A 57,671-nucleotide genomic window follows, 5' to 3' on the forward strand; every position below is an offset into this window, starting at 1 on the left:
GCTGCCGATAGCGGACAATGGCTAATCGATCAGGGATTTGAATCCGGGAACTAGCATTTCATTTACTAAATACCAATCGATGAAATAAACCCGCTGCCGATAGCGGACAATGGCTAATCGATCAGGGATTTGAATCCGGGAACTAGCATTTCATTTACTAAATACCAATCGATGCGATAAACCCGCTGCCGCCGACAATCACCCATACCCCTCCAAAAACTCAACACGCGGCATAAAACCGCCGCACTAAATATCCTATTCACGAAAGCGCAATCCGCTAACAAGAATGAACAAGGGCTGACCAATACTTTTGGTCAGCCCTTGTTCATTCCGGTATATGCATGTATGCCCTATAACGTTAAAATGCACTCCTTAAAAGCTGGCATAATGCTTCGTAACAATATTAGTGATCTCGCCATAAGACCTGGATACCGCCGCCTGAAACAGCTCACCCACTGAAGGAGAAGGCAGATCCTGCCCGCCGATCAACTTCCTGTCTTCCGGTGATAACACCCTTTCATCCCCTTTGAAATAAGTAAAAGAATTACTCCACCCTGCATCCGCCGGCAACACAATCTTCTCCATATCATCATCATTGGCACCATCTATCAGGTAACAGACGATGTTTCCCCCGGTCACCACACTCACAGTAGTAAAATAGAGTACCCCATTGTACGTTTCCTTCCTGATCTTCTCCACTTGTCTCGGTCTTTTCGTCGTGTCTGCAGGTTCTACAATCTCCACCGTCTTTACCAGTTCCCGGAAATTCTTCTGAATATTCGGTTTGCTCACGACGAAATCCTGTACCCTGATATCCACGATATAATCTGCATGCAGTTTATTTTTTACGACTTCACTTTCCGGCAATATCTGCACAAAACTGTTGTTATTCTTCGAACGCAGGTTGTTCAGCACCACATCCCTGTATGCCGCCGCATTGGGTTCCAAAGCCCGCTGATCATATTGAGAAACCAGGGCGACATCGCGTACCATCATAACAGCCATACCCATCTGGTAAGCCTGGTCCATCATTTCTCTGGCATTCCTGTAATCAGGTACCAGGGACAGTGCCGCCTGGAAATTGCTGTATGCCTTACGCGCACCGAACTTATCCCCGTTTCTCAGCAGCGCCATGCCACGATCATACCGGGTAGCAGCAGCAGTATCTTTAGAGGCATTGATGGCATTCCGGTAATCTTTCGGAGACACCACAGTCTGACATGCGGGGCATGCCTGAATATTGTTATAGAGGTTTTGCAGTACCTGGTATTCCGTCAGGGCTGCTTCAAATTTTAAATGACCAGTAGAGCTCAACGCTGCCGTTGCATTCTTTTCATGCAATTGTACAGCCTGCGCATAAGCCTGTGGAAGTAAAGTGAGTGCAGTCTGGTTCGTAGGACTTTTACGGAGTTTCTTTACAAAGGCAACGACGGCTTCGTCGTAGCGACCCTTATTATACAATTTTTCTCCTGACTTACAGGACAATACAAATACAAATGGGGCCAATAGCCACCAGCGACAGTTAGGTTTATTATTCATGGTGTAGGTATAGCCGCCCTGAGGAAGAGACTGTATTGATTAACCATCTCTTCACTAAACGTAGTGCTTGCTGTTTTGAAACAAAAAGACTACTTCAGATACCGTTTGATTTCTCGCTGTGTATCTCTCTGCTTAATTGACTCACGCTTATCATGCAATTTCTTACCCCGTCCAAGCCCTATCTCCATCTTCGCCAACCCCTTCTCACTTAAAAAGATACGCAATGGAACGATGGTAAACCCTTTCTCTTTAATCTTCCCCTCCATCTTACGTAACTCGCGTTTTGTCAACAGCAGTTTACGTTCACGTAATGGGTCATGATTCGCGTAGGCGCCATGCGAATATTCGGTGATATGCAGGCTTCTAACAAACAATTCTCCTTTAGAAAAATAGCAGAATGAATCATTAAAACTTACCCGGCTCTGGCGGATAGATTTAATCTCAGTACCTGTCAATACCATCCCGGCAATAAATTTATCCTCTATTGCATATTCATAAAATGCCGATCTGTTTCTCAGTTCTGCCACCTTAAATTGGGATTTACAAATTGCGGATTACAGACGGTATGTTGCCACACCAGTCGTAATCCGCAATACTTCTATAATTAGTTTTTAAATAACTCGAGCAACTGTGCCAGCTTAGCCTTCATTTCTTTACGGTCTATGATCAGGTCCAGGAAGCCATGTTCCAGCAGGAACTCAGCACTCTGGAAACCTTCCGGCAGGTCTTTCTTGATAGTCTCCTTAATGATACGTGGACCAGCAAAACCGATCAGGGCTTTAGGCTCTGCGATGTTCAGGTCACCCAGCATTGCAAAAGAAGCCGTTACACCACCGGTGGTAGGATCTGTAGCCAGGGAGATGAAAGGCAGTTTCGCATCTGCCAGCTGGGTCAGCTTGGCAGAAGTCTTTGCCATCTGCATCAGGGAGAAAGCACTTTCCATCATACGCGCACCACCAGATTTGGAGATGATCATTAATGGCATCTTATGTGCGATACAATAATCAACAGAGCGGGCGATTTTCTCACCAACCACGGAACCCATAGAACCACCAATGAAGGCAAAATCCATACAGGAAATCACGAGGTCGTTACCAAATACTTTACCAACACCTACACGCATAGCGTCTTTCAGGCCGGATTTCTTCTGCGCATCCACCAGTCTTGCTCCATAAGGCTTTAAATCTTTAAAGCCCAGGAAGTCTTTTGGATAAATATTACCAAACAGCTCTTCGAACTGATTGTTATCGAACAGGATTTCGAAATATTCAGCAGAATCAATGCGATTGTGATAATTACACTTATCGCATACATAAAAATGGTCCTTCAGGTCCTTTACCGTAACTGTTTTTTTGCAGCTAGGGCATTTGTGCCACAAACCATCCGGCGCTTCTTTCTTCTCACTTGTAGACGTTTGAATGCCTTGTTTAATTCGCTTAAACCAGCTTGACATATTGTACTATTAGGTTACAAAATAGTTGTGCAAGATACAAATTAAATTAACTTCAAAAGTATCTCATCTGCAATATTATAACAAAACAGGTTGGCTTCCATGATTTTCCCGTTCAGCCCGGGTAATAACAGGGGGACGCTAAAACACATCAGCTTTCGTGTTTTTTGTGCAAATCTGAAGTTTGACAGGAGTTTCCTCTAACAGACCGTAAAATTTATCAATGAAATTCAAAATATAGGAGTGTTTATAAAATGAAATGATCACGTCAGGTCTTACCGCCGGCTGAATCTTGCAGAAGCCCAATATACATGCAGGAAATTCGCCTGGGGAACCTTCGTAAAAGAAAAAGCCGGTAATTATGACAATTACCGGCTTCCCTGAAGTTAATTCCCTCAATATTAAGCATTTCTGCCAATGCAGTTCAGATCTTTAAACGCTTCTTCCAGGCGTTTTACAAAAGTCTCTTCACCTTTACGCAGCCATACACGAGGATCGTAATATTTCTTGTTTGGCTTATCAGCACCTTCCGGGTTACCCAGCTGAGCCTGCAGATAATCCTTTTTACCTTCGTAGAAGTCATGAACACCTTCCCAGAATGCCCACTGCATATCTGTATCCAGGTTCATTTTGATAACACCGTAACCCAGTGCTTCAGTGATCTGGTGTTTAGGAGAACCTGAACCACCATGGAACACATAATAAACTGGTTTAGCAGCAGTTTTATGCTTTGCCTGGATGAACTCCTGGCAGTTCTGCAGGATTTCAGGACGCAGCGCTACGTTACCCGGAGAGTAAACACCATGCACGTTACCGAAAGCCGCAGCTACCGTAAAACGAGGACCTACCTGAGACAGCTGCTCGTAAGCAAAGTTCACATCTTCCGGCTGAGTATACAGCTTGGAGTTGTCAACACCGGAGTTATCAACACCGTCTTCTTCACCACCGGTTACACCCAGTTCGATTTCGATGGACATACCCAGTTTGTTCATACGCTCGAAATATTTTTTAGAGATTTCGATGTTCTCATGGATAGGCTCTTCAGAAAGATCCAGCATGTGGGAACTGTACAGTGGCTGACCAGTTTGTTTCTTAAATTCTTCACCCGCGTCCAGCAGACCGTCGATCCATGGCAACCATTTCTTAGCAGCATGGTCTGTGTGCAATACCACTGGCACACCGTAGTACTTAGCTACTTCATGTACGTGTTTTGCACCGGAAATGCCACCGGCAATGTTTGCCTGCAACTTATCATTCGGCATTCCTTTACCTGCAAAGAACTGTGCACCACCGTTAGAAAACTGAATAATAACGGGTGAGTTTACTTTTGCAGCAGTTTCCAGTACAGCATTCACTGTGTTGGTACCTACCACGTTTACCGCAGGCATTGCCCATGCATTGTTCTTGGCATCATTGTACAGCGCTTCCAGCTCTTCGCCGAATAATACGCCAGCTCTGTATTTTCCCATAGCTTTCGGATTGTTTTACATTTAAGGACAGCAAATATAAGTACTAAATAACAAGTTTTATAGTGTTAGAATCATGTTTTCTAGTGATTTATATGATATTCGTCAAAAAAAATCCTGATTTTGGTAGAAATTCTCCCGAAAATAGGCCGCTGCGCGCAAGATTCTGCTGCCGTACCAGCTGAACATTTCTCCGTCTGCCAGCTGGACGGGAAGGTGCCTGAAAAAAGAGAAATGAGTCGCTTTGAAAGGAAAAGGTTCAGAAGAGAGTAGAACTAATTGACAATCAGTAGCCATTAATTCTTCCAGGGATATTTCAGGGTAACGGCTCCTGTCTTTATATACATTCTCCCACCCACACTGCTCCAGCATCGCCGAAATAAAAGTGTCGCCGCCGGCAACCATCCAGGGATCTTTCCAGATAAAGTATGCCACTTTGAGTCTGGATCGCCTGTTTTGGTTCAAAAGCGCCAGCTCTCCAAAAGCATTCCTGATCTCCGCACACAATTGTACCCCCTTTTCGACCCGGTTTGTAATAGTACTCACCTGCATGATCATTTCCAATGCACTCGCCAGGTCATGTACATCCGTTACCCACACCGGGAAGTCCTGCATCAGCCGCTCCACCTGCTCCCTGTCATTCTCTTCTTTATTGGCAATGATCAGGTCCGGCTGCAGGGCCTTGATCTCATCTATGTGCAATCGCTTTGTGCCGCCAATCCGGGGCTTATTATTGGCAGGGTGTATACAAAACTTTGTTACAGCAACGACTTCATTTGCTAATCCCAGGTCAAATAATAACTCCGTTTGTGAAGGTACCAAAGACACAATCCGGCGGGGAGGAAAGGACAACTTCACCTCCCTGCCAGTTTGATCTATATAAACTACAGCCGCTGTCAATGTCTTTGTATTTAGCTACCAAGTGCCTGAATTACATCGTATTTGGTGATGATGTGGGCCTTTCCACTTTCATCTCTTGTCAGCACTGCACCATTTTCTTTATTGATATACACCGACAATTTTTCTATCGGCGTATCCATTTTTACTTCCGGGAAAGCCGCCTGCATCACCTGTTTTACCTGTGCATCTTTCAGGTTCACGTCGTCAATCAGTTTGCTGAACAGACCACTCTCAGAAATTGATCCCACTACCTCCTGTTGATGCAACACAGGAATATGTTCAATATCGTATTTCTTCATTTTTGTGATCGCTTCACTTACCTTCTCTTCCTGGTCAATTGTTACCAGCGGCTGGTTGCGACGGCCATTCACCACATCTTTCACCGTCTTCACATCAAGGAAACCCCTCTCCATCATCCACTGATCATTATATACTTTTCCTACATACCGGCTACCGGAATCATGGAAGATCACCACTACCACATCTGTTGGTTTCAGTGATGCTTTCAGTTGTAAAAGACCCGCGATAGCTGAGCCGGCAGAGTAGCCTACAAAGATGCCTTCTTCTTTCGTGATACGTCTTGCCATGACCGCACCATCCTTGTCCGTTACTTTTGTAAACGCATCAATCACACTCATGTCATAGTTCTGTGGCACGAAATCCTCCCCGATGCCTTCTGTTATGTAGGGATAAACTTCCGACATATCCAGCTCCCCGGTTTCGAAGTACTTTTGCAATAGTGAGCCATAGCTGTCTATCGCCCAGACTTTTATGTCCGGATTCTTCTCTTTCAGGTATTTGCCCGTACCCGTAATCGTACCCCCGGTACCCGTTGCTACAACAAGGTGGGTGACCTTGCCATCTGTCTGTTCCCAGATCTCAGGACCGGTTTGTTCATAATGGGCATCACGGTTAGCGAGGTTGTCATACTGGTTTACATAGAAACTATTGGGTACTTCATTCGCCAGGCGTTTAGACACAGAGTAGTAGGAGCGGGGATCTTCCGGCTCTACGTTCGTAGGGCATACGATCACTTCGGCACCTACGGCTTTCAGGATGTCCACCTTCTCCTTGGATTGTTTATCGGTAGTGGTAAAGATACATTTGTAACCTTTGATCACGGCGGCCAGGGCCAGGCCCATACCGGTATTGCCGGAAGTGCCTTCTATAATCGTACCGCCCGGTTTCAGCAGGCCTTGTTTTTCGGCTACTTCGACCATTTTCACGGCCATACGGTCTTTGATAGAGTTACCAGGGTTAAAGAATTCTACTTTGGCAAAAACGGGGCAGGGTAAACCTGCGGTAACGCGGTGGAGTTTTACCAATGGGGTGTTTCCTATCGTTTCAAGGATGCTGTTGCAAAACTTCATAACATAATGATATTGATCGGGGCGAAAATAAGATAATTGGGTGATTTTAATCTTTTGCCAAACGCTTTCCTCCCATTATTCACCCTATGAGAAAATTACTATATAATTAATATACAATATCTTTGCACAATTATGACAAACCGCATCTTCATCACCGGCATCGGCACAGGCGTAGGCAAAACCATCACCTCCGCCGTTATTACAGAATCTCTCCAGGCAGATTACTGGAAACCTGTTCAAACCGGACTGACCGAAGGTACGGATACCCATACCATTCAAACCCTAGTATCCAACCCGGTTACAAAATGCCACAAAGAGGCCTACTGCCTCCGGGAACCGGCTTCCCCCCACCTGGCAGCGCGGCTCGAAGGCGTTAACATCAATGTGAAAAGAATAACAGAACTAGCTGATACCTACCAGCCTGCCAGCCGGCCATTCATCATCGAAGGCGCCGGGGGCCTGATGGTACCAATTACCGAAACCATCTTTACCATAGACCTGATCCAGCAACTCAAAGCCAGTGTAATCGTTGTAGCCGGCAATTATCTCGGCTCCATCAACCATTCCCTGCTCACCGCCAAAGTACTCCAACAGTCAGGTATCCCTGTACTGGGGTGGATCTTCAGCGGCGATACCCATTCAAATGAAGATGAAGTGGTGGCATGGTCCGGATTTCCCAAACTAGGCCGAATCCCCCAAACCAGCCATATCGACAAGGCTTTTGTAAAGGAACAGGCAGAAAAGCTATCTTTACAGTTAAAATAACTCAGCGGACCATTTGTTAACAAAAAAGGATATACGCCGGGAGTTTCTTGAAAAAAGACTCAATACTCCCACAGACCAGATCACCACGCTCAACGCGCAGCTGCTTGCTCAATGCCGGCTGCTGGACTTCAGCTCTTACAGGCTGGCACACATTTTTCTACCTATCAGGGAAAAAAAGGAAGTGGATACACATGCCCTTGCAGACCAGACCCGGGCCCGCTATCCGGATCTCCAATGGGTGATTTCCCGCTCCAATATGGCTGATGGCAGTATGTTGCATTACCTTTGGGACCAAAATACCGTATTGGAAAAGAATACATACGGCATTCCCGAGCCTGCCGGTGGCATCGTCATCGACCCTCAGGACCTGGATGTGGTATTCGTACCACTGCTGGCCTTTGACATCGCCGGTCACCGTGTTGGCTACGGCAAAGGGATGTACGACCGCTTCCTGGAACAATGCCGCCCGGATGTGACCACCATCGGGCTGTCACTTTTCGACCCGGTTACAGGTATTTCCGACATCGGACCCTGGGATGTTCCACTCAACATCGTGGTGACACCCGATACCATCTATCATTTCACAAAAAGCTGATGCATGCTTAATTATCTCAAGATCTTATTATATCCTTTCTCATTACTGTACGGCCTTATCATGTGGACGCGGAACCGGTTCTACGACAATAAAGTATTGACCGCCGTGGAATTCGACCTGCCTGTGATCGCTGTCGGCAACCTGTCCGTAGGTGGTACCGGCAAAACACCGCATGTTGAATACCTCATCCGGCTGCTCAAAGACCGTTTTCATATCGCTACCCTGAGCCGCGGGTACAACCGCCGTACCAAAGGATACCTGCTGGCAGATGAAGACAGTACCGCTTCGCAACTGGGAGATGAACCCATGCAGTTTCACCAGAAATACCCTGACATCAGTGTATGCGTCGGTGAAGAAAGAATGCTGGCCATTCCCCAACTACTCATGGAAAAGCCCGATACACAGGTGATTCTGCTGGATGATGCATTTCAGCACCGCTCTGTAAAACCCGGTATGAACATCATGATCACCGACTACAGCCGCCGCTTTACGAAAGATCATGTGGTGCCGTTTGGCCGCCTCAGGGAAGGACGTAAGGGATACGAAAGGGCCAACTGTATCATCGTATCCAAATGTCCGCCCGGGCTTTCTGAAACAGAAAAGATCGCCATCAGGCAGGAAATCAATCCTTTGCCCGGGCAACAGGTATATTTTACAACCCTGCAGTATGGGCAACTGTACGACATGTTCAGCAGCGAACCTGTCACCATACCAACAGCTACAACCCTGCTCCTGGTAGCTGGTATCGCCCGTCCGGAACCATTACTGCAACAATTGAAAAGCAGCCACCGGGAGGTCTTCCTGCTGTCTTTTCCCGATCACTATTACTATGCCGGACACGACCTGGACAAGATACAACGTGAACTTGGCAACCTGCCAGGGGATCATAAAATGGTGATCACCACCGAAAAAGATGCCGTTAGGCTACAGCTCCTGGCCCCGCAACTCCGGGAGCGAAACATAACCATCGCCGTTATGCCGGTGGAAATATCTTTCCTGTTCGGGGAAGGAGATTCATTTAATAATTATATTTTTGATTACGTGGAACGGTTTGGAAGTAACCATGATTAAATGTTACGAGAATGACTAAAAAGAAGAAACCTCAAAAAGCAAAAGCTGCCGGCAACAGAGATAAAAGTGCTGGCAACAGAGAAAAAACCGCTGGCAACAGAGAAAAAGGATCTGGCAATAAAGAGCAAAGATCCGGCAACAGAGAAAAAGGCGCCGGCGGACAAAAGAAAACCTACAATGGAACAGTAGAAATCACCCGTTCCGGCATGGCCTTCGTGATTGTCGAAGGGCAGGATAAAGATGTACTCGTCAGACAGAAAAACCTGAATACCGCTTTAGACGGAGATGAAGTAACCGTTGATGTGATTAAACAGGGTAAGAACCTGGGCCGGATGGAAGGAGTGATAACGGGGATTACTAAACGTAAGAAGACAGAGTTTACCGGCACCCTGCAGGTAAACAAGGGATTCGCATTCCTTGTACCTGACAAGGGCACTTTTATGCCGGATATATATATTCCTGCTAACGCAATGAAAGACCTGAAGACCGGCGATAAAGCCGTAGTGAAGGTCGTACAGTGGGGCGAAAAGACCCGCAAGCCCGTTGGCGAGATTGTAGAACTACTGGATGCCAGCGATACCAACGACCTGGCAATGAAGGAGATCCTCATTGAAGCGGGCTTCCCACTCAGTTTCCCGGCCGAAGTGATGCAGGAACTGCAGGAGATCAGGGAAGAGATCAGCAGTGCAGAAGTAAAGAAGCGTAAGGACTTCCGTAAAACCCTCACCTTTACCATTGACCCTGTCGATGCAAAAGACTTTGACGATGCACTCTCTATCAAAAAGACCCGCGGTGGCTGGTATGAAATAGGGGTACATATCGCCGACGTCAGTCACTATGTACTGCCGGATACCGAACTGGATAAGGAAGCAGACAAACGGGCTACTTCCGTATACCTGCCGGATCGTGTACTGCCAATGCTGCCGGAGAAGATCTCGAACGAACTCTGTTCACTGCGCCCGCATGAAGATAAACTCACCTTCTCCGCTGTATTCAAAATGAATGAGAAAGGAGAGATCAAAGAGCAGTGGATTGGCAGAACCCTGATTCACTCTGATCACCGCTTTACGTACGAAGAAGTACAGGAGATCATTGAATCTGGCGAAGGGCCTTATAAAGAGGAAGTGCTGCTGCTGAACAGCATGGCGCAGACCATGCGCAAAGCCCGTATTCAGCATGGAGCGATCAACTTCTCCTCCCAGGAAGTCCGTTTCCAGCTGGATGAGCAGGCAAAGCCAATTGGCATCATGATCAAAGAAAGCAAGGAAGCGCACCAGCTGATCGAAGAATTCATGCTGCTGGCCAATAAAAAGGTAGCAGAATATGTATACAACATCCGCATCGGCAATAACCAGCAGGTGCCGTTCCCATATCGTACCCACGATACACCGGACGAAGAGAAGCTGAAAGTATTCTCTGGTTTTGCCAGCAAATTCGGGCATAAGCTGGACCTGTCAAATCCCGATGCACTGGCGAATAGTTTCAATGCCATGTTACAGATGGCAAAAGGCAAGCCGGAACAACATGTGCTTGAAACACTGGGTATCCGTACGATGGCGAAAGCCGTTTATCAGACAGAAGATATCGGCCACTATGGACTGGGCTTTGACCACTATTGTCACTTCACGTCTCCTATACGCCGTTACCCCGATGTATTGGTACATCGCGTGGTGGCACAGTGCCTGGCGAATGATATCCATCCGGATAAGCGCATGGATGCAAAATGTAAACACTCTTCAGAAATGGAACGCAAGGCCATGGAAGCAGAGAGAGCTGGTAATAAATACAAGCAGGTAGAATACATGCAGCAGTTCCTCGGCGAGACGTTTGATGGCGTTGTGAGTGGTGTTGCACATTTCGGATTCTGGGTAGAGACCGTAGAAACCAAGTGTGAAGGGTTGGTAAGTCTGCAGAGTATGACCACCCGGGATGAGTTCAGGTATGATGAAAACGAATATTCACTGATCGGGATGTATACAGGCAGGAAGATCAGGATTGGAGATAAGGTGAAAGTTCAGGTGGCTGCTGCTAACCTGGTAAAACGCCAGCTGGACTACGAACTGATAGAAGATGAAGATGCAGATTTTCCACCGCAGGGCCGTGTAGCAGCAAGGAGAGCAGATGATGAAGAGGGTGGTTGGTTCAGCGACCGTGCCGATGATGCACAGGGACGTGCACCCCGTGGCAGGAAGCAACCGGCAGAGAAAAGGAGTGGTGCTGCCAGAGGAAAAGCAAAATCTACCGCTGGTAAGAAGAAATCGACATCAGACAAGAAGGGCGGTGGTGCTTCCCGTAAAAAGGCATAATTTCGACCCGATTCATAATTATTGACAAGATACCATGCATTCATTTCAGGAATTAACGATCCAGTTTGGAGAACATTTTGCGAAGGAACATTTTCCGGAAAAACCAAAGAAATTGTACAATGCGGCCAGCCACATACTCAAAATAGGAGGGAAGAGGATCCGGCCGATACTGGCCCTGATGGGCAACGAATTGTTTGATACGATTCATCCGGATGCTTACCAGGTAGGTACCGCGGTGGAGCTGTTTCACAATTTCACGCTCGTACACGATGATTTGATGGACAAAGCGCCACTTCGCAGAAACCAGCCCACCGTACATACCTTATATGGGGATACAGCGGCCATTCTGGCGGGAGATGTGATGCTGATCAATGTATATGAATACCTGAATAAAGTACAGCCACAGTACAAGCAAAAGCTGCTGGCTGCATTCAATAAAGCGGCTATTGAGGTATGCGAAGGCCAGCAGATGGATATGGATTTTGAGGAGATGGAGCCGGAACACGTGCAGTACAACGATTATGTAAATATGATCGCACTCAAAACATCTGTATTACTGGCTGCCAGTCTGAAGATGGGGGCTATCATCGGCGGCGGAAGTGAATATAACCAGGATCACCTGTATCAATTCGGTAAGAACGTGGGAATTGCGTTTCAGATCCAGGACGACTTTCTGGATGCATTCGGAGACCCGGAAAAGTTTGGAAAACAGCAGGGGGGAGATATCTTAGTGAACAAGAAGACATTCCTGTTGCTCAAGGCACTGGAGTTGTGTAACGGTGTGCAAAAGACAAAATTGAAGGAGCTGCTGGCAACTAATCCCGAAGATAAGGTGGCACAGGTGCTGGAGTTGTTCCATGATTGCCGGATTGATAAGTGGGCGGAGAAAGAAAAGGAAAGCTTTCACGACCTGGCGCTGGCACACCTGGAAAAGATTGCAGTGCTGTCTGCCAGAAAGCAGCCATTGATTGAACTGGCTGATTTTTTATTGAAGCGGGAGCATTAATGAACGTACTTTCTTTTATAAAGGAATAATGAATGAAAGATAGTCTGTCGGGGAGAACCGGTAGACTGTCTTTTTTTTATGGTAAGGGGCCGCTTTTTCAGCCGGCAACTAACTGATTTACTGCTGACAAGAGCGCATTAATTTAATTTCAATATCTTCGTACCATTCGCTAAACCTAAGAAAAGGTCAACAACAAAATATCACCACCAGATGTCTAAATCGCTGTTTCGTAAGAAATCTATTACTACTATTCTGAGAGATGCACAAGATGGTTTATCAGATGACGCACATGGTGGCGGCTTACACAAAGTACTGAAAGTAAAGGACCTGACGGCTATGGGGATCGCTGCCGTGATTGGCGCAGGGATCTTTTCTACGATCGGAGAGGCCTCGTACCATGGCGGTCCGGGGGTGTCGTTACTGTTTATCATCACCGCTGTAACCTGTGGCTTTTCAGCCCTTTGCTATGCTGAATTTGCCAGCCGGGTACCCGTGTCGGGAAGTGCGTACACCTATTCGTACGTCACATTTGGAGAACTGGCAGCATGGGTGATTGGTTGGGCATTGATCCTGGAATATGCCATTGGGAACATTGCAGTCGCCATATCGTGGAGCGGGTACTTCAATAACCTGCTCACCGGAGTAGGGAAAGCGGTAGGTATGAACCTGTCATTGCCGCTGTGGCTGACGAGCAACTACGACAGTGCCACGCCAGCGATCTATGCTGCCGCGCCCCGTATTGCCGGATTGCCCGTAATTCTGAACCTGCCTGCTTTTATTATAGTTGTATTAGTCACTTATCTCGCCTATGTCGGTATCCGTGAAAGTAAAAAGAGCGCCAACTTCATGGTTGGACTCAAGATCGCGGTAATTCTCTTCGTCATCATAGTAGGGTCATTTTATGTACATCCTGACAACTGGTCACCGTTTATGCCGAATGGCTTCTCCGGTGTACTGAAGGGCGTGTCTGCCGTATTCTTTGCCTATATCGGCTTCGATGCGATTAGTACGACCGCAGAGGAGTGTTCCAATCCGCAACGTGATCTGCCCAAGGGTATGATCTATTCATTGATCATTTGTACGGTATTATATATCCTGATCGCATTTGTGTTGACAGGCATGGTATCTTATTCTCAACTGAAAGTAGAAGATCCGCTGGCGTTTGTATTCAATGCCGTAAACCTGCATAAAGTGAGTTTCCTGATCTCCGTTAGTGCCGTAGTGGCGACTACGAGCGTACTGCTTGTATTCCAGATCGGTCAGCCCCGTATCTGGATGAGTATGAGCCGTGATGGATTGCTGCCTAAGAAGTTCAGCAAGATCCATCCAACCTTTAAAACACCTTCATTTGCAACGATTATCACCGGTATAATTGTAGGTGTACCTGCATTGTTCCTGAACCTGACGGTGGTAACAGATCTGACCAGTATAGGTACGCTGTTCGCATTTATCCTGGTTTGTGGTGGTGTATTGTTACTGCCACCGCAGGAGAAAGATGGCAGCAAGCGATTCCGGTTGCCATACATCAATGGGCAGTATATAGTACCTGCGATCATCCTTGTGTTCATTTTTATCTTCAGGAAGGAGCTACCGGCACGTTTTTCATTTGACGGTGGATGGGATGTATGGAAGCATAATATTCCGTTCTTCTTCTTTGCAGTGGCTTCGGTGATATTTGTGGTGCTGTCATTTATAAAGAAGCTGTCTTTAATACCGGTTTTAGGATTGCTCAGTTGTTTTTACCTGATGACTGAGATTGGTTTTAGAAACTGGGTAGTGTTTACCATCTGGCTGATCATTGGACTGATGATTTACTTCGGATATTCATACCGGAAAAGTAAGTTGAATGAAGATGTGCCTAAAGTAATTATCAACTGATTTTTAAGATAAAAAAAGGAGCCGCTTTTGTGAAAACGAAAGCGGTTTTTTTATGGAAAATGGGTTTGCTGCCTGCTACTGATTGTAAAAAGAATTCCCTGAAGTTGCCACCGCAGTCGTTTTGCTTAACTACCTCATCCCTAACTATTTGTAGTGCTTATCTAATTTGGAAGTTTCACAAAAAATCCTTATATTTAAATCAGTTCTTTGATCCTAAACTCATATTTTATGAACCTGCTACAGCGAATTGACCATTGGGGCGAATCGCATCATCCTAAATGGATAGATGGTGTTCGCGTTCTCCTTGGAATATTTTTGTTCTGGAAAGGAGTTGTATTCATTCAAAATATTGATGTGCTCAAAGCAGTGATAAACCAAAGCCCGTTTATCACGGTGTTATCTTTCTGGCTTGCTCATTACATTGTCTTTGCTCATCTGCTGGGCGGAGTCCTTATTACATTCGGCCTCCTTACCAGAGCAGCTGTCCTTGCACAGATCCCCATTCTTCTTGGCGCCCTTATCTTTGTGCATATCCCGACAGGGTTATTTAATGTGCACAACGAATCCGGCCTTTCTATCCTTGTTCTGCTGTTGCTTTTGGTATTTTTAGTAGAAGGCAGTGGCCCCCTTTCATATGATGGCTATATGCGCAGGCATCCTGCATGAGCGGATGTAACGGTATAGTTTTGATGTATTAGCATTTGTCGTTTGATTATTTCCAATTGCCCGGGCAGGAGAACCTGCTCATGGGAAACGCATGAGCGATGCTCACTGGGGTAGCCCGCTAAAACTACCCTGGTAAGGTCATGACGCGAAGCGTACGGCCCCGTCAATTCCCTGCCTCATCCACCTTCCACACTACCCGGCATCGCCGCAAACAGGTAAGAGTCCCATAATTTATGTAGTTTTGCGGCACTGCGATACAGGTAGCAGGGAATCCTGTCGTCTGTCTACAAGAGCCGCAGTGTAGTAATCATGAAGTACGAGATTGGAGATAAGATATTATTGCTTCACTCAAAAGAAGAAGGCACTGTTGTCGATATCATCAACGCCGATATGGTGATGGTAGAGATCGGCAAGGTGACGTTCCCGGTATACCTGGATCAGATCGATTTCCCTTATTTTCACCGGTTTACCACTACGCCAAAGAATGGCAATCCACCCGCCAGAAAAGCTGGTTTCGATATTAAGCCTGAAAAGAAACAGGATACTTTCAGAATGGACAAAGGCGTCTTCCTGTCTGTATTACCCGTATTCCGGGTTGAAGGATATGAAGAAAATGTGGAGTTACTGAAGTTTCATCTCGCAAATGAGACCAATACCGCCTGGAAGTTTCATTTCCAGGTTTATCTCAAGAACCAGCTGGAGCTGGAAATGAAGAATGAGATCCAACCTTTTACTAATTTCTATCTTAGCGATCTTCCCTTTGAAGCATTGAATGACGGCCCGAGAATAGAATTCACTTTTTATCCGAAAGAACCAGATCCTAAACTGGCACCTTCCTTCCAGAAGACCTGGAAGATCAAGACCAAGCAGATTTTCCAGCAACTAAGTGATTTACAAGCCAGAAGGAATGCTACATTAAGTTATTTACTGTTCGAGAAGTTCCCTCCAAAGCCGGAGAAATCAGCAAATGATTTCGATACTTCGTCGATTGGTAAGTTCTCTGCAGGTGGAACGACGGTGACCACTAACACTGTTCCAGAAGTGCCAATGACGCCAAAATACGAGCTGGATCTGCATATTGAGCAACTCACACCGGACTGGAAAGGCATGAAGAATATTGAGATCCTGGCCATACAGCTGAATGAATTTGTACGCTACCTGGAGCTGGCGATATCTCACCATCAACATACCATGTTTGTGATCCATGGCGTTGGGAAAGGCAGACTGAAGGATGAGATTCATAAGATCCTGAAGGATACACCGGAAGTAGATAAGTTTGCGAACGAGTACCATCCGAGATATGGATTTGGTGCGACTGAGATCTTCTTTAAACATTCCTAAAGCGGAGGGCGGCACAGGCAGGCAGTCCCATAATGATCTTTAATTCGTTAGCGGCATTGAAAACCGTCCCGGATTTTTATATTTTTGCAAAAACTACAAACCGTGCTATCGTTCCAGGCAACTGGTAAGGAAAGTCCGGACAGCATAGGGCAACGCACCACCTAACTGGTGGGGACCTGTTCACCTCGTCGCTGATGAGGCGTACAGGTCACAGACAGTGCCACAGAAAATGACCGCCTTGTCTTGTACAGGGTAAGGGTGAAAATGTGGGGTAAGAGCCCACGTTCTGGGATGGCAACATAACAGAAGGGTAAACCTTGCGTGCTGAAATGCCATGTATACGGTCGATGAGGGCGGCTCGTCCAATGACCGAGGGTAGGCAGATACAGGTGGCGTGCGAACGTCATCGCAGATAAATGATAGCATCAGTTGTCGCAGGACAGCTGAACAGAATCCGGCTTATAGGTTTGTAGTTTTTGTTTTTACCCTTACATTTATTGCTACACCCAATTTATACCAATGGACCAAAAAGAAGAAAAAACCTGGGGCATTTTTATTAGCCTTGCTGGCATTATCGGCATGAGCATCATTTCACCCGTAGGAAATATTATCGCCGTACTGATCCTCTGGCTGATCAAACGGGACCAATCCTCTTTCATTAATGAGATCGGAAGAGAAGCACTGGGATTTCAGATTGTCATGAGTATTGCAGGCTTCGTTTTGAGAATAATAGCAGCTATTATCTCCGGCATGTTTGCGTTATCATTCTGGCTTTTCAACCCGTTTACCAGCAATTTTCACTTCTCAGGAAGAAGCTGGGGACTGTTATCCATCGTCTGGATCGTGAACGTGGTATTTTCGGTGATTGCCGCTTTGAAAGCGAATGATGGGGTGATCTACAGGTATCCCTTCAAAATCAGGATCCGTTAACAAAGCTGTTATCATAAAAAAAGGGCTTTTGCTACCAGCAAAAGCCCTTTTTTATGCAGATAATTATCCTTTTTTAATCTTCATTACCTTCGGTTTCTTACCCAGCTTTTCGATCTTCTCCGGTTTCAGTGTACTTGCCAGTTTCAGGGCATCGTACGCATTTACCAACCCACCAGTGGCAGACAGGTCAGCAAAAGGGACCATTTGTCCGCCAGCGCCTGGTTTATTCACCTCTTTCGTACCATCAGGCAATGGTTGCGCGGATTTAAGCAATACATATTTGATCTGTTCAGCTGACAGGTCAGGATAGTAAGACCATACCAGTGCAGCAATGCCTGCTACAACCGGACAAGCCATACTGGTTCCACTCAGACTGCCATATTTATTACCTCCCGGCAGGGTAGCATAAATCTGTACGCCTGGTGCAAACAGATCCACGGTACGCTTGCCATAGTTGGAGAAGCTGGCCACTTTCGCACCTGTTTTACCATTGCTGCTGGCACCTACAGTAATAACATTCGTAGCTGTTGTACCATCCAGGAAATCAGTGTTTGGGAAGTTGTCCGTGCTATCCACATTCTTACCGTCATTACCCGCTGCATGGATCAGTAAAACATTGTGTGCAGCGGCATATTTAAATGCGGCATCTACCCACTCTTTATGAGGAGAGAATGATTTACCAAAGCTCATGTTAATAATACGTGCACCATTGTCTACCGCATAGCGAATAGCAAGAGCCACATCCTTATCACGTTCATCGCCGTCTGGTACGGCTTTTACGGCCATGATCCTTACATTGTCAGCAACACCGTCCATGCCTACACCATTTTCTCTCGCTGCCGCGATAATACCTGATACGTGGGTGCCATGGTAGCCAAACTGGCCCATTACGTCATTGTTGCCGTAATATTTATCATTGATATCATTGATATTATCACCAACGATATCAGCGCGTTTTGCGTTAGGTGTATAGTTATCAGAGATCTCCGCTTTCTTCTTCAGGTCTTCGATGTATTCTTCAAACTCAGGCTTGAAGTCAGCGTAGTTAATGGTAGAATCACCGGTACTGTTGAACAGGCGGATCATAAAATTCTTAGCCACCATCACATCCTGGTCCGTTGTCTGGATACTGTCCAGTTTCGGTACATTGAAGTCATTCTGGTGCAGGTAAGTGGTGAGCAGGCTACTGGCCTTATTCACATTTTCCTGCAGTTTCAGCATGGCTTTGTAAGTCGTTTTGCTTTCAGCAGAAGGCCTGGTGATTTTGCCTGATACCTTTTGCCAATATGCATATTCTTTAGAGCTATGGTCCAGTGCGGAGTCCGGGTTTACATATTTCTCCTTTAATCTTACGTATTCGCGGGTAGCTTCATCGGAATCATCTTTTAAGCTGCGGCCATCTTTACCGCCAAGGAAATTCCATCCATGTACATCATCAACATACCCGTTTTTGTCATCGTCAATTCCATTCCCGGGAATTTCTTTGGGATTGATCCATAGAATGGACTTCAGGTCTTCGTGCAGGGTATCGATACCAGAGTCGATCACTGCTACGACAATAGGGGTGCTTTTCTTACCCTTTAGCAGTTCAGTGTAGGCACGCTGCACGCTGGTACCGTATACGCTATCAGCAGCGTAGTCGAGCAAGTGCCAGTTTTTAGGTACTGCTTTACCCTGAGCATAAGCCGTGTTAGTTGTAAGTGCAGTCATCATCGCAACACATCCTGCCATGACTGCTATTGCTCCGCTAGATTTCATTGGTCTGTTTTTTTTCACAATAAGCATAACAATACGAATACCATAAAAGGTTAAAGGTAAATTAAAGTGTAGTGGGCCAAGATAAGACGAATTGGTGAAGGGGTGAAAAAGAATGTTATGATCAGCAGAATCTCGTGGTAGATGGGGGGAAGTACCTATACGTAGAATGAAATTACTGAATATTATAAAATATTTTTCATTATCTGGCAGGGGGTACTATTCTTTGGAAAGTGGCTACGGGCACAGCAGTGCAAGCGTTTGGGGGCTAAACTGCTGAAATATAGGCAGGAAAGTAGCACGAAAGTAGAATATGAAATTCCAGAAAAAAGTGTAAAATTTAGTGCTGGAAGAATAATTTGGACGCCGTACTGGTGCCAGTTATTTTTCTCATAAGCATGGTTTCCGTTTAACGAAAAAGCGAGGTTCTCTAACCTCGCTATTTTTATGTCTGTATGATTGGTGAGGTGTTGTAAATGGTACCTGCCGGATGGCTGAATGCGGCTCGATATGATTTTATTTTATATCATTGCTCAGGCAATAAAAAGCATCCACTTCAACTCATTGCAAACGCAATAATTAGTTGGGTTACAAGTGCCTCAGACAATAAAAAGCATCCACTCAAATCACTGCAAACGCAATAATTCGTTGGGTCACCGAGTAACTCAGACAATAAAAAGCATCCACTCAAATCACTGCAAACGCAATAATTCGTTGGGTCACCGAGTAACTCAGACAATAAAAAGCATCCCTTCAAATCGCTGCAAACGCAATAATTCATTGGCTCAACGAGTACCTCATAAAATAAAGCATCCCCTCAAATCGCTGCAAACACAATAATTCGTTAGCTCACCGAGTACCTCAGACAATAAAAAGCATCCCCTCAAATCACTGCAAACGCAATAATTCGTTGGGGCCACCCGGCACCTTTAACTAAACCTGCTGATGTATCTATTCTAATTGAACCTCACAAACGGTCTCATTTCCGGGCAGATCTGCTGCTACCACTATCACCTTATTTCCGGCCGCCACATTAGCTATTACATAACTCCAATCCACACCATTCCTGCCTAAAACAGCCTGGCCTCTTTCCAGTATCACCCCTGCAGCGTCCAACACCCGCACTTCCACAGCTGCCACCCTGAACTCATCTTTGGCAGTTACTACCACCGTATCATCTTCCAGCTTCACCTGCTGTACTGCAGGAGACCGGTACGCATCCTTTATCGCCATATTATAGGCATTCTGTCCCGGACCGGCTTTTGATTGATAATACGCCTTTAATTCCGGGTCTTTTAGCATCTCCTTTGCATAAGCTGCAGCTTCCATGAGCTTATACCTGGCTTCCATTTGCTTGCTGGTTGGTTTTTTTCTGGACGGACCGCGTTTCTTCGCCATGATAATCTGTCCGTTCCGTTCGTAAATAGTGAGCTGACCGCCAAGCGAACCTTTGACGAGTTGAAGCAGCATGTTGTCTTTAACAAGAGCCATAACAAACAATTTTGAGGTTACAATATCAATGTTACTGCTTAGTTCGAGTATTCAGTGCTTCTTTTATACCAATTGAGTACTAATACATCACTTAATAATCACTATATGGGCACTTCGATATCGATTTGATATACAAGTGTACTTTTAGTGTACTTATAGTATACTATTGGTGTACTGAAAATGTAAAAGCAGACACATAAAAAAAGCGCACTTACCCGGAGGTAAATGCGCTTTCAAATATCAATAAACCGTTTACAAATCAAACTTAATCCCCTGCGCCAGCGGCAACTGCGTCGAATAATTAATCGTATTCGTCTGTCTCCGCATATACGCCTTCCAGGCTTCAGAGCCACTTTCTCTACCACCCCCTGTCTCTTTCTCACCACCAAATGCCCCTCCAATTTCCGCTCCTGACGTACCTATATTCACATTCGCAATACCACAATCAGATCCGCCATGCGATAAAAACGCTTCCGCCTCCCGCAGGTTCAGCGTCATAATTGAAGAAGAAAGCCCCTGCGGTACCCCATTCTGCAATGCAATGGCCTCCTCAAGTGTCTTGTATTTCATCACATATAATATCGGCGCAAACGTCTCGTGCTGCACAATCTTATAATGATTCTCCACTTCTGCTATACATGGCTTAACATAACAGCCGGAAGCATACTCCCCGCCAGTCAGTACACCACCCTCTACCAGTATCCGGCCACCTTCTTTCTGCACTTCCGCAATTGCATGCTCGTACATCCTCACGGCATCCTGATCAATCAACGGCCCCACGTGGTTATGCTCATCCAGCGGATTCCCGATCTTCAGCTGACCATATGCTTTCACCAGCTTTTGGGTAAACGCATCATACACACTCTCATGAATGATCAGCCGGCGGGTAGTCGTACAACGTTGCCCCGCTGTACCAACTGCACCAAACACACAACCGATCAATGACATATCCAGATCTGCATCTTTAGAAATAATAATAGCATTGTTTCCCCCTAACTCCAGCAGGGAACGCCCCAGACGTGCACCTACTACTGCTGCCACTGCTTTGCCCATACGGGTAGAACCAGTGGCCGATACCAACGGTACGCGGGTATCTGCTGCCAGCCATTCACCGGCATCCCGATTCCCCACCAGCAGGCAACACACCCCTTCCGGTACGTTGTTCGCCTTTAACACCTCCTGCATGATCTGTTGACACGCGATGGCAGATAACGGCGTCTTTTCTGATGGTTTCCAGATACATACATCCCCACATACCCATGCCAGCATAGAATTCCAGCTCCATACGGCTACCGGGAAATTGAATGCGGAAATAATACCCGTAATACCCAGCGGATGCCACTGCTCATACATCCGGTGACCCGGACGTTCAGAATGCATCGTCAGCCCGTGCAACTGGCGGGAAAGACCTACTGCAAAGTCGCAGATGTCAATCATCTCCTGCACTTCACCATACCCTTCCTGCAGACTCTTCCCCATTTCGTAAGACACCAGTTTTCCCAGTGCCTCTTTATTTTTGCGCAATGCTTCACCTACCTGTCTCACTACTTCACCACGGCGTGGCGCTGGCCACAACCGCCATTCTTTAAAAGCAGCTGCAGCTGTCGCTACTACCTGTTCATAATTCGCACGACTGGCAGCGGTGACCTGTGCAATATGTTTACCATCTACCGGAGAATTGGCCCCGATGACATCGCCATAGGCTTTTAACCATTGTATGCCTGTACTGACACCACTATTTTGAGGAGTGATATGGAACTGGTTCAGAATGTCTTGTATCATGGTGCAAATATATGTTTTTACCGGGCTGTATGTACCCGGCTGTTTTGGTGTTGGATGTTTGTAATGCGCACTACCGTTGTGTCTGCGAACTATATGTACTTTCAAAGATCTTGTCTGCATTCCCTGCTTCAAAACCTTCTCTCCGGTGCTCGCGTTTTATTTCACTGGCCGGTAAATGTGCAAATTGTGGTAATACCCTGCGCTCTGCAAACTCCACATAAGACCCCGATATCTGCTGTGTCTTACTCTCTGCAAAGGTAGCAGGGATCATCTTCGCAACCGTACTGCTTTGCAATAACAGGTGATCCGGGCTTTCTTTGATCTTACCACCTGAGTCATTCAATTTAAATCCATTTCTCTCCAAAAACTGGTTGAAATCGGCTACAGTGTTATATCCTGTGGGCAGGTTCTGCAAACTGATGGTAAAGTGATTTAAATAGTACCTGTTGTAAATAACCCACGCGGCATATTCACTCTCTGCTGCCAGTGTCTGGTAATCAGCCAGGGTAGGGGTTCTCCAGAGTGCGCTGTGCAAAAACAGGTCTACTTCAGGGCCATTGTCCAGGTCCAGTTTTTCCACCGGGTCCACCTTTACTTCGTCTGTATAACTGGTAATGATGCCTTGTGCCTCCGCACTCAGGTCCTGCACCCGCAACTCGCTGATGAAGATGCGCGGGTACTTTGGTGCCGGTGGTGCATACCAGTATGCATCCAGTTTCTTTTCTTTGAAATGGTAAGGTGACTGTTTTGTGTAGCCATAGTGCAGGAAGATCTTTTCCAGCGATTGAATGCCTAATTGGGGCACACCGATGGTTCTGAAAGCAATATGGTCATTTTCAATGTCTTCTGCGATCTGAATAACATCTTCATTGATCATGGCTGCAATGATGGCAGCAACGTCAGGAACACGCTCCTGATACCGTTGCATCAGGCCGTTCAGTACATAGTCTAACATAACTCAGGTTTAGTTTGTGGAACTGGGGTAAAGGTAGGTTATTTTAGCAGAACGCTCCTGCCGGGGCAGAAGCGTTCGTTACTATTAATATTGTTCGCTGTCATTCGGAAAATCCTTCGCTTTCACATCACTGATATACTGTTTGGAAGCACCCAGGATGGTCTCGTACAGGTTCAGGTATCTCCTTAAGAAGCGCGGCTTGAAGTCCTTGTTAATGCCCAGTAAGTCGTGCATGACCAGTACCTGCCCATCTACATATTTACCGGCGCCGATGCCGATGATAGGGATGCGTACGCTTTCCGCCACTTTCTTAGCCAGCAGGGCCGGGATCTTTTCGAGTACAATGGCAAAACAACCCGCTTCTTCCAACAACCTGGCATCGCGCAGGAGTTTTTCGGCTTCCGCATCTTCAGTGGCACGTACAGAGTAAGTACCGAATTTGTTGATAGACTGAGGTGTCAGGCCCAGGTGTCCCATCACAGGTACCCCGGCAGATATAATACGTTTTACTGATTCCAGTATTTCTTCACCCCCTTCGATCTTTACACCATGCGCGCTGGTTTCTTTCATAATACGCACGGTAGACATCAGGGCTTCCTTGGAATTGCCCTGGTAAGTACCGAATGGCAGATCTACCACTACAAAAGCACGCTTAATAGCCCTTACTACCGAAGCCGCATGATAGATCATCTGGTCCAGGGTAATAGGCAGGGTGGTCTCATAACCGGCCATTACGTTCGCTGCTGAATCACCTACCAGCAAAACATCCATACCTGCATCGTCAAAAATGCGGGCCATGGAAAAATCATAGGCTGTGATCATTGAAATCTTTTCCCCTTCATCCTTCATCCGCTGAAGGATATGCGTTGTGATCCGCTTAACTTCTTTATGCGTAGACATCTCTTATCTTGTTGTTAAAAAAGGGTGTTAAGGTAGGGAAAATATTTAAATTGATGTGATTTCTCCGTACAGGGACTGGATCAGGCCGTCGGCCAACCCGATTTTAGGTACGAAGATCTCTTCTGCGCCTGCCCACCGCATAATATTAACATAGATCTGCAGGGCCGGTACGATCACGTCTGCCCGGTCCTCCCTTAAATTATAGAGGTGAATTCTTTCTTCTACTGAAAAACTGCTGAACTCTTTGTAATAATCTTTCAGCACATCGAGGGTGAGTGGTTTTCCTTCCTTGCGTTTGGAAAGAGAGAAGACCTTGTTGATATTACCACCGGAACCAATAGCTGTCACAGGGCCTACGTTCCTGATCTGCTGCTTGATGGTCTCCTTCATATACTGCCAGTGTGCATCTGTAACCTGCTGCTGGAGAAGGCGGATCGTGCCGATATTGAATGATGTCTTGTGTACGAGTGTATTCTTACTGAAGATTGTCACTTCCGTACTACCGCCACCCACGTCTATATACATATAAGAGCGGGACTTGTCGAGGTTCTCGGCGATGTGACTTTCGTAGAGGAAAGAGGCTTCTTCCTGGCCGGATATAACTTTTATATCAATACCCGTTTCGCGCTTCACATCATCCAGGATCGAAGCAGCGTTGCCGGCATCGCGCATGGCACTCGTTGCACAGGCTTTCAGGTATTTTACTTCGTATACTTCGAGCAGGAGTTTATAGGCTTTGATCGTACTGATCAGGTGTTCCGCTCTTTTAGGAGAAATGAGGCCGGTGCTGAAAACATCGATACCCAGCCTTAAAGGCACGCGCACCAGGTTTACTTTTGTAAAGTCCATACGTCCCTGACTGTTGGGCGATGCTTCTGAAATCAATAACCGGGCGGCATTAGAGCCTATGTCAATAGCAGCAAGCTTCATAATGGGCAAAGATACTTGTTTATCTATTCAGGATCAACAAAAACAGGGATGAGTGCTAGTGTTATTTAATTATTAAAAGTATTGCAAGTGCAGTGAACTACGCCGAAAAACTTTTATAGCTGGGTAATTGTCAATTTCAGCGAATGCTGTGTTTCAAAACAGGTGTTACACGACAGTACTTTACGGACAGCCTCCAAACAAAACCGCCATTAATTACAAAGACCCTACGGTATCGGTAATTAATGGCGGGCAGGAACACCTGCGGGTGGCATTGCACAACAAACAGCACTAACAGCGTTATTGCATTATTTATACTGCTTTTCGTGCAGGTATTTGAATATCTCGATCTGTGACCTGACCTTCTTGCCGTTATCCCGCTTATACTCATTCTTTTGCTCATTGTCGAGTATTCTCGCTTTCACATTACCACTCAGCTGTATGGCAAGGATATCTTTGATTTCCTGCTGGATAGAAAGATCGAAGATAGGAACTGCAACTTCCACACGGTGGTCAAGGTTACGCACCATCCAGTCGCAGGAGGAAATGTATACGCCACTTCTGAAAACGAATGCCCTGGCATGTTCCAGGTATTCATCCACAATACTGATAGCAGTGATGTCTTTCTTCCATTTCTTATTTTCCGTATATGCGCAACAGATACCCCTGATAATCATTTTCACGTCTACGCCTACCCGGGCCGCTTCGTACAGGAGGTTGATCATTTGCGGATCTGAGAGGGAGTTCATCTTGATGATCATCTCTCCGCCGCTCTTGTTCTTCGCCAGCTTGATTTCTTTTTCGATCATCTTCACGAAGAAAGGTCGCATACTGATCGGGCTTACCGCCAGCGTCTTACAGGCAGAGAGTATTTTTGGATCGTGCTTGGGACTTTCAAGGTAGGAGAAGACGCGGTTGATGTCGGCAAGGATGCTTCTGTTGGCAGTCAGCAACCAATGGTCACCATATACACGGGCTGTTTTTTCATTCAGGTTACCGGTAGCGACAAAACCACACTGAATGGTCTTTGTACCGATTTTCTTTTTGATCACGCACATCTTGGCATGTACTTTCAGACCTGGAATACCAATCAGCACTTTTACACCTTCATCTTCCAGTCTCGTTTTCCATTCCAGGTTGTCTGCCTCATTGAAGCGGGCACGCAACTCGAGGGATACAGTCACCTGTTTTCCATTACGTACTGCATTCACCAGGGCATTTACGATCCTGGAATTGCGGGCCAGCCGGTAAGCAGTGATCTTGATGCTGACCACATTCGGATCGATGGCGGCTTCACGCAGCAGGTCAATGATGGTATCGAAAGAGTGGTAAGGCGTGTGAAGCATCACGTCCTGGCCTTGTATCACATGCATCACGCTCGTTGCTTCGGCAAATAAAGGATGCACGAAGCTCTTGCGCATAGAGCTGGTTTTCTCTGCAAATACGGAGTTCGGGAAATCCATAAAGTCTTTGAAATTATGGATCCTGGCACCCGGAATCAGGTTGTCGCCAGGGGTAAGCCCCATACGGCGCATGAGGTATTCGAGCAACAGGGGATCGATATCCTTGTCATAAACAAAGCGTACCGGTTTCCCTTTACGACGGTCTTTCAGCCCCTTTTCGATCTGGTGAATGAGGCTGGTGGAAATGTCATTGTCTATATCCAGCTCCGCATCGCGGGTCACCTTGATGATGTGGGCGTTGAACTTATCGTAACCAAAATAAGAAAAGATATGAGGCAGGCAGAATCGAATCACGTCCTCAATGAGGATGATATCCCGTTCGCCGTCTTTGGATGGCAGGATGATAAAGCGGGGGAGGACCGAAGTCGGAATTTCTATCAGGGCAAACTTTTGTCTGACAGAGTTATCCTGCCTGGCAAGTACGATCGCAAGATAGATAGATTTATCGCGCAGTAACGGGAACTGCGGGATACTTTCAATCATCAGCGGGATGATATTGGTACGCACTTCCTCATTGAAATAATTGAGAACGAATTTCTGTTGCTCCTTGCTCAGGTGCTTTTCCGTACGGATAAAGATCTTCTGTTCTTTCAGTTCATCTACAATGCCGTCCCAGATGCGGTCAAATTCACGCTGCTGATCAATGACCAGGTCATGGATATCGTCCAGGATCTGTTCGGGGTTTTCTTCCAGGTGCATGCGGGCTGATTTGCCTACAGAAAGCATTCTGCGAAGGGTGGCTACGCGTACGCGGAAAAATTCATCCTGGTTATTGGAATGAATACCTAAGAACCGGATACGTTCATGTAATGGTACACTGGGGTCAGCTGCTTCCTGTAATACTCTGGCATTAAAGGCGAGCCAGCTAACGTCCCGGGGGATCATTTTCTTTTTTTCTGGTGCATTCTTCTTGCTGTTCGTCTTTTTTTCCATTTCAGGATCTTGAATAAAAGTATCTAAAGGCTCACTTTTGGACAATCGCATCTTAAAGGGCAATTAACGTTGTAGGTTATATGATATATAACCATAATCACAACAATACCAGATTTTAAGGAAAATCCAATGTTAAATTTGTGATATCTACTTAAAGATAAGGAATTGAAATTTAATTATCGTGGATGCGGCCAGGAATAGGGAGAGGGATCATCAGCCAGCGGAAAACGCTGAAAATTACATTTGCCGGCATGGGAAATAAAAGGGGCTGTCCCGATAAGTTGACAGCCCCTTTTATTGTATCTATAGTTTGTATTTACTGCGTAACAGGTTGCCGGTTCCCTTTGTTGTAAACGGGCAATGCGATCAGGCTGGCAAATCCCAGTACAAGGACCATCAGTGTCTGTGCGAGCCATACGATCCAGCCAAAAGCGTAGCCGGTGGTAGCATGTATGCCATATAGGAGAAGGGTTTGCTGTACCAGGATCTGGTAGGCGCCAATGCCGCCCTGGGTGACGATCATACCGATACTACCAAAGCATAATACAGAGAGGGCGGCGCCTACACCGAGTGACCTGGTTTCGTCCATGCAAAGGAAACCCAGGTACATCATGGTAAAGTACAGTGCCCATATAAAGAAGGAGTAGAAGATAAACCAGCCTTTCTTCTGCATCTTGCCGATAGAGAGTACACCTTCCCACACACCTTTGAAGATACCTTTTACTTTGGCGCCTATTTTGGAACGGGCAATGATGCGGAAAGCAATAAAGCCCAGCACAACCAGTGCCACAAGAATGCCGGCAAGTACCCAGGTTTTATTGCCACCGGCTTTATGCTGCAGTGGTTCCCAGATGCTATGGGTAAAGAACATGCCCACCGTATCCAGCTGCAAAGCAACGGTCACCACCATGATGAGCAGGAGTAAGAGCATATCGACCGCTCTTTCTGCAATCATAGTACCTACCAGTTTCTCAGCCGGAATATGCTCGTAGCGGGCTACGATGCCGCAACGGGTCACTTCTCCCAGGCGGGGAATGGCAAGGTTAGCGAGGTAGCCCACCATGACCGCAAAGAAAGTATTCAGGGTACTTGGGTGATAACCCAGAGGTTCCATAAGTAGTTTCCAGCGTACGGCACGATACCAGTGACTTGCTATACCAACGAAAATAACGGGGATGATAAGCCAGTAGTTGGCTTTTCGGAAGCTACGGATGATATCTTCCTTTTCCTGTGCAGTTAGATTGTGAGTAACCAACCATATCAAACCTAAACCTATCGCTAAAAATATTGTAAAATTGAGAATAGTCTTGAGCGATTTGGGCATAGCACGTCTGATTTTAGGGGTTACGCTTACAATTTATTATTTTCTTTTGGAAAAACAGCGATCGGTGTATGTTTTTTGGCCTCTTCGAAGTCCATTGTACAATAGGAGATGATGATGACAATATCACCTACGGCACAAAGGCGGGCAGCCGGGCCATTCATACATATTACACCTGAAGCCCGTTTACCTTTCAGTACATAGGTTTCAAGGCGTTCGCCATTATTCACGTTTACTACCTGTACCTTTTCATATTCGATAAGGCCGGCGGCATCCATCAGATCTTCGTCGATCGTGATGCTACCTACATATTGTAAGTTGGCTTCCGTGATAACTGCGCGGTGAATCTTACATTTCAATACTTCAATCTGCATAACGTATTTCTGCGTGCGGCTGCAAAGTTACGGATAAATAAATGAATGTGACAAAAGGTGATCAGTGTCATCATATTTTCAGGGGGAGCCTGCCGGTCTTCCCCCGTTTAAGCCTTTATAATAATATGTTGTCGATCAGTCGCACCCCGCTGCTTACTTCTTTGGCAGCTACTACTGCATAGAGTGGTGTGGTCGCTGCATTTTCCGGGAAGATCACGGAACCGTCTTCCAGGATACTGATCAGTTCTACGTAGTCCACTTCGAACCCGCTGGCCTTCAGGTCGTTCACGGCTTTTTCCTTCAGTTCACTGAACGGTTCCTTTCTGTAATGGTGTTTGATATAAGACAGGCCCTGGTACAAGTGCAGCGCATTCACCCGCTCGGCAGGGTTTAACCGCAGGTTGCGACTGCTCATTGCCAGCCCGTCGTTTTCACGTTGGGTAGGGCAGATGACGAGTTCTACATGGGAATCGATGATCTTAAGCAACCGGTTTATAATCAGGCACTGCTGTAAATCCTTTTGGCCCATAAATAATTTATCAGGCAGCACCAGGTTCAACAACTGGTGCACTACCTGGCCCACTCCCTGGAAATGTCCGGGTCTGGCAGCACCTTCCAGCACCGTTTCCAGTGTGCCGAAGTCATAATGCATTTTGGCAGTCAACCCGTCAGGGTACATTTCCTGCACAGATGGCAGGAACAAAACATCACATCCGGCCTCAGTGAGCATCAATACGTCCTGATCTATAGTAACCGGGTATTTTTCGAAATCTTTCGGATCATTGAACTGTGTGGGGTTTACAAAGATGCTGCAAACCACCAGGTCAGAATTTTCTTTTGCAGCATTGATCAGGGAGATATGACCCCGGTGCAAAGCCCCCATAGTTGGCACAAAACCAATGTGTTTTCCCTCATTCCGGGCTGTTGTTAAGTGCCTTTCCAGTTCGTCTTTTCGCTTGAATAAATACATAATTTATTGCTTAAAAGGATGTTAAAAGTGCCAATTTGTCTTTTGTTCCGGTAAAAATCCGTAATTTTGCAAACCAAATTTAAATTTACTGCATTAATATCAGCATTAGATGTCCACAAAGAAACGAATTCTTTTTATTGCTCAGGAGATGTCGCCTTATCTGGAACTGACAGATTATGCGGCTATGGTCAATAAAATGGCAATTAAGTCCAATGAGTCAGGGCTGGAAGTGCGGGTGATCATGCCCCGTTTTGGCATTATCAATGAGAGAAGGCACCGGTTGCACGAGGTGGTACGATTGTCAGGCATTAACATCGTGATTGAAGGAGATGATTATCCGTTGATTATCAAGGTGGCGTCGTTGCCAAATGCCCGTTTGCAGGTGTATTTCCTTGACAACGAGGACTACTTTAAGCGAAAAGCGTTATTTACGGACGAAAATGACCAGTTCTACGACGACAATGCTGCGCGTGCTGTATTTTTCTGTAAAGGTGCATTAGAGACAGTGAAGAAGTTCGGTTGGCCTCCTGACATCATCCACTGTAGTGGCTGGATGACCTCCCTCATTCCGTTGTACCTGAAAACAGCTTATAAAAAAGAGCCTGTATTTGCCCATTCAAAGGTAGTTTACTCTTTAGAGCCTAATTCCTTCACGGAGAACCTGGGTGCCGGCTTCGTTAAAAAAGCGACTATCAGCAACCAGATCAAGGAAAAAGATATAGAACTGTATAAAGAAGGTACCAATACTGCCCTGAACAAGGGAGCAGCGAAGTACGCGGATGCGGTGGTACTGGCCGGAGAAAAGACAGACAAGAAAGTGGTGGATGAACTGAAAGCCGACAAGGGTAAGATCATTCTGCCGTACAAGAAAGATAATGAAGATTTGGCAGATTACCTGCAGCTGTATATGCAGCTGCTGGGTAAGTAAAGCCGGTCGTGAAGTGATAGAAAGGGATGTACCATATGGTGCATCCCTTTTTTTTCCTTGTTTTTTCAGGGTTTTATCAGCGCTTCTCTTGGGTGTGTTTATTTTTAGGGGAGTCTCCTTTTTTTCATGACCGTATCTTACCTTCGCTATCCCGTTCACCCGCTTCACTGATTTCACCCTGCTTTAACGAATATTTTCCCTATTAAATCGCTGGAATATAGTTAGATTACTTATTTTTGCCCTAGTTTACCATTAGGCATACCACCAAATGACTAAAATATGGTAAATTGTACTAGATTTACTAATCTTAAAGCCGAAATTCAATTATTTTATGCCTTATTTATTTACCTCAGAATCAGTATCCGAAGGACATCCGGATAAAGTTGCCGATCAGATATCAGACGCATTGATAGATAATTTCTTAGCCTATGACGCGACTTCTAAAGTTGCCTGTGAAACATTGGTAACTACCGGTCAGGTGGTGCTGGCTGGTGAAGTTAAATCCGAAGCTTACCTGGATGTGCAGGAAATTGCGCGTGAGGTAATCCGCAAGATAGGGTATACCAAAAGTGAATACATGTTCGAGGCTAACTCCTGCGGTATCTTCTCTGCTATTCATGAGCAGTCTCCGGATATCAACCAGGGTGTTGAGCGTAAAAGTCCTGAAGAGCAGGGTGCCGGCGACCAGGGTATGATGTTCGGTTACGCTACCAAAGAGACCGAAAACTATATGCCACTCGCACTCGATCTGGCACACAAGATCCTGATCGAACTGGCGGCTATCCGTCGTGAAAATAAAGAAATCACTTATCTGCGCCCGGATGCTAAATCCCAGGTAACTATCGAATATTCTGATGATAACCAGCCTATCCGTATCGATACTATCGTCATTTCTACACAGCACGATGATTTCGATGAAGAAGCAAAAATGCTGGCGAAGATCAAGGAAGACATGATCAACATCGTTATTCCACGTGTAAAGGCGCAGCTGAAACCAGCCCTGCAGGCACTGTTCAACGACCAGATCACTTACCACATCAACCCAACCGGTAAATTCGTAATCGGCGGTCCTCACGGTGATACCGGTCTGACCGGCCGCAAGATCATCGTTGATACTTACGGTGGTAAAGGTGCGCACGGTGGTGGTGCTTTCTCTGGTAAAGATCCTTCCAAAGTAGACCGTTCAGCGGCTTATGCTACCCGTCACATTGCCAAGAACCTGGTAGCTGCAGGACTGGCTGACGAAGTACTGGTACAGGTATCTTACGCAATCGGTGTGGCTAAGCCTTGTGGTTTATTCATCGATACCCGCGGTACTGCAAAAGTGAATATGACAGATGGCGAGATTGCACGTAAAGTGGAAGAGATCTTCGACCTGCGTCCTTATGCGATCGAGCAGCGCCTGAAACTGCGTAACCCTATTTATAGCGATACAGCAGCTTATGGCCATATGGGTCGTGAGAGCAAAGTGGTAACCAAGGTATTCAACAAAGGTAAGAAGTATGAGAAGAGTGTAGAAGTGGAGCTGTTTACATGGGAGAAACTGGATTATGTTGATAAAGTGAAAGCAGCATTTGGCCTGTAATCATTCATAAAATATGCATAAAAAAACCGCTTTTGCCATTGGCGAAAGCGGTTTTTTATTGGCACTGTGACAGCTTAATTGAAATGTTTGTTTTTTCTCAGGTTGATGCGGGACATTAAAAGATAAATATCAGTCGGACAGGGGCAGATGAGGGGTAATGTAATGCCTTATCGCTTCCTGTGTGTCACTACTCCATACCATGTAATATCTCAAATCATATGTTTTGAACTTTCCCCCGTGTGCGGCAATGACCAGTTTGTAGGTTTGATACCTGCCAGGACGCAGCATGATAAAAACGCCCTCAATTTGTGTCCAGCTATAACGGTCTTTTTCTACCCGGAGCCCTTTGCTGGAAATTTCAATAATATGTGTGATGAATAAGATCTCAAGGCTTTTGCCAATACCGGCCACCAGCAGGAGGAATAAAACGATTGCAGCATAGAACCACCATGTCTTCGGGTTCATAGCCATGAAGATAATGAATGGCCAGATGAAGTATACACCCAGCAGTCTTGCGGCAAGAGCGTCCTTAAACACCTTATTTTCCGGCGGTTGCGGAGGTAGCTGGCTACTGCGGTGATTTTTAATTTCGTCGATACCGGCTCGCCCGTATACCTTCCGGTAGAAAGGGGATTTATTGTTTAATTCGAGCTGGCAGAGCTTTTTATATAAAGGACTATCCGCCATATTGAGTACTGTTGAGACAATTCGTGATGATGAAAAAATGGCCGGAGCCTGGTTAGATTCAGTGCGCCGGCCGCTTGATACTTTTGTATGTGTAATGCGATTATATGCTTCAATAATACGTCCGCGGCGATTAGCTGATACGTCCGAATGCCTTACAGTGCCTCAATATTAAACGTCCTGGTCTTTTCAACGCTATTGTACTCAGACACCATAATATGCCCTTCCTTGGCCGGATAAATACTCGTGGTGACAGCACCCTCTTTTCGAGGTATCTGGCGAACTACTTTCTGTTTATTCACGTCAAAGATATTCACTGTCTTCTTATCACTTAAGATCAGGTAGTTCGATTTCGTGTCACTATTCGTTACCGCGTAATAATCAATCGGCGACAACAGGTTGAAGGCAGACACCTTTCCTGGCAGCCAACGGCTATGTGCAGTAGTGATAGCAGTCACATAACTGAAATTCCCTTTCTTATCCTGTTTGAAAATCATCGCATCTCTTGCCTGTGCCTTCTGGGTACCGCCAATACCGATGATCCACAACGGTACGATAATGGTCGGGGAGGTCACCACAGCAGCGCCAATAGAACCCCATTTAGCCTTTCTTTTGTAAGAAGTACCTGCAAAGAAGGTATTGCCCTGGTAGTCCTTAAACACCGGTTCAAAACGTACAAATGTTTTCGTTGGCTGATAACGTCCTTTCTTTGAAATATCCGTCATATTTCCTTCCGTCCAGTTGCTGTAGGCAGTTTCAATATCCCCCGTGCCCGAACCTTTTACCTGCATAGTATATACACCCATGTACGGCCCTTTGCCCAGTTGCTTTACAGTCAGTATACTATTACCTTTCCGGGGGTGAAGGATATAACCGGCCAGATAAGGTCTGCCTGTTACCGGGTCATTTTCGAAAGTCTTTACAGATAACTGGTGGCCTTCCTTATCACGTAATTCCTTCTTGGTGAAAGCGGCTTTGTTGTCCACGTTATAGCCCATCAGCCAATAACCACCTTCAATGAGTTTCTCCGTCTTCTGGCAAAGCAGGTAAATGTCGTGCTGGGAGAGGAGCATTGTATAGGCCTCTGCCTGTACTGTAAAGTCAGTCTGCCATACGCTTTTCCCGGTTGCGTCGTACAGGATCAGGTGACTTTTGCTGTTGTCGCCAAAGCTGCATACAAAGCCTTTACCTGCCATATTCTTCAGCTGGATGCGATGTTTCAGTACATGACCGATCTGGTTACGATCCCAGAAGTTTGCGTTGTAAGCGTCCATGATATTCACAGCTGCCTTCACGTTATTCGTATTGATGATCTTACCGTCGAGGCTTACGAACTGCGTGAACACACTCACGAATGCGTTGCTCAGTTGTTCTTTTCGCTCCCTTCTTTTTTTATCGCCATAACCAACGAAGTTACTTCGCATATAAGCCAGGCAAAGCACATCTCCTTCAAATGCGACAGCCTGTAGGTCCAGCTTGAGTTCTGTGAAATTTAATACGCCGATATCATTCAGGTTTTCATCCATGATATTCAGTTTGTACCTGAATGAATCTGCATTTGCCCGCTCCAGTTCTGTAAAGGCGAGATAACCGACCAGATTGCCGTCCTGTACAATGGATCTGATAGAAGTAGAGATACTGTTACTAACTTCTCTGAAAACTTTCGTTTGGGCAAAAGAGTTGCTTGTAAGCAGCAGTACAAGCAGGCTTGCCAGGAATAATTGCTTCATTTGTAATGTTGTAGTATGGGATAATTGTTAAGGCTTGTCAAATTTATGTGCGAATTCAGCGTATAAACTATTTTCATTGCCCCTGATGAAAGTATTGCCTATATTGGTTTTGCTGGTTTGTGAAATGTCAGCGTCTGTAGTAAGTGATTTCATTAACCGGTGAAATGCAGCTTCGTCCTTTTTGCTGTTGCTGGCTGTATGGGCGGTGAGGAAGCTATTGCTTAATTCTTCCAGCTTTTCCCGGGGTATCTGTTCAAACATAGTCTGTAATTCGTAATAGTCCCTGGAGATAAACTCTTTGGGCGTAACACCGACAGCATTGAACCTGCTAAGGTCCCTGTCTGCGTAATACAGTCCTGAGATGACATTGGCTACCATAAAGTCGTACCATGGATCTGTGGTTCCATTGTCTTTCTCAAGCATAATCGAATACATACAAGCCGTGAGGTTCATGTTCATGTACATGTTCCATAACTGCATTTTCATGGCTTTTGACCTGATTGCAGCCGGTATCGGTGTGTAGTTGGCAGCAGCGTCCCGTGCTGCTAAATTCTTATTATAGCGCTCTACGCATTCCGGATGGGTCTTTAATGAATCCTGGATATGTGATGTGGTATCTTTAAAATTGTAAACTTTGGTCGATAATCCTTTGGAACGTTTTTGTGTCCATGCATTATCTATGGTAATGTTATAGGCCGCAAAGTAAGTTGCCAGAGGCTGTTTTAACGGCTGTTTGTATTGAAGGTCTGCACTATCCAGCCGCAGGAAGAAAGTAGGATCAAAGTGGATGCCGCTCTTTTTCAGCAGGATGATGGCCAGCGAATCAGCATCACTTTCATGGTAGCGCTGGTGACGGCTTCTGCTGAAGGAATAGCCTTCAAAGATCTTTTTAAGCCGGGTGAGTCTTTCGTATTTTGAGTCCAGTACAGCGTTCATGGAGGTTTTGTACGCGTCGGAAGTGATCCATTCGGCCCGTTGTTTCATGGCGTTTTCAGCATGAAGCAGGATGTTGTGCGAGAGCTCATGGGCAATGGTCAGTGCAAGATCTTCGCGTGAACGGCTAAAGGTAAGCAGGCCCAGGTTGATCGCCAGGGTATTGCCGCCTATAGCATACGCGTTGACAGATGAACTTCTGTCGATCAGCACGAGGGGCTTTGCAGGTATCAGCTGCTTATTGGCCTGCACGATCTGGTTGATCAGGCTATCCAGATATTTGTATACATCCTGTTCATAGAGATAATCGTCATCTTTAATCGCTTTGGTTAAGAAGTCAGTACGGTCGTCCCAATATTCTTTGTACTGTTTTTGTGTGGCTTTTTCCTTGTAAATGGCAGGGCAGATCCATGCCTTCTTGATTGAATCGACCTGTTTTTGGTAAAAAATGTGGGAAAGATCCTGATAATGGTAGAGTTCAGCTGTCTGGGCGAAGCCCTGGTGGCAACAGCATAGTACCAACATGACCGTTAGTAAATGGGTATAGCGTGACATAGTAGGGATATATCCTGCTAAGTTATAACATATTAGAGAATGTTTTCATCATAAATTTACCAAAGGGGTTTTCGGCCGGAGGCATACCGGGAATGGTGCGGCCCCTGCACTTCGCGCAAAGGCCTGCCCGGCGGGAGAATTTTGTCAGCTGATGCATCCCTCACGTTACTACTCGTTTTCAAATTGTTCCCAGATCATTTCCCTGTTTACAAAGGCGGCAGCAGCCAGTCCTGCTGCAACAGCATTCGCCACCCCGCGCAGCATACTACAATTATCGCCGGCTGCATATATGCCTTCCACGGTTGTCTTTCCAAACTCGGTGACTTTAATATGCCCGGATGTAGTGAACTCACATCCCAGTTGTGCCGCGATGTCACTATGTTGTATAAACGGCACGCGGGCGTAAACGGCTTTTAGCGGTACTTTGGTATCATCAGCCAGTTCCACGGCACTGAGATAACCCTGATCATGAATTATGGCTTTCAGGGGTGTTTCAATGACCCGGATGTGTCTGCGGGTTAACTGTTCCATCATTTCACCGGTGAGCGTAGAGGGCCCGTTGGTAAACAAAGTCAGATCCTTTGTCCAGTGTTGTATCAGCTTGACAGTTTCAAAGCCACCATCGCCATTACCCAGAATACCTGTAGGCTGGTTAGCCACCTCATAACCATGGCAATAGGGGCAGTGGATCACAGAAATACCCCAGCATTCCGCAACACCGGGAATATCAGGTAACAGGTCTTTGATTCCTGTCGTAATCATGAGTTTCTTTGCGGTGAATGTATCACCGGCTTCGGTAGTGATAGCAAATCCGCTGGCTGTCTTTTCACCATGTACGGCTTTGCCATGTAGCAATTGTACGGTATTATAAGTGCTGAGTTGTTCCAGTGCCACTTTTGTAATCGCTGCAGGCGTCTCTCCATCTCTGGTCAGAAAGTTATGTGAATGCGGGGTTTGCGCATTACAGGGCTTGCCGCTGTCAATGATCAACACGTTTCTGAGGGCGCGGCCGAGTGTCATACCTGCTTGTAACCCGGCGTAGCTGCCGCCGACAATGATGACTTCAAATTCCATATTTATCATTTTGAACAAAAGTAAATAGGTTAACTTTACGATGTTATAAAGCTACCCTCTATGGAAGTGATTTTCCCGGGGGCTGATGTAAAATTAAAACTTAGTATATGGTTTGTCCCGGTGAAAAGATATATGATTGCAAACGCCAGCTGCTGGCGATCCAGGATACGCTGGATATCATTGGTGGAAAGTGGAAGGTGACGATCCTTGGGTGCCTGGCGATGGGAGGGAAGCGGTTTATGGACCTGCAGCGGGAGCTGGCGGGCATAGGACCGAAGATGTTATCGAAGGAATTGCATGAACTTGAAGTGAACGGCCTGATCGGAAAAGGGGAAGATGGGAAGTATATGATGACGGCTTACAGCGAATCGCTCAAGCCGGTGATCCAGGTATTGGCGGAGTGGGGAACGCAGCATAGAGTAAGGATTATGTCTATGCAGTAGTAGCAGAAATTATTCATACCTTTAAAGAGATTTTCAAATTATATGAGCCTGGTAAAAAACGCATTTTACAGTGCTGCGCAACTGTTACCCCTTGCCGTATTGAAGCAAAGACGTCCCGGTAGTTTATTGCTCCCCTATCATCACCTGGTAAGCGATGCACCTGTTCCGCACATTAAAAATCTCTATCCCTGGAAAGGCACCAGCGATTTTGAGAAAGATCTCGATTACCTGCTCAGGCGTTTCAAACCAGTCACTTTACAGGAAATTATTCAATCGCTGAGAACAGGAGAGACCTTGCCAACCGGTTCATTCCTCCTGACTTTTGATGACGGTCTGCGCGAAGTAAAAGAGATCATCACCCCGATGCTCCTCCGCAAAGGAGTACCGGCAGCCTTCTTCCTGAACAGCGCATTTCTCGATAATAAGAACCTCTTTTATAAATTCAAACTGAGCCTGATCATCGAGCACCTGCAAACTACACATCATTCAAAAGCAACGCTTGATACACTGTATACTCATCTGCAGACAGATGAATCAGGTGTCGTGTCAGCTATTAAGAAGATCACTTACACCACAAGAGGCCAGGCCGATGAAATAGCCGGGATCTTAGGTATTTCATTCGCAGAATATCTGGCAGATGTAAAACCGTTCTTAACACTCGATGAAGTAGGCACACTTCTGCAACAAGGCTTTGCTATTGGTGGACATAGCATTGATCATCCCTATTATAACCAGCTCACATTAGATGAGCAGCTCTTCCAGACCAGGCAATCAGTTGACTTCCTCGTACAGCAGTTCCAACTTCCTTACAGGGCATTTGCATTTCCGCACACCGATGCAGGCGTCAGTAAAATTTTCTTTAACACACTACTCGAAGGCCCGGATCCGATCGATGTGATCTTTGGCACAGGCAATCATAAGAAAGATTTCAGTCCCAAAATATTACACAGGTTCAATTGCGAAAGACCTAACGTACCTATCAATGCCGCAGTAAAAGGAATCCTGTTACTGAACAAAATACAGGAGGTGACGAAGAAAGATCAGATTATACGGTAGTAATTTTTATCTCATTAACCCAAAGATAGCAGCAACCCGGTTCAGTCGTAATTACTCTTTTCACATACACAATACCTTTGTTCCTGACAGGTCATAACGATACTGCCTGTACAAAGTTTCTATTGCCATATAAGAAAATTTTATCTCTATACAAATTTGTAATGTATCCCTTAAATTGAATACTGAAAAAAGTAAAAAAGTGAAAACAAAAAATAGAAAATCTGTGTTTATAATTTCACGTATAGTCATACAGTCAGATTTAAAATTTCACTGATCATATCCTGAGTTTTTAGCTATTAAAATCATCCCTATGAGTAAGCTAAATTGGAACAATCGTCACCACGGAATTAAATTCAAAAAAATAAGGTGGAAAATAGAGCTGTATGTTGTTTTTCATCAGTAACTTACGTATATTTAATTATTATAGATTATATAATACTTTATATTTGTTTTTTTTATTAAAAAACAAATATGTATCCTATTTTTGCCCGGGACGATTGAGACACATCAGATCGACTCTAAGTATTAATAAAAACGTCGGCTATTGTAAAACGCTACTAAATTTTAACCAAACGTGAAGAACCTACCACCTATTGTCAGGCTACTAATATGTGCCTGTCTGTCATTAAGTGCATTACTGTATCCCTATGTAATGAAAGCCCAGGGAGACCAGACTGCCATCACCGTAAAACTGGGTCCCAGCCAAACCACAGGCGCCTGGTTACATTTACCGGATGATTACAACAGTACATCAACCAGTTATCCTTTGCTCATTTTTCTGCATGGTGTAGGAGAGGGAGGAACTGATGTTAATGCTGTACTCGCGCATGGTGTACCGAAGATGATTGCTAACGGTGCAAAGATGCAGTACACGGTGAACGGAAAGCTGTTTAAATTTATCGTGGTATGCCCGCAAATCCCCAATGGATGGGCCAGCGAAACCATGGTGCAGAATGTACTGAATGATATCAAATCAAGGTACCGAATTGATGCATCCCGTATTTATCTGACCGGGCTCAGTGCCGGCGGTTATGGTGTATTAAATTACATCGCCTCCGGAACGACCTATTCAGATAACCTGGCTGCTATCGTACCCGTATCTTCAGCTGCTATCGATGCCAACAAATTCGCAGGACTTTGTAATGTAGCCAGCAGCAAACTCGCCGTATGGATGCTTTGTGGCACTGCTGACAGCTTCATTGGCAACCAGCGTAACTATATTGCCGATATGAAGGGTTGCAGTCCTTCTATCACACCTATTGCTACTGAATACAATGGTGGCACCCACAGCGACGACGTATGGGACAAAGCTTACGATCCCAATCACACCTATCAGAATCCTAACATTTACGAATGGATGTTGCAGTACAGCCGCAACTCATCTTCTACCATATCTGCTCCGGTAGCCGCCGTAGCGTCTTCTAACCTGACCATCACCTTACCTTCAAATACCGCTACGCTCGATGGGTCTACTTCTACAGGTACAATCACTACCTATGCATGGACACAATCCTCAGGCCCTTCTACTGCGACCCTGAGCAGCACCAGCACCGCTAAGATCACAGCGGGCAACCTGGTAGCGGGTACATACGTTTTTAAACTCACCGTATCCAACTCTGCAGGCAGTAGCTCACAGACAGTGACCGTTGTTGTGAATGCCGCTACGGTAGCCGCTCCTGTGGCTGCAGTTACGACTTCCAGCCAGAGCATTACATTGCCTGCCAATACCGCGACATTAGATGGTTCCGCTTCTACAGGTACCATTACCAGTTATACATGGGCACAAACATCTGGTCCTTCCACTGCTTCTCTCTCCAGCACGAGTACCGCCAGGATCAGCGCCAGCAATCTCGTAGCTGGTAATTACGTATTTACACTGACGGTAAAGAATTCGTCCGGCAGCAGCAGCAAAACCGCGTCTGTGACTGTCAACGCTGCTACCGGTGGCAAAACCGCCTGTGCTGGTTGTAAGTTCCTTATCACGCCCGGCGCCGATGGTGGTGCTTATATTAATGGTACAAACCTGGGTGCGAAACCCGGCGATACCGTATGTATCCAGTCCGGCAACTACGCCTATATTCAGTTCTTCAACATCACGGGTACCGCTGCCAAACCAATTGTCTTCATCAATTGTGGCGGGCAGGTTAAGATCGGTAACGGCGGCAGCTATGGCTTCGTATTCAATAATGCTAAATACTTTAAAGTAACCGGTACCGGTAGCGCTGATCTCTATGGTTTCAGTGTGGATGGCGTCAGCAAAAAACTGAATGTGGGGTTGGGTATCAGTAAGGGTTGTACCGATTATGAAGCGGATCACTTTGAGATCACTAATTCTGAAGTAGGGGTAATGGCTAAAGTAAATCCTGACTGTGACGTCAATAATACTTATCCGACCTTCTCCATCAGAAATGTAAAATTGCATGACATGTACATCCACGATGTAACCGGCGAAGGCATGTACATCGGGAACACTGCTCCGAACGGGGAAACAGTTACCTGCAACGGCGTATCTACAACTGTATTGCCGCCGCGCATTTACAACCTGAAAATCTACAACGTCATCACTGCCAACACCGGATGGGATGGTATCCAGGTTGCTTCTGCTCCTGAGAACGTGGAGATCTATAATAATAAAGTATCTAATTACGGCGTACAGAACAAAGGCAGCCAGCAGGCAGGTATTATCCTTGGTGGTGAGTCTAACGGGAAAGTATACAACAATACGATCATCAAAGGTACCGGTAACGGGATCGAAGTATTCGGTACAGGGCTTAGTTATGTGTACAACAACATCCTCAGTGACTGCGGAATAGACGGCACCAGCATTGGCCAGGATGCCATCTTCATTGATGATCGTCCTACCAAACAAAACTACAAACCATTGCAGGTGTATGTGATGAACAACACCATTGTCAATTCCGGCAGAGATGCCATTCGTATGCAGAATACAAATGGTACCGACGGTACAGGCAATATATTTGCGAACAACCTGGCGGTGAAACCCGGTTCCCTGGCTTCCAGAGGCACACTTGCCTATCTTACTATACAATCCGGTATTTCTTATACAGCGTCGAACAGCCTGAATTATGCCGATGTGAATACGGTGAAGTTTGTAGACGCCGCCAATAAGAACTTCCACCTGGCTGCAGGTTCCCCTGCGATCGACCAGGGTAAAGATCTGAGTGCTTATTTTAAAACTGATATAGATGGTAACGCCCGTCCACAGGGTAGCGCATTCGACGTAGGTGCCGATGAATATGCATCCGGTACCGCCGCCAATGTTGCGCCTACCGCCAATGCAGGCGTTGACCAGGCAATTACTTTACCCGTTACAACTGTTACACTCAATGGTACCGGATCTACTGATAGTGACGGTACCATTAAATCGTACAAATGGGTACAGACCTCAGGTCCTGTGACGGTGACTTTCAGCAGTGCTACAGTCGTTTCTCCGGTTTTAACTCAACTGACCGCTGCGGGCACCTATGTTTTTACACTGACTGTAACTGACAATGCTGGTGCTACTGCCAGCGACCAGGTGACCATTACTGTAAATGCAGCGAATGTTGCACCTACTGCCAATGCAGGCGCTGACCAGACGATCACATTGCCTGCCACCACTGTGACCCTCAACGGTACAGGTTCAAAAGACAGTGACGGTACTATTAAATCGTATAAATGGTCACAGACCTCCGGTCCGGTGACAGGTACTATCAGCAACCCGGCTATCGCATCTCCCGTTATCACGAACCTGACTGCTGCCGGTACGTATGTATTCACGCTGACTGTAACGGATGATGATGGTGCAACGGCTACCGATAATGTGACCATCACCGTTAAAGCAGCCGTTTCCACCAATGTAGCACCTACCGCCAACGCCGGCGCCGATCAAAGCATCCAGCTGCCTGCATCCACGGCTACCTTAAATGGTACTGGCTCAAAAGACAGCGATGGTACGATCAAATCTTATAAATGGGCACAGACCTCCGGTCCGGTTACGACCACCATTAGTAACGCTACGATTGCGTCTCCGGTGATTACAAACCTGACTACTGCCGGCTCCTATGTATTCACGCTGACCGTGACCGATGATGGCGGTGCAACGGCTACCGATCAGGTGACGATCACCGTAACCGCTGCGGCCAACAAAGCACCTACTGCTAATGCAGGTGCAGACCAGACCATTACACTACCTACAGCTACTGTTACTTTGAACGGTACCGGGACGGACAGCGATGGTACAATCAGTGCATACAAATGGGTGCAGACCTCAGGTCCGGTTACAGCAACACTGAGCAGCGCAACCATTGCCGCTCCGGTTGTAACCAAACTGACCACCGCAGGCAGTTACGTATTCACCCTGACAGTGACAGACAATAATGGCGCCACCGCGACTGACCAGGTCACCATCACCGTAAAATCAGCTGTTACCTCAACACCTCCTGCCAATAAACCGCCGGTAGCAGTGGCGGGTGCTGATATCACCATCACCATGCCGAGGAATACCACCACCGTAGATGGTGCAGGCTCTTACGACAGCGATGGTTCTATTGCATCTTACAAATGGACGCAGGTCTCCGGCCCAAGCACCGCTTCACTGCCATCTGCTGCTGCTGCAAAAACAGATATCAACCAGCTCTCTTATGTGGGTACCTATGTATTCAGACTGACAGTGACAGACAATAATGGCGCCACCGCGACTGATGATATCAATATTATTGTAAAAGCTGCCGCAGGTACTTTAATTGCCAATGCCGGCCCGGATCAAACGATCACACTGCCGACAGTCAATACTGTAACATTGACAGGCGCAGGCTCTATCACTAATAATTATATTTCAACTTATAAATGGGAACTGGTAAGTGGACCTGTTGACGGGACAACGATTCTGAATACGGCTGCACAAAACCCGGTAGTTACATTCTCCCAGCCGGGTACTTATGTTTTCCGTCTCACGGTTACGGATACATATGGCACTACCGCCACCGATGAAGTAACGGTGGTTGTCAATGGCAAGTCTGCAACTGTAGATGACAGCGAAGTCACTATACAGGTGTATCCTAATCCTGCCGCAACGTCTCTCAATCTCAAATTGGTAGTCAAAGACGCGGCCAATCTGGTGGTAAGAATATTTAACAGCAGTGGTTATATCAGGGGCACTTATTACATGGGTAACACGAATACGGTGACGAAGACCTTCGACGTAAGCGGTTTGTCCAGCGGGCTGTATATTCTTGAAATTACGGATGGTAAGTCCATGAAATTAACCAGTAAGTTTATGAAGGTGAATTAAAATAGCAGGGAGGTTGTTTCAAAGTAATTTTTGAAACAACCTCTTTTTATAATAATCGTTTTATCCGCACCAGCGATGAATGTGCTATTACTTTTTGTATTGTAACATCCACTCATAGATACTCATACCATATTGCTTATTCTTCGTATCATACAACGCTTTCCAGGTATGATGTGCAAACCCGTCCAATATAGTTAGCTTCGCCAGGTTCGGCTTATATGAATTAGTACTATCCTTGTATCGCTCGCACTCTTCCAGGAAATGGGGCTCATCTGTACCCGCCATATACCAGGTTGGAATATTCGCATCCGCTACCAGTTTAAAGCGTTTCATATTCGCTTCGTCGATGGTCGCTACCGACATGGGTACTGCGGCAGTAATGCGATTAGACAGTGCTGCATTGTCCGTCATGGCCATTACGGTTGCCCAGCCACCTGCGCTGTAACCCGTGAGGTATATCCTGCCACGATCTACACGGTAATGCTTTTCGATATCATCCAGCAGGCGTTTTATTTCCACCGGTTTCAACCCCCAGCTGGGAGCCTGGGGCGCTACAACAATAAATTTATATAGTTTACCATCAACGGGATTCACTGCTTCTATTTTCTCACCATTATTGATCCAATAGGGAATACCTTCCAGGTATAACTTCGACAGATCGTGCCCGGATTTGCTCTTGCCATGCAGGAAAACAATCAGCGGGTATTCTTTTTTTGACTTACTATAATCATCCGGCAGTTGCAGGAGCGCGCCTATCTTATTCCATGGGTTCACCGGAATAAGAATACTGTCCATATGATGTTGAGCATAGGTGTTCACTGCTTGCATGCACATTACGAACAATAGTGCAACAATTGTAGTGGTACTTTTTACCATGACAAATAATTAAAATGAATAAATGGGACCCGGCTTACTGGGCAATCACAGTCTCCAGCTTCACACCGATCAGTTCTTCGATTTCCAGCTTTACATTTGCCAGGTCTCTTTCCAGGTTCAGCTTCTTGGTCCTGTCATTGTTATACAACTGCGAAGCAGAAGTATAGGAATCGTAAGAAATGCTACCCGCAGCCAGTTTGCTCTCCGCCTGTGTAAAGGCAGCAAAATCGTCCTCGGTGATCTCCATCTGCATCGCCAGCAATTGTTTATTCATCAGGTAATCGTGGTATTTAGACAATACCATCGCCTTGATCTGTCTTTTAGCAGATTCTTCCTGTGCAGATGCGATGTTTACGTTCGCACGTGCCACTTTCACATCGGAACCTTTGCCCACCAGGGAACCCAACGGAACATTGATACCTACGTTCCAGAGCGGATAATATACCTGCGCACGATAGTCGCCGGAGTTTTTAAAGCGACCGGTTGTTACATCATTGATATTTGCACTCACTGTTACATAATTCAGCCAGTTACCCTTTGCCTTGTTCAGTTCATATCCGGCCCTTTGTTTTTCGTACACTCTGACTTTCAGGTCAGGGTTTTCGTAAGCGAGTTGTACCAGTTTCTCCTGGATGTCTTCAGCAGATACATCTTTTGAAGGTGCAGACGGTAAAGTTTTGTTTTGTGCGCTCACGGTGAGGGTGGTAGCGAGGAATACTAAAATAAGACTGATGTGCTGTTTCATGTTGTTATAGTTTTTACTTGGTCTGAATTTTTATGAGAAGGTGTTTCGAAATCTTTCATTTTTACGATGATGGCCATGGCGCTGTAAAAGAAGAACGCGCCCGGTATCTGCCCGATGGCCACCTGTGCATAGTGCGCTACTATGTAAGCATAGAGTCCTGTCACGATGGCCACATACAGCGCCTTGACTTCCCGGTCCCGCGCTCGGTAATAACCTTTCACGCCTACCAGGAGCGTTACAAAGAATAGCGTCATGGTGATTATTAGCCCGATCCAGCCAGTTTCGAGTGCTGTACGGAGGTAACCACTATCCGGCGGAAAACCGGCCAAAGGATGGCCCGGATTGTACTGAATACCCAATACCCCTGATGTAGCGACACCGCCGCCGATGGGATGCCGCCAGATGTAAGGCTGGATATTATGCCTGTTGGCATCCCGCACATTCATGGATTCATCGTCTTTCAGGTGGAAGGAGGTACGTATACGGTTCACGGTGTTATTGCCGGAGAATGGCCCGAACATGAGCACTATGATGAACATGAGGAAGCCGGCCATGAAGAGCAGCGTCCTTCGGTTCGTGATCGTCATGAGTATATAGATGGCTAATCCGGCCGGTATCATGAAGTAAGCAGTACGTGTACCTGAAAAGGCCATGCCCAGTGCCATAATGATGATCCCTGCGATCAGCTGGTTACGCTGTTTCGGCTTTTGTGTCGTCATCGCCAGTACAATGGCAAAGACAATGCTGCACGCCATCAGGATACCATAAGCTGTAGGGTCGGAGAGGAATGAGAACTTCCTGATATCGCCGCCCTGGAAATAGAGCCGGTAACGTACCGGATCACTCACCACCCAGTGCTCTTCGAAGCCCAGTAACCCAAACCACTGCTGAAAGCAACCATAAGCGCCACTCAGCACCGAAAGGAAGAGCCAGAGCTTGAGATAATCCTTTACGTCTTTGACACTGTTGAATGTAAACAGGCCGATAAAATAGATCATCACAAAGTTCACAAACTTACGCACCGTAAAGATCCAGCCCGATACCGAATACATAGATGGATTGAACAGTTCAATGAGCAGGAATCCCAGGTACATGATGTACATGTAAGAAACAGGGTTCTTCATATACTGCCAGATGCGCTGTTTGTGAATGGACTTTCTGTAGTAAGCACCGATGAAGGTGACCGCTGTCAGCACATCCACCGCCACACCCATGGGAATGGCATCGTCAGACATGCGCTTGATGTAAAACATAAAGAACCCTACTATTGTCGTGATCACAAACCCCAGGCGGGTATCGAACAGACAAATAAAGGTCATTGCACCACCTATCAATCCCGCTGCGATGATCAGGCCTATGCGGTAATCATAATAGCCCACCAGCAAACTGATGCCGATCGCTACCAGCACCACAGCCGCAAAGGCCAGGGGAGTGTCCAGTACACCGGACCCTCTCAAAGGTGCTGCTCTTGTGATTGACTGTCGCATATTTAGAAGAATAAAACTTTTAATGCCAGTATGATCAATGTGAAGGCGATGAACATCGTCACAGTGATCTCGAGTAAACGATCGTCTGAAAACCTGTTATCTTTCATGCTTCCACATTTTGAGTTTGTTCCAGATATGCCCCCATTAACTGTATACACTGTTCCCAGGTATGCGATAATGCAAAGGCTTTTCTTGCTTCCTGCCGGGGACTATCATCACCTTCCTGCAGGGCTTTGTCAATTTGAGCGATATACTCCGCAGGCTGACTGCACAGATACACGTAAGGAGCAAACATCCGCATCGCCATGGTATCTGTTGCCACTACCGGTTTACCCAGTGCCAGGTACTCATCTATCTTACGGGGATAGTTGCCAATTGTCATCCCGTTCAATACCTGCGGGTTGATGCATACATCAAAACTGCTGATCCATGCCGGCAACTCCGTTGCAGGACGGTTACCCGTGAAATACACATTCTTTAACTGATGCAGCGAACTGTTACGAAATGCTTCATCTTCGGGGCCTACCAATACCAGTGTCCAGTCAGGGCGCGCTGTTGCAATCATTTCCAGCAGGGAGAGGTCCAGTCTTGAAGTGATCAGTGCACCGACATATCCAATCACCGGACTTTTGAATTGCTGTACAGCTGGCAGCTCATTTTTTAACCAGCTGAAATCACAACCCTGCCCGATATCAAAGGATGCTTTGTTATACCTGGCGCCATACGCTGCGAGGTAAGCAGAATTAGCTGCTACCATGGTTGCTTTCTGCATCAGCTGTGGCTCCAGTCTTACACCATGCTTTTTAAAGTAAGGCTGACTGGTCAGGTTATCCCTGATATAATAAATAGTTTCCTGTACACCATCCAGCAACTCGGGCAGGTACTGCGCACGGAAAAAATCATTGTCAATGAACAACATTGCATCGTTGAATCCCAGCCGTTTTGCAGCCTGGTTGATTTCGCGGGCGAGTCTTTTATTATTGATAAAGTTGATCCTGTCAAATACCCCCGGCATAGGAATCCAGTTGATAGACTCCAGTACGGTACGCGGGTCCAGTGTCCAGATAGCAGCGCTTACCGGTGTCAGGTCGTTCGTGTCGCCACGCAGACTTGCTTTTCTGGCCAGCACCTTCTCGTCGGTAGAAGAACGGATGGCAGAAATCCTGTCCAATGCACGGTTTACATAAAGTACCCGGTTGTGCAGTGACAACTCATATGCCATATTCTTACAGTTACTTCCAATGCGGATGTCCCATGGCTGTAAGCCTACTATGATGATATCCCTGTTCCTGATCATCTGGTTTTCCATTTAAGTAAATAACGTTGCTGTACCACAGAGAGTGCTTCGGGATAGAATTGCAGCATATATTTTACCACATTGAATAAACTTGTGTTGAGCTTACGATGCAGGATGGTCTGGGTAATAATAAAGCAGATACCATATGAGGTCATCGTACCGTAAGCAGCTCCCATCAATCCCATCTGACGGGTATAGAACATACAGATGAATACATTACAGATAGCCGTTACAGTGATTACATAGAAATTCAGTTTGGGCAGGCCGATTGAATCCATAATAGTGCCAAACTGCTTGATGAATGGCAGGAATAATCCATAAAATATTGTCACCTGCAGAATAGGTACTGCTTCCATATATCCCTGCCCTGCAATGATACCAATCACCAGCCGGGGCAGCAATACAATTAACAGGCTGGCAGGTACTGCGATGGCGAGGATGGTACCAACCGCTCTTTCATAGTAGTATTTCACCATGCTGAGATTACCATCTTCCATCATCTTCGCAGTCTTGGGAAAAAGTATATCTCCCAATACCTGGCTGGGTACATCCACAAGATTGGATATACGCAGGCATACATTGTAAAGTGCCACGGAAGGCGTACCCAAGAAGGAAGATATGATGAAGGAATCGGTATTACGGAACAATGATGAACTCACATTCGTGCCAAATACCCACCTGCCAAATGTCCAGAGTCTGCTGAACCATGCTTTGTGATACCTGATCTTACGCGTCATGAAGTTCCTGGCAAAGTAGCCGGATACAATAGTACCACATACCAGTCCCGCATCGAAATACAGGATCAGGTGTGTGAGAGAGATATGATGAGTAAACAGCAGGTGCGCCACGATCAGTAAGAAACTTGTTCCCTGGCGGCTGAGATACCCCCAGAAGATACCCCTGAAATCAGCATTCGCATTCTGTACCCATTCAAAATGAGAGAATGGAATTAACAGCAATAACCCCGGCAGGAATAAGTACATCACCATCGCTAAAGGCGGTGCCTGTAATACTTTGCTTACCGGAATGATGAACGCCGCGATCAGTATGCCGATCAGACAGGTGATCACAATATTGAGGTACAGCGCAGCGGACTGTATATGGGGGTGTTCTTCCGCAGCGTGACCATTGATGTATTTGATCACAGCGTTCTTAATCAGGCTTTGTCTGACGATCTCGATAATACCGGTATATACGAGGAAGAGATTCCATACACCCATGTCCGACTTGGTCAGTGAGCGGGTTAATACCAGCACACTGCCGATCCCGAACAGGAGTACGGCGATTTTCTGTAATCCGCTGTAAATGCCGGATTTCAGCCAGTAGGTGTATTTTGGTTCGCTCATTTTTTAGCTTAATTTAAGTTCCATGGGCTTCTCCAGACTATACAGCCACCATGCACCTGCGCGCATAGCTGCCTTGTATAACAGGATGGGAATAACGACGGCAAAACATAAACAGATTACTAACAACACTGGCAGGTAGGTGACGTGAAACACCTTTACCAGGCACATACGCACAGCCGATGCTACCAACACATGTGAAACGTAAATGTATAATGAATGGAACCCTGCTACCCGTAGTAGTTTTACACTGCCATAACGTTGTAACAGGAATGATATATTGATCATAAATGCACAACCCACCAGGGCAATCAGCGCGAATAACAGCGGCTGATGTTCTTCCACAAACAGGTTGTACTGGTGGTTCAGGTTCGCGACCAGAAAGTAATACTGGCCCGCTGCAAAGAAGGGGAGGAGAACGGCAAATAATCCCCAGCTGCTATACAGCGGATATTTACTGCTATCCAGTATCCTGTCGGCAATGAGCTCACCAATAGCAAAAAAGATATAGAAATGACAGATGTCATAAATAAAACCGAGGTCAATGTGATGCACGGAAACATAACTACTGTACATATAAGCGATGAATCCTATTGCCAGCTGGTGCCAGATCTTTAACCGCAGTTTTTCCTTTGTCAGGATATACAGCACAGTTACATTGAACAGCGCATAGAGGTACCAGAACTGATCAATGCGACGGGGGAACAAAAATATGTACCCGTAATCGGCTATACCTCTGTTTGCATTTACCAATCCACTCAGGCAGATCTGTATTGTGATCTGCAGGGCAGACCATAACAGGTAAGGATACAACAGGATGTTGAATTTATTGATGATCAGGTTCTTCATTCCCCGCTTTGCCAGGCTCTTACCGATGAATACACCAGAGAGGATAAAAAACAGGGGCATACGAAAACTGTAGAAAATGATATTCGCATTTTCCAGCCAGCTAAAACGGGCAGCCTCCACCCCTGAGCGGCTGATGCCCTCAAAGATGTGACGGTATAGTACCAGTATGATAGCTATGCCACGCGCGTAATCAATCCACGCCAGCCTGTTGACGGCTTTCGTTGTGCTCATTATAAATCGATATTTTCTGGTTCAACAAAGTTTAATACCGCACCACTGAACTTACCATTCAGGCTTTGCAGGAATGAAATCGTCTCCCTGTCTGTCTGGTTGACACCGGATCTGGCAGAAACAACAGTGATAATGGTATCAGCATATTGCATCAGCTCTTTACTATCTGCCCGTTCATTCAGTGCGGCACCTTCCATCAGGATGTAATCAAATTCATTCGTCAGCGTACGCAGGTACTCCAGCAGGTTGCCCGGCTTCAGGATTTCTGCCGGTGTATATTCACCACCCTCGCAACCGATGATAAACACGTTTGGCATACTGGTAGGGGAGATGAGTTCATGCAGCTGTATCACACTGAATTCATTCCCTGCATTGAAGCTTTCCAGTACTGGTTTTGCTTCAAACTCCTGAGTCAGGGTATTGTGCGGGAACTGTGTATCGATGATCAACACTTTCTTATGACTCAGGCTCAGGCTATATGCCAGCGCCTTCAGGATAGTAGATTTACCTTCACCCTGTTTTGCACTGGTCAGCAGGAAGATCTTTTTGCCACTGTGTTCCATTTCAAAGCGCAGCTTACGCAGCAATTCTCGGAAGGCAGCGGTATCATGCTGTTTCATGGATGGATCGGTAAAGATTTCTTCCAGCGGTGTCTTCTTCAGGTTGATCCTGTTCACAACACCGAGTAGCTTCAGTTCCAGGATTCTCAGGAACTGCGTAGGTGTTTTGATACTTACATCAATGTATTCCAGGAAGATGATGAGAATACAGCAGAACACGGCGACTGCCATACCAGCCATGGCTATAATGATCAGGCGTTTGGATGGCTCTGGCTCTACAGCAGGCTGACCGTACAGGATCTGGTGGAAGTTGTCCATTGGCGCGATCTTATTGTTCACCGCTGCATCGTAACGGGATTTGATGCTTTCATATTCCTGTTGTGCGAGTTCCACTTCTTTCTGCAGGGCCAGGTTGTTTGCGCCCCTTGAAGCAGCGGCACCCATACTGCTGTTCAGTTGTCTGATCTTCTGCTCGTATGCGGCAATGTTCTGTTGAGCAGATCTTATCTGCAGGTCCAGGTCACTTTTCTTTTGTTGGAGATCAGCCTTGGTGGTACCCGGGTTCGCGGTTGTAGGAGCCGCAGAAGCCATGGCCATCAGTTTGGCGGAATAGTCATTCCTGGCTTTCTTGTATTTGTTATACAGCTCGGGATCATTCCCACCCCTGTTCTGGTATTCAGCAGAGGCATCGTTCATTTTTTCACGCAGGGTAGCCAGTTCAGAATTAGAGCTATTGGTAGCTGCGGCATTCTGGGTGCTGGTGCTTTCCATTTCTGAGAGGCGCTGGGTAATCTGCTGACTAGCGAGTTGTGCGCTGGTCAGGATTGCCTTTTCATCTGCCAGCCTGCTTTCAAAGTTGGCGATCTGTTCGAGGGTACTGGAGCTTTCAACATTGGCATCCAGTGTACCCATGGTCTTGATATTACCAATTTTGGCATCCAGTTCTTCCCGTTTCTGGTCCACCAGTTTCTTCAGGGTTTCAATATTCTGAACGGTCTGCTGGTTACGGGAAGTCTCATAGTTACGCAGGAACTCTGTCACTACCTGGTTCACGATATAGGCAGACAACTCGGGATTAATAGAGCGGTACTGGATATCGATAAAGTCGGTACGTTGAACACGACCTACGTACAGCACATAGCGCAGTGTTTCCAGGTCGTATCTGTATATATTCAGCAGCTCCAGTATTTTCCTTTCTTCAGGATCATAGGAGCTGAGTAATTGTTCTTCGTTGTATTTCCGGGTGAGGATCTCGATTGCTTTTTGTCTGTTCAGTTTGCGGTAGACAGCGGTTTTACGGTCCTCTTCACTGGGCACCCTGAAGGGTTTATCGGGGTTTTCCAGGTCATGCAGCATCAGGTTGTACCCGGTCATACCCAGTACACGTGGAGACTTGATGGCCTCGACTGCATTGTTAAATTTCACATCAATTTCATACACGTTGAAACTTTCATCTTTGAGTTTAACCTGGTCACTCATGGTGAAACCAGTGGCAAGTTGGGCAACGGACTTATAGAGTTTTTCCTGGTTGAGGGTTAACAAAAAAGCCGCCAGCACAGCTACGAACGTGCTGATGATGATTAACCATTTTCTCCTCAGTAGTGATTTGAATAAATAAATCAAATCCATATCGGCGTATTCTTTAAAGTGTAAAAAAATCTAATCTAAAATGACCGAAAAAATCCGGTTATACACCGGACTTTTTCGGTAACAAATAAGTAATCAATCAAAGAATGGTGGTTATCAATTCTTAATCAACTTCACAGTCTTCACTACATTTTCTCCTTCAATCACCCGCAGGATACAAGGACCGGCAGGGATCTGAGAGGTACTGAGGTCGACATTGATCCGTTGACCGCCGGCATCCAGTTTACCCAGCGATCTGGAGTAAAGGATCTTACCGGTAATATCTGATACTACGATGCTCACATTGCTGCTTGTTTTGCCGGTATTCGTCATATCCAGGGTTACGCTGGTTGCGAACGGATTCGGATAAACATTTGTCAGGGCAACTTTGCTTGCAGCATCGGGGTTTGTCAATTCGCCAGTCAGGAAGTTACTCTTCTTAGCCATGATCAGGGATGGGTCCAGATCGCTGGTCGAAGGAGTGTACTGCTGGATCACCAGGGCGCCGATGTAGCCATAGATGGAGTTACCACCTGCTTTTACATTGATATACGCCTCACCGTTTGCATCAGGAACGATGTCGTTGATCTGAACGGTATTGCTGGTATTGTAAGAAGCGTTCAGTGATACGGTAGTGGTACCAACGGTGTAGTTGGTAGTTCTGTCACCGTCACCATCGCGGCTTGCAAAGAACACGAAGTTGTAGCGTTTAGCCAGGTTCAGACCGGAGATCTTCAGCTGACCGTTCACATTGACATCTACCCAGTAGGTACTGCTGATAACATTGTCAGGATAGATACCTGAGTTGTTGCCTGTGTTCATACCATAAGGGTTGTCACCAGTGAAGGCCTGGGTGATGGTCATGGTCAGACCGGTATTATTGCCGCTTTCATCTTTCAGGTTCGGGAACGTAGCACCTAATGCAGGACCGGAGTTGGTGTTGTTCCATGGAGAACCGGCAGGGGTGTATACGTTACAGTTGATGTACACTGCGTTGATGAAAGTAGAAGCGCTGGCTACGTTTGTAAAGTCAGACTTGGCTGTATCCTTGAGCGCGCGGATCTTATAGTAGTAGCGGGTATCTGTTGCCAGGCCTGCATCTGCATAAGAATTTACGTTGTTCGCTACAGTTGTCAGCAGTGTGAAGTTACTGTTGTCGGTAGAGCGGTATACCTGGAAGCCGGTCTCGTTGGTAGAGTTATCCTGCCATTTCACATTGATACTGGTCTTGGAAGAAGCAGTAGCAGTGGCATTGGTTGGATTCAGCGGCGTACCATTGTCGATGTAGTATTGCAGTACCACACTGTTGATGTAACCGTAAGTAGCGCCGGTTGATTGTTTCACGGTGAACTGGATAGCGCCTGTGCTGTCAGCAGCGATACCGTTGATCTGAACGGTGTTGGAGCTATTGTTCGCAGCGTTCAGTGTGACGGTGTTGCTACCTACTGTATAGTCTGTATTCTTATTGTCATTACCGGTACGGCTACCTAAGAAGATCAGGTTGTAGCGGTAAGCAGCAGACAAGCCGGTGATCTTGATTCTTCTTGGAGTAGACTCGCTGGTGAAGTAAGTCGTAGACAGTACGTTATCAGGATATACACCGCTATTGTTGCCGGTAGAAGCACCGCTTGCATTGGTGCCGGAGAAGGCATCGAGGAGAGAGATCCTGATGCTGGTGGCGGCACCTGATTCGTCTACTACGGTGTTGATAGCAGCTGTATTGCTTGGATAAGAATTAAAGTTGTTCCATGGAGCATCAGCAGGCAACGTCTGGTTGAAGTTGAAGTATACTGATGTCAGGTTCTTATCTCTGATGTAGATCACGAACGTTCTGCTTGTGCTACTACCGTTGTTGTCAGTGGCAGTGACAGTCACTGTATACTTGCCAACGTTGCCGGCTGCAGGGGTGATGCTGATATTACCAGTACCGTCACCGTTGTCTGTCAGCTTCGCAAAAGACGGCAGGTTGGTGGTTTTCAGTGTCAGTACATCACCGATGTCGTCCACAGCGCGGAGGTTAACGGTAGCAGTTTCGTTGTTTTTGATGGTCACACCTGCAATGCTGTCCAGTTTAGGTGCATTGTTGCCGGTGGTGATGCTTACTGTATCGGAGAAGGCAGAGTTACCATTTGCATTGATCGCTCTGATCGCGTAGAAGTAAGTGTTGTTTGCCCTGGCGGAAGTATCGGTGTAGCTTACGGCATTAGCTGCGGCAGTTGGGTTGAGCAGGCTGTAAGTACCTGTTCTTGTGCCACTGCGCCAGATTTCGTATGCAGTTTCGTTGAAGGCGACGTCTTTCCAGGTCAGGCCCACACCATTTGATCCGCTGGTCACAGCGATGTTGGTAGGTTTAGCTGGTGCGTTACCATCGTCGTAAGATACTTTTACCACCATCGCATTCAGGTAAGCATATACGGAGCCAGTACCGTTCTGCAGGTCGATGCTGATTTCGTTGTTTGCATCGGGTGCTACGTTATTGATAGAAACGGTGTTCTTGGTATTGGAAGCTGCCTGCAATGATACGGTGGTAGTACCTATGGTATAATTGGTCAGACGGTTATCCGTTACATCAGCACGTGAACCAAAGAATGTGAAGCTATACTTGCTGGTGCTGTTCAGGCCGTACAGTTTCAGGGTTTGCTTGGTGGTATTTGTCCAGTAAGCAGTTCTCATAACGTTGTCAGGGTATACACCGGAGTTGTTGCCGGTATTACCACCATAGTAGTTAGAGCCGTTACCAAGGGCGCCCCAGTTACTTACGATCTTGATACCGATGGTAGTAGCGACGCTGTTTTGATCTTTCAGGTTCGGGAACAGGTCGTTTTGAACCGGCGCTTTGTTGGTACTGTTCCATGGAGAAGCCGGAGGATAAGATCCATCGGAGAAGTTCACATAGAGCGTGCGGCTCGGATCCACGTCAGTAACAGTGATCACAAAGGTCTTGGTATCGATACCACCTTTACCATCATTCGCATTGACAGTTACATTATAAGTACCTGCATCGATGTAGGTAGGCGCGAGGCTGATAGAGGCGTTGTTACCGTTCTTAACCAGGGTAGCGAAAGTAGGTAAGCCGCTGGCAGTCCAGGTGATGGAGTCAGTTGCATTGCCGTCGGTTGCTGTCAGGCTGATAGAAGATGTAGTCGCTTCAGCCAGTGTGACATTGCTGACAGTACCAATTACCGGTGTGTAGTTGTCATTTACAGTCAGGGTGAATGAAGTGCTCGCCATACCGCTGTGCTGATCGGTAGCAGTAACGGTAATGTTGGCATAGGTTCCCTGATCTGTAGTGGCAGGGTTGAATGTCAGCGTGGCGGTGCCGTTCCCTGTGTTGGCAAAAGTACCAAAGGAAGGTACGTTCGCTGCAGAGAATGTCACAGGTTCGCCATCTGCGTCGGTAGCGGTAATGTTCAGTACGAGCTGGGTGCCATACCTCACTGAACGGTTCACCAGCTGAGAGATGACAGGAGGTGTGTTGAGTGTGTAGATGCCGGCGCTGTTAGTGAACAGGGTGTTACCACCTTCATTTTTCGCACGTACTTTATAGAAGTATTTCACATTGGCAAACAGTGCAGAGTCGTTGTACACGGCAGTTGCAGAGCTGTTCGGACCAACAGAGGTAAACAGTTTGAAATTGGTGCTGTCATTTACAGAGCGGTAAATATCAAACCCGGTTTCAGTAGTGGAGTTGTCATTCCAGTTTAACTGAATCTTGTTTGGACTTACGGCAGTCAATGTCAGGCCGGTCGGAGCTGCAGGCAGCGCTGGTTTAGCCAGGGTGGTTGCTCTCATGTTCTTGTAGATGAAAGCACTATCAGGCATCAGGCGCTTGGAGATACCAGGTCCTGCATAGCTGGCAGATAATGTCTGGCTACCCGTTGCTTCGAAATAAGTAACAGTGATAGGATATCTGCCAGCAGTAAGGGTTTTGGTACCGGAACGTTCGGTAGTACCCTGCAGGAAATTATTGTTCACTATCAGATTGCTCTCGCTAAAGCCTCCGATATATAGTTTACTGCCATCGTCTGAAGCAGTATAGAATGTATAAGTACCGGTAGTCGGGATATTAATATAACCGTCGAACTTGAGGGCGAAGTAATCTTCACGGTCTCTTACATCGAGGGTGATATTATTCGTAGTACCGGAAATAAACGGTGTCAGTGAATTGAAATCAGGTAAAGCGCTGTATGAACCCGGGTACTCAGCCCAGAACAGACCGCCA

42 protein-coding genes and 1 other RNA gene (1 of these 43 running past the window's edge) are annotated in these 57,671 nt (G+C 46.3%); 15 read left to right on the forward strand and 28 right to left on the reverse strand.

Features of this window, described 5'->3' with window-relative positions:
- Positions 1-372 precede the first annotated feature (372 nt).
- From ABDW33_RS23365 to ABDW33_RS23390, 6 genes are all read right to left on the reverse strand, one after another.
- Positions 373-1,539, reverse strand: a complete 1,167-nt coding sequence (locus ABDW33_RS23365; protein ID WP_343692520.1) for a hypothetical protein — start codon at positions 1,537-1,539, stop codon at positions 373-375.
- An 89-nt stretch (positions 1,540-1,628) separates the two neighbouring features.
- Positions 1,629-2,066 carry an SsrA-binding protein SmpB gene (smpB, locus tag ABDW33_RS23370; RefSeq protein ID WP_146969840.1) on the reverse strand — a complete coding sequence of 146 codons (438 nt, stop codon included), beginning with the start codon at positions 2,064-2,066 and terminating at the stop codon, positions 1,629-1,631.
- Between the two features lie 77 nt (positions 2,067-2,143).
- On the reverse strand, positions 2,144-2,992 hold the full coding sequence (accD, locus tag ABDW33_RS23375) for an acetyl-CoA carboxylase, carboxyltransferase subunit beta (protein ID WP_343692521.1): 849 nt from the start codon (positions 2,990-2,992) through the stop codon (positions 2,144-2,146).
- A gap of 398 nt (positions 2,993-3,390) precedes the next feature.
- A complete protein-coding gene (fbaA, locus tag ABDW33_RS23380; protein ID WP_343692522.1) occupies positions 3,391-4,458 on the reverse strand; it encodes a class II fructose-bisphosphate aldolase in 1,068 nt (355 codons plus the stop codon).
- Between the two features lie 102 nt (positions 4,459-4,560).
- Positions 4,561-5,355, reverse strand: a complete 795-nt coding sequence (locus ABDW33_RS23385) for a helical backbone metal receptor (RefSeq protein WP_343692523.1) — start codon at positions 5,353-5,355, stop codon at positions 4,561-4,563.
- Between the two features lie 11 nt (positions 5,356-5,366).
- Positions 5,367-6,725 carry a pyridoxal-phosphate dependent enzyme gene (locus tag ABDW33_RS23390; protein ID WP_343692524.1) on the reverse strand — a complete coding sequence of 453 codons (1,359 nt, stop codon included), beginning with the start codon at positions 6,723-6,725 and terminating at the stop codon, positions 5,367-5,369.
- A gap of 132 nt (positions 6,726-6,857) precedes the next feature.
- Between ABDW33_RS23390 and bioD the strand changes: the two genes are divergently transcribed.
- The 10 genes from bioD (at position 6,858) to ABDW33_RS23440 (ending at position 17,283) form a co-directional block, all read left to right on the forward strand.
- Positions 6,858-7,490 (forward strand): dethiobiotin synthase, encoded by a 633-nt coding sequence (gene bioD, locus ABDW33_RS23395; protein ID WP_343692525.1) that lies wholly within the window; start codon positions 6,858-6,860, stop codon positions 7,488-7,490.
- 13 nt (positions 7,491-7,503) lie between these two features.
- On the forward strand, positions 7,504-8,085 hold the full coding sequence (locus ABDW33_RS23400; RefSeq protein ID WP_343692526.1) for a 5-formyltetrahydrofolate cyclo-ligase: 582 nt from the start codon (positions 7,504-7,506) through the stop codon (positions 8,083-8,085).
- A 3-nt stretch (positions 8,086-8,088) separates the two neighbouring features.
- Positions 8,089-9,156 carry a tetraacyldisaccharide 4'-kinase gene (gene lpxK, locus ABDW33_RS23405; RefSeq protein ID WP_343692527.1) on the forward strand — a complete coding sequence of 356 codons (1,068 nt, stop codon included), beginning with the start codon at positions 8,089-8,091 and terminating at the stop codon, positions 9,154-9,156.
- A gap of 11 nt (positions 9,157-9,167) precedes the next feature.
- Complete coding sequence (rnr, locus tag ABDW33_RS23410; protein WP_343692528.1) at positions 9,168-11,462, forward strand: ribonuclease R; 2,295 nt, start codon at positions 9,168-9,170, stop codon at positions 11,460-11,462.
- A 34-nt stretch (positions 11,463-11,496) separates the two neighbouring features.
- On the forward strand, positions 11,497-12,468 hold the full coding sequence (locus tag ABDW33_RS23415; protein WP_343692529.1) for a polyprenyl synthetase family protein: 972 nt from the start codon (positions 11,497-11,499) through the stop codon (positions 12,466-12,468).
- A 210-nt stretch (positions 12,469-12,678) separates the two neighbouring features.
- Positions 12,679-14,346 (forward strand): amino acid permease, encoded by a 1,668-nt coding sequence (locus ABDW33_RS23420; RefSeq protein ID WP_343692530.1) that lies wholly within the window; start codon positions 12,679-12,681, stop codon positions 14,344-14,346.
- A 228-nt stretch (positions 14,347-14,574) separates the two neighbouring features.
- Positions 14,575-15,012, forward strand: a complete 438-nt coding sequence (locus ABDW33_RS23425; RefSeq protein WP_343692531.1) for a DoxX family protein — start codon at positions 14,575-14,577, stop codon at positions 15,010-15,012.
- 309 nt (positions 15,013-15,321) lie between these two features.
- Positions 15,322-16,353, forward strand: a complete 1,032-nt coding sequence (locus ABDW33_RS23430; protein WP_343692532.1) for a Smr/MutS family protein — start codon at positions 15,322-15,324, stop codon at positions 16,351-16,353.
- A gap of 92 nt (positions 16,354-16,445) precedes the next feature.
- Positions 16,446-16,831, forward strand: an RNA gene (gene rnpB, locus ABDW33_RS23435) — RNase P RNA component class A.
- 41 nt (positions 16,832-16,872) lie between these two features.
- Positions 16,873-17,283 carry a DUF4870 domain-containing protein gene (locus ABDW33_RS23440; RefSeq protein WP_343692533.1) on the forward strand — a complete coding sequence of 137 codons (411 nt, stop codon included), beginning with the start codon at positions 16,873-16,875 and terminating at the stop codon, positions 17,281-17,283.
- A 63-nt stretch (positions 17,284-17,346) separates the two neighbouring features.
- Here ABDW33_RS23440 and ABDW33_RS23445 read toward each other — a convergent pair whose 3' ends face one another.
- The 10 genes from ABDW33_RS23445 to panC form a co-directional block, all read right to left on the reverse strand.
- Positions 17,347-19,041 carry a S8 family peptidase gene (locus ABDW33_RS23445; RefSeq protein WP_343692534.1) on the reverse strand — a complete coding sequence of 565 codons (1,695 nt, stop codon included), beginning with the start codon at positions 19,039-19,041 and terminating at the stop codon, positions 17,347-17,349.
- A 948-nt stretch (positions 19,042-19,989) separates the two neighbouring features.
- Complete coding sequence (locus tag ABDW33_RS23450; protein ID WP_343692535.1) at positions 19,990-20,529, reverse strand: hypothetical protein; 540 nt, start codon at positions 20,527-20,529, stop codon at positions 19,990-19,992.
- A 252-nt stretch (positions 20,530-20,781) separates the two neighbouring features.
- The gene (locus ABDW33_RS23455; protein ID WP_343692536.1) at positions 20,782-22,311 is read right to left on the reverse strand and encodes an aldehyde dehydrogenase family protein; all 1,530 of its coding nucleotides are present in this window, start codon (positions 22,309-22,311) and stop codon (positions 20,782-20,784) included.
- Between the two features lie 70 nt (positions 22,312-22,381).
- Positions 22,382-23,266, reverse strand: coding sequence for a DUF1338 domain-containing protein (locus ABDW33_RS23460; RefSeq protein ID WP_343692537.1), 885 nt, complete (start codon positions 23,264-23,266; stop codon positions 22,382-22,384).
- A gap of 84 nt (positions 23,267-23,350) precedes the next feature.
- The gene (gene panB, locus ABDW33_RS23465; RefSeq protein ID WP_343692538.1) at positions 23,351-24,166 is read right to left on the reverse strand and encodes a 3-methyl-2-oxobutanoate hydroxymethyltransferase; all 816 of its coding nucleotides are present in this window, start codon (positions 24,164-24,166) and stop codon (positions 23,351-23,353) included.
- Between the two features lie 45 nt (positions 24,167-24,211).
- A complete protein-coding gene (locus tag ABDW33_RS23470) occupies positions 24,212-25,096 on the reverse strand; it encodes an exopolyphosphatase (protein ID WP_343692539.1) in 885 nt (294 codons plus the stop codon).
- A 305-nt stretch (positions 25,097-25,401) separates the two neighbouring features.
- The gene (gene ppk1, locus ABDW33_RS23475; RefSeq protein WP_343692540.1) at positions 25,402-27,489 is read right to left on the reverse strand and encodes a polyphosphate kinase 1; all 2,088 of its coding nucleotides are present in this window, start codon (positions 27,487-27,489) and stop codon (positions 25,402-25,404) included.
- A 316-nt stretch (positions 27,490-27,805) separates the two neighbouring features.
- Entirely contained in the window at positions 27,806-28,813 is a 1,008-nt protein-coding gene (locus ABDW33_RS23480; protein WP_343692541.1) for a lysylphosphatidylglycerol synthase transmembrane domain-containing protein, read from the reverse strand.
- A gap of 26 nt (positions 28,814-28,839) precedes the next feature.
- On the reverse strand, positions 28,840-29,184 hold the full coding sequence (gene panD, locus ABDW33_RS23485; protein ID WP_343692542.1) for an aspartate 1-decarboxylase: 345 nt from the start codon (positions 29,182-29,184) through the stop codon (positions 28,840-28,842).
- A 115-nt stretch (positions 29,185-29,299) separates the two neighbouring features.
- The gene (gene panC / locus ABDW33_RS23490; protein WP_343692543.1) at positions 29,300-30,154 is read right to left on the reverse strand and encodes a pantoate--beta-alanine ligase; all 855 of its coding nucleotides are present in this window, start codon (positions 30,152-30,154) and stop codon (positions 29,300-29,302) included.
- Between the two features lie 109 nt (positions 30,155-30,263).
- On the opposite strand from panC, the gene ABDW33_RS23495 reads away from it, so the two are divergent.
- Both ABDW33_RS23495 and metK read left to right on the forward strand, forming a co-directional pair.
- On the forward strand, positions 30,264-31,082 hold the full coding sequence (locus tag ABDW33_RS23495) for a glycogen/starch synthase (RefSeq protein ID WP_343692544.1): 819 nt from the start codon (positions 30,264-30,266) through the stop codon (positions 31,080-31,082).
- Positions 31,083-31,413: 331 nt separating this feature from the next.
- Positions 31,414-32,667, forward strand: coding sequence for a methionine adenosyltransferase (gene metK / locus ABDW33_RS23500; protein ID WP_343692545.1), 1,254 nt, complete (start codon positions 31,414-31,416; stop codon positions 32,665-32,667).
- Between the two features lie 129 nt (positions 32,668-32,796).
- Here the strand turns inward: metK and ABDW33_RS23505 are convergent, their stop codons facing one another.
- The 4 genes from ABDW33_RS23505 to ABDW33_RS23520 all read right to left on the reverse strand — a co-directional run bounded on the left by ABDW33_RS23505 (position 32,797) and on the right by ABDW33_RS23520 (position 37,643).
- Complete coding sequence (locus ABDW33_RS23505) at positions 32,797-33,354, reverse strand: hypothetical protein (RefSeq protein WP_343692546.1); 558 nt, start codon at positions 33,352-33,354, stop codon at positions 32,797-32,799.
- A 152-nt stretch (positions 33,355-33,506) separates the two neighbouring features.
- Positions 33,507-35,081, reverse strand: coding sequence for a DUF6770 family protein (locus ABDW33_RS23510; RefSeq protein WP_343692547.1), 1,575 nt, complete (start codon positions 35,079-35,081; stop codon positions 33,507-33,509).
- A 27-nt stretch (positions 35,082-35,108) separates the two neighbouring features.
- The gene (locus ABDW33_RS23515; RefSeq protein ID WP_343692548.1) at positions 35,109-36,569 is read right to left on the reverse strand and encodes a M48 family metalloprotease; all 1,461 of its coding nucleotides are present in this window, start codon (positions 36,567-36,569) and stop codon (positions 35,109-35,111) included.
- Between the two features lie 168 nt (positions 36,570-36,737).
- A complete protein-coding gene (locus ABDW33_RS23520) occupies positions 36,738-37,643 on the reverse strand; it encodes an NAD(P)/FAD-dependent oxidoreductase (RefSeq protein WP_343692549.1) in 906 nt (301 codons plus the stop codon).
- 107 nt (positions 37,644-37,750) lie between these two features.
- Here ABDW33_RS23520 and ABDW33_RS23525 point away from each other — a divergent pair, with 107 nt between their 5' ends.
- The 3 genes from ABDW33_RS23525 (at position 37,751) to ABDW33_RS23535 (ending at position 44,435) form a co-directional block, all read left to right on the forward strand.
- The gene (locus tag ABDW33_RS23525) at positions 37,751-38,086 is read left to right on the forward strand and encodes a helix-turn-helix domain-containing protein (RefSeq protein WP_343692550.1); all 336 of its coding nucleotides are present in this window, start codon (positions 37,751-37,753) and stop codon (positions 38,084-38,086) included.
- Between the two features lie 42 nt (positions 38,087-38,128).
- Positions 38,129-39,142: a polysaccharide deacetylase family protein gene (locus ABDW33_RS23530; RefSeq protein ID WP_343692551.1), complete on the forward strand. Its 1,014-nt coding sequence runs from the start codon at positions 38,129-38,131 to the stop codon at positions 39,140-39,142.
- Between the two features lie 574 nt (positions 39,143-39,716).
- The gene (locus ABDW33_RS23535; RefSeq protein WP_343692552.1) at positions 39,717-44,435 is read left to right on the forward strand and encodes a PKD domain-containing protein; all 4,719 of its coding nucleotides are present in this window, start codon (positions 39,717-39,719) and stop codon (positions 44,433-44,435) included.
- An 87-nt stretch (positions 44,436-44,522) separates the two neighbouring features.
- Here ABDW33_RS23535 and ABDW33_RS23540 read toward each other — a convergent pair whose 3' ends face one another.
- The 8 genes from ABDW33_RS23540 to ABDW33_RS23575 all read right to left on the reverse strand — a co-directional run.
- Positions 44,523-45,311, reverse strand: coding sequence for a prolyl oligopeptidase family serine peptidase (locus tag ABDW33_RS23540; RefSeq protein WP_343692553.1), 789 nt, complete (start codon positions 45,309-45,311; stop codon positions 44,523-44,525).
- A gap of 34 nt (positions 45,312-45,345) precedes the next feature.
- Positions 45,346-46,056, reverse strand: coding sequence for a TolC family protein (locus ABDW33_RS23545; RefSeq protein ID WP_343692554.1), 711 nt, complete (start codon positions 46,054-46,056; stop codon positions 45,346-45,348).
- Positions 46,053-47,543 (reverse strand): O-antigen ligase family protein, encoded by a 1,491-nt coding sequence (locus ABDW33_RS23550; RefSeq protein WP_343692555.1) that lies wholly within the window; start codon positions 47,541-47,543, stop codon positions 46,053-46,055. The genes ABDW33_RS23545 and ABDW33_RS23550 overlap by 4 nt, the downstream gene beginning before the upstream one ends.
- Before the next feature lie 103 nt (positions 47,544-47,646).
- Positions 47,647-48,852, reverse strand: coding sequence for a glycosyltransferase (locus tag ABDW33_RS23555; RefSeq protein WP_343692556.1), 1,206 nt, complete (start codon positions 48,850-48,852; stop codon positions 47,647-47,649).
- Complete coding sequence (locus ABDW33_RS23560) at positions 48,837-50,186, reverse strand: flippase (protein WP_343692557.1); 1,350 nt, start codon at positions 50,184-50,186, stop codon at positions 48,837-48,839. The genes ABDW33_RS23555 and ABDW33_RS23560 overlap by 16 nt, the downstream gene beginning before the upstream one ends.
- A gap of 3 nt (positions 50,187-50,189) precedes the next feature.
- Positions 50,190-51,263 (reverse strand): acyltransferase, encoded by a 1,074-nt coding sequence (locus ABDW33_RS23565; protein ID WP_343692558.1) that lies wholly within the window; start codon positions 51,261-51,263, stop codon positions 50,190-50,192.
- Entirely contained in the window at positions 51,263-53,452 is a 2,190-nt protein-coding gene (locus tag ABDW33_RS23570) for a Wzz/FepE/Etk N-terminal domain-containing protein (protein ID WP_343692559.1), read from the reverse strand. Before ABDW33_RS23570 ends, ABDW33_RS23565 begins: the two co-directional genes overlap by 1 nt.
- A 114-nt stretch (positions 53,453-53,566) precedes the next feature.
- Positions 53,567-57,671: the 3' portion of a fibronectin type III domain-containing protein gene (locus tag ABDW33_RS23575; protein ID WP_343692560.1), read on the reverse strand. 2,636 nt of this gene lie beyond the right edge of the window; 4,105 of the gene's 6,741 nt are visible here — the last part of the coding sequence; the start codon falls outside the window, past its right edge; the stop codon is at positions 53,567-53,569.

Origin of the sequence: Chitinophaga sp. (assembly GCF_039596155.1) — a bacterium.
In the GTDB taxonomy this organism is placed as follows: domain Bacteria; phylum Bacteroidota; class Bacteroidia; order Chitinophagales; family Chitinophagaceae; genus Chitinophaga.

What these genes read in the sequence shown, in the direction of transcription:
- ABDW33_RS23365 (WP_343692520.1), bottom strand. Translation starts at nt 1,539, where the DNA reads ATGAATAATAAACCTAACTGTCGCTGGTGGCTATTGGCCCCATTTGTA.
- accD (WP_343692521.1), bottom strand. Translation starts at nt 2,992, where the DNA reads ATGTCAAGCTGGTTTAAGCGAATTAAACAAGGCATTCAAACGTCTACA.
- fbaA (WP_343692522.1), bottom strand. Translation starts at nt 4,458, where the DNA reads ATGGGAAAATACAGAGCTGGCGTATTATTCGGCGAAGAGCTGGAAGCG.
- ABDW33_RS23390 (WP_343692524.1), bottom strand. Translation starts at nt 6,725, where the DNA reads ATGAAGTTTTGCAACAGCATCCTTGAAACGATAGGAAACACCCCATTG.
- bioD (WP_343692525.1), top strand. Translation starts at nt 6,858, where the DNA reads ATGACAAACCGCATCTTCATCACCGGCATCGGCACAGGCGTAGGCAAA.
- lpxK (WP_343692527.1), top strand. Translation starts at nt 8,089, where the DNA reads ATGCTTAATTATCTCAAGATCTTATTATATCCTTTCTCATTACTGTAC.
- rnr (WP_343692528.1), top strand. Translation starts at nt 9,168, where the DNA reads ATGACTAAAAAGAAGAAACCTCAAAAAGCAAAAGCTGCCGGCAACAGA.
- ABDW33_RS23415 (WP_343692529.1), top strand. Translation starts at nt 11,497, where the DNA reads ATGCATTCATTTCAGGAATTAACGATCCAGTTTGGAGAACATTTTGCG.
- ABDW33_RS23420 (WP_343692530.1), top strand. Translation starts at nt 12,679, where the DNA reads ATGTCTAAATCGCTGTTTCGTAAGAAATCTATTACTACTATTCTGAGA.
- ABDW33_RS23425 (WP_343692531.1), top strand. Translation starts at nt 14,575, where the DNA reads ATGAACCTGCTACAGCGAATTGACCATTGGGGCGAATCGCATCATCCT.
- ABDW33_RS23430 (WP_343692532.1), top strand. Translation starts at nt 15,322, where the DNA reads ATGAAGTACGAGATTGGAGATAAGATATTATTGCTTCACTCAAAAGAA.
- ABDW33_RS23440 (WP_343692533.1), top strand. Translation starts at nt 16,873, where the DNA reads ATGGACCAAAAAGAAGAAAAAACCTGGGGCATTTTTATTAGCCTTGCT.
- ABDW33_RS23445 (WP_343692534.1), bottom strand. Translation starts at nt 19,041, where the DNA reads ATGAAATCTAGCGGAGCAATAGCAGTCATGGCAGGATGTGTTGCGATG.
- ABDW33_RS23450 (WP_343692535.1), bottom strand. Translation starts at nt 20,529, where the DNA reads ATGGCTCTTGTTAAAGACAACATGCTGCTTCAACTCGTCAAAGGTTCG.
- ABDW33_RS23455 (WP_343692536.1), bottom strand. Translation starts at nt 22,311, where the DNA reads ATGATACAAGACATTCTGAACCAGTTCCATATCACTCCTCAAAATAGT.
- ABDW33_RS23460 (WP_343692537.1), bottom strand. Translation starts at nt 23,266, where the DNA reads ATGTTAGACTATGTACTGAACGGCCTGATGCAACGGTATCAGGAGCGT.
- panB (WP_343692538.1), bottom strand. Translation starts at nt 24,166, where the DNA reads ATGTCTACGCATAAAGAAGTTAAGCGGATCACAACGCATATCCTTCAG.
- ABDW33_RS23470 (WP_343692539.1), bottom strand. Translation starts at nt 25,096, where the DNA reads ATGAAGCTTGCTGCTATTGACATAGGCTCTAATGCCGCCCGGTTATTG.
- ppk1 (WP_343692540.1), bottom strand. Translation starts at nt 27,489, where the DNA reads ATGGAAAAAAAGACGAACAGCAAGAAGAATGCACCAGAAAAAAAGAAA.
- ABDW33_RS23480 (WP_343692541.1), bottom strand. Translation starts at nt 28,813, where the DNA reads ATGCCCAAATCGCTCAAGACTATTCTCAATTTTACAATATTTTTAGCG.
- panD (WP_343692542.1), bottom strand. Translation starts at nt 29,184, where the DNA reads ATGCAGATTGAAGTATTGAAATGTAAGATTCACCGCGCAGTTATCACG.
- panC (WP_343692543.1), bottom strand. Translation starts at nt 30,154, where the DNA reads ATGTATTTATTCAAGCGAAAAGACGAACTGGAAAGGCACTTAACAACA.
- ABDW33_RS23495 (WP_343692544.1), top strand. Translation starts at nt 30,264, where the DNA reads ATGTCCACAAAGAAACGAATTCTTTTTATTGCTCAGGAGATGTCGCCT.
- metK (WP_343692545.1), top strand. Translation starts at nt 31,414, where the DNA reads ATGCCTTATTTATTTACCTCAGAATCAGTATCCGAAGGACATCCGGAT.
- ABDW33_RS23505 (WP_343692546.1), bottom strand. Translation starts at nt 33,354, where the DNA reads ATGGCGGATAGTCCTTTATATAAAAAGCTCTGCCAGCTCGAATTAAAC.
- ABDW33_RS23510 (WP_343692547.1), bottom strand. Translation starts at nt 35,081, where the DNA reads ATGAAGCAATTATTCCTGGCAAGCCTGCTTGTACTGCTGCTTACAAGC.
- ABDW33_RS23515 (WP_343692548.1), bottom strand. Translation starts at nt 36,569, where the DNA reads ATGTCACGCTATACCCATTTACTAACGGTCATGTTGGTACTATGCTGT.
- ABDW33_RS23520 (WP_343692549.1), bottom strand. Translation starts at nt 37,643, where the DNA reads ATGGAATTTGAAGTCATCATTGTCGGCGGCAGCTACGCCGGGTTACAA.
- ABDW33_RS23525 (WP_343692550.1), top strand. Translation starts at nt 37,751, where the DNA reads ATGGTTTGTCCCGGTGAAAAGATATATGATTGCAAACGCCAGCTGCTG.
- ABDW33_RS23530 (WP_343692551.1), top strand. Translation starts at nt 38,129, where the DNA reads ATGAGCCTGGTAAAAAACGCATTTTACAGTGCTGCGCAACTGTTACCC.
- ABDW33_RS23540 (WP_343692553.1), bottom strand. Translation starts at nt 45,311, where the DNA reads ATGGTAAAAAGTACCACTACAATTGTTGCACTATTGTTCGTAATGTGC.
- ABDW33_RS23545 (WP_343692554.1), bottom strand. Translation starts at nt 46,056, where the DNA reads ATGAAACAGCACATCAGTCTTATTTTAGTATTCCTCGCTACCACCCTC.
- ABDW33_RS23550 (WP_343692555.1), bottom strand. Translation starts at nt 47,543, where the DNA reads ATGCGACAGTCAATCACAAGAGCAGCACCTTTGAGAGGGTCCGGTGTA.
- ABDW33_RS23555 (WP_343692556.1), bottom strand. Translation starts at nt 48,852, where the DNA reads ATGGAAAACCAGATGATCAGGAACAGGGATATCATCATAGTAGGCTTA.
- ABDW33_RS23560 (WP_343692557.1), bottom strand. Translation starts at nt 50,186, where the DNA reads ATGAGCGAACCAAAATACACCTACTGGCTGAAATCCGGCATTTACAGC.
- ABDW33_RS23565 (WP_343692558.1), bottom strand. Translation starts at nt 51,263, where the DNA reads ATGAGCACAACGAAAGCCGTCAACAGGCTGGCGTGGATTGATTACGCG.
- ABDW33_RS23570 (WP_343692559.1), bottom strand. Translation starts at nt 53,452, where the DNA reads ATGGATTTGATTTATTTATTCAAATCACTACTGAGGAGAAAATGGTTA.